This window comes from Gluconobacter sp. OJB (genome assembly GCF_039638275.1).
GTDB lineage: Bacteria > Pseudomonadota > Alphaproteobacteria > Acetobacterales > Acetobacteraceae > Gluconobacter > Gluconobacter cerevisiae.
Window position 1 is genome coordinate 1,774,856 of the sequence record NZ_JBDIWH010000001.1, and the last position, 57,671, is coordinate 1,832,526.

46 protein-coding genes and 1 tRNA gene (1 of these 47 cut by a window edge) are annotated in these 57,671 nt (G+C 60.6%); 21 read left to right on the plus strand and 26 right to left on the minus strand.

Translation table 11 applies throughout. From position 1 onward, the window contains the following. The first annotated feature begins 83 nt into the window (after window positions 1-83). Both ABDK74_RS08205 and ABDK74_RS08210 read left to right on the plus strand, forming a co-directional pair. Window positions 84-1,046 (plus strand): alpha/beta hydrolase, encoded by a 963-nt coding sequence (locus ABDK74_RS08205; protein WP_346003427.1) that lies wholly within the window; start codon window positions 84-86, stop codon window positions 1,044-1,046. A 73-nt stretch (window positions 1,047-1,119) separates the two neighbouring features. Further along, complete coding sequence (locus ABDK74_RS08210; RefSeq protein ID WP_346003428.1) at window positions 1,120-3,774, plus strand: 2-oxoglutarate dehydrogenase E1 component; 2,655 nt, start codon at window positions 1,120-1,122, stop codon at window positions 3,772-3,774. Window positions 3,775-3,796: 22 nt separating this feature from the next. On the opposite strand, the gene ABDK74_RS08215 is transcribed toward ABDK74_RS08210, so the two are convergent. Next, window positions 3,797-3,958, minus strand: a complete 162-nt coding sequence (locus ABDK74_RS08215; RefSeq protein WP_346003429.1) for a hypothetical protein — start codon at window positions 3,956-3,958, stop codon at window positions 3,797-3,799. Between the two features lie 111 nt (window positions 3,959-4,069). After that, window positions 4,070-4,145 (minus strand) — tRNA-Lys (locus ABDK74_RS08220). A 150-nt stretch (window positions 4,146-4,295) separates the two neighbouring features. Between ABDK74_RS08220 and arfB the strand changes: the two genes are divergently transcribed. Continuing rightward, complete coding sequence (gene arfB, locus ABDK74_RS08225; protein WP_346003430.1) at window positions 4,296-4,718, plus strand: alternative ribosome rescue aminoacyl-tRNA hydrolase ArfB; 423 nt, start codon at window positions 4,296-4,298, stop codon at window positions 4,716-4,718. Window positions 4,719-5,058: 340 nt separating this feature from the next. After that, window positions 5,059-7,701, plus strand: a complete 2,643-nt coding sequence (locus ABDK74_RS08230) for a TonB-dependent receptor (RefSeq protein ID WP_346003431.1) — start codon at window positions 5,059-5,061, stop codon at window positions 7,699-7,701. Between the two features lie 57 nt (window positions 7,702-7,758). Here the strand turns inward: ABDK74_RS08230 and ABDK74_RS08235 are convergent, their stop codons facing one another. The 4 genes from ABDK74_RS08235 to gyrA all read right to left on the minus strand — a co-directional run bounded on the left by ABDK74_RS08235 (window position 7,759) and on the right by gyrA (window position 11,965). After that, the gene (locus ABDK74_RS08235) at window positions 7,759-7,935 is read right to left on the minus strand and encodes a hypothetical protein (RefSeq protein WP_346003432.1); all 177 of its coding nucleotides are present in this window, start codon (window positions 7,933-7,935) and stop codon (window positions 7,759-7,761) included. A gap of 191 nt (window positions 7,936-8,126) precedes the next feature. Next, complete coding sequence (locus tag ABDK74_RS08240; protein ID WP_346003433.1) at window positions 8,127-8,612, minus strand: peptidylprolyl isomerase; 486 nt, start codon at window positions 8,610-8,612, stop codon at window positions 8,127-8,129. Window positions 8,613-8,643: 31 nt separating this feature from the next. After that, a complete protein-coding gene (gene coaD, locus ABDK74_RS08245; protein WP_062031083.1) occupies window positions 8,644-9,174 on the minus strand; it encodes a pantetheine-phosphate adenylyltransferase in 531 nt (176 codons plus the stop codon). After that, the gene (gene gyrA / locus ABDK74_RS08250; protein WP_408874505.1) at window positions 9,155-11,965 is read right to left on the minus strand and encodes a DNA gyrase subunit A; all 2,811 of its coding nucleotides are present in this window, start codon (window positions 11,963-11,965) and stop codon (window positions 9,155-9,157) included. The genes coaD and gyrA overlap by 20 nt, the downstream gene beginning before the upstream one ends. Window positions 11,966-12,249: 284 nt before the next feature. On the opposite strand from gyrA, the gene ABDK74_RS08255 reads away from it, so the two are divergent. Then, window positions 12,250-15,294: a Hint domain-containing protein gene (locus ABDK74_RS08255; RefSeq protein WP_346003435.1), complete on the plus strand. Its 3,045-nt coding sequence runs from the start codon at window positions 12,250-12,252 to the stop codon at window positions 15,292-15,294. A gap of 140 nt (window positions 15,295-15,434) precedes the next feature. Here the strand turns inward: ABDK74_RS08255 and ssb are convergent, their stop codons facing one another. Then, window positions 15,435-16,019 (minus strand): single-stranded DNA-binding protein, encoded by a 585-nt coding sequence (gene ssb, locus ABDK74_RS08260; protein WP_346003436.1) that lies wholly within the window; start codon window positions 16,017-16,019, stop codon window positions 15,435-15,437. A gap of 132 nt (window positions 16,020-16,151) precedes the next feature. On the opposite strand from ssb, the gene uvrA reads away from it, so the two are divergent. Beyond that, window positions 16,152-19,199 carry an excinuclease ABC subunit UvrA gene (gene uvrA / locus ABDK74_RS08265; RefSeq protein WP_346003437.1) on the plus strand — a complete coding sequence of 1,016 codons (3,048 nt, stop codon included), beginning with the start codon at window positions 16,152-16,154 and terminating at the stop codon, window positions 19,197-19,199. A gap of 30 nt (window positions 19,200-19,229) precedes the next feature. Here uvrA and ABDK74_RS08270 read toward each other — a convergent pair whose 3' ends face one another. Together ABDK74_RS08270 and ABDK74_RS08275 are read right to left on the minus strand one after the other, a co-directional pair. Continuing rightward, a complete protein-coding gene (locus ABDK74_RS08270) occupies window positions 19,230-19,664 on the minus strand; it encodes a hypothetical protein (protein ID WP_346003438.1) in 435 nt (144 codons plus the stop codon). A 46-nt stretch (window positions 19,665-19,710) separates the two neighbouring features. Next, window positions 19,711-20,652: a rhodanese-related sulfurtransferase gene (locus ABDK74_RS08275; protein WP_194253995.1), complete on the minus strand. Its 942-nt coding sequence runs from the start codon at window positions 20,650-20,652 to the stop codon at window positions 19,711-19,713. A 143-nt stretch (window positions 20,653-20,795) separates the two neighbouring features. On the opposite strand from ABDK74_RS08275, the gene guaD reads away from it, so the two are divergent. Both guaD and ABDK74_RS08285 read left to right on the plus strand, forming a co-directional pair. Continuing rightward, entirely contained in the window at window positions 20,796-22,112 is a 1,317-nt protein-coding gene (gene guaD, locus ABDK74_RS08280; protein ID WP_346003439.1) for a guanine deaminase, read from the plus strand. 163 nt (window positions 22,113-22,275) lie between these two features. Then, the gene (locus ABDK74_RS08285) at window positions 22,276-23,253 is read left to right on the plus strand and encodes a DUF3034 family protein (RefSeq protein WP_346003440.1); all 978 of its coding nucleotides are present in this window, start codon (window positions 22,276-22,278) and stop codon (window positions 23,251-23,253) included. A 119-nt stretch (window positions 23,254-23,372) separates the two neighbouring features. Here ABDK74_RS08285 and ABDK74_RS08290 read toward each other — a convergent pair whose 3' ends face one another. Genes ABDK74_RS08290 through ABDK74_RS08310 form a run of 5 tightly spaced genes read right to left on the minus strand, consistent with a single transcriptional unit; the run spans window position 23,373 to window position 28,010 of the window. Then, a complete protein-coding gene (locus ABDK74_RS08290; protein WP_346003441.1) occupies window positions 23,373-24,776 on the minus strand; it encodes a nucleobase:cation symporter-2 family protein in 1,404 nt (467 codons plus the stop codon). Window positions 24,777-24,785: 9 nt separating this feature from the next. Next, a complete protein-coding gene (gene uraH, locus ABDK74_RS08295; RefSeq protein ID WP_346003442.1) occupies window positions 24,786-25,118 on the minus strand; it encodes a hydroxyisourate hydrolase in 333 nt (110 codons plus the stop codon). Further along, on the minus strand, window positions 25,115-25,639 hold the full coding sequence (uraD, locus tag ABDK74_RS08300; RefSeq protein ID WP_346003443.1) for a 2-oxo-4-hydroxy-4-carboxy-5-ureidoimidazoline decarboxylase: 525 nt from the start codon (window positions 25,637-25,639) through the stop codon (window positions 25,115-25,117). The genes uraH and uraD overlap by 4 nt, the downstream gene beginning before the upstream one ends. Then, window positions 25,636-26,535 carry an allantoinase PuuE gene (gene puuE / locus ABDK74_RS08305; protein ID WP_346003444.1) on the minus strand — a complete coding sequence of 300 codons (900 nt, stop codon included), beginning with the start codon at window positions 26,533-26,535 and terminating at the stop codon, window positions 25,636-25,638. The genes uraD and puuE overlap by 4 nt, the downstream gene beginning before the upstream one ends. 14 nt (window positions 26,536-26,549) lie before the next feature. Continuing rightward, window positions 26,550-28,010, minus strand: a complete 1,461-nt coding sequence (locus ABDK74_RS08310; protein ID WP_346003445.1) for an NAD(P)/FAD-dependent oxidoreductase — start codon at window positions 28,008-28,010, stop codon at window positions 26,550-26,552. A gap of 174 nt (window positions 28,011-28,184) precedes the next feature. Here ABDK74_RS08310 and ABDK74_RS08315 point away from each other — a divergent pair, with 174 nt between their 5' ends. The 3 genes from ABDK74_RS08315 to ABDK74_RS08325 all read left to right on the plus strand — a co-directional run bounded on the left by ABDK74_RS08315 (window position 28,185) and on the right by ABDK74_RS08325 (window position 32,278). Then, on the plus strand, window positions 28,185-29,108 hold the full coding sequence (locus ABDK74_RS08315) for a LysR family transcriptional regulator (protein WP_346003446.1): 924 nt from the start codon (window positions 28,185-28,187) through the stop codon (window positions 29,106-29,108). Window positions 29,109-29,301: 193 nt separating this feature from the next. Then, window positions 29,302-31,647, plus strand: coding sequence for a TonB-dependent receptor plug domain-containing protein (locus ABDK74_RS08320; RefSeq protein ID WP_346003447.1), 2,346 nt, complete (start codon window positions 29,302-29,304; stop codon window positions 31,645-31,647). A 100-nt stretch (window positions 31,648-31,747) separates the two neighbouring features. Further along, window positions 31,748-32,278 carry a cupin domain-containing protein gene (locus tag ABDK74_RS08325; RefSeq protein WP_194254004.1) on the plus strand — a complete coding sequence of 177 codons (531 nt, stop codon included), beginning with the start codon at window positions 31,748-31,750 and terminating at the stop codon, window positions 32,276-32,278. 3 nt (window positions 32,279-32,281) lie between these two features. On the opposite strand, the gene ABDK74_RS08330 is transcribed toward ABDK74_RS08325, so the two are convergent. Further along, a complete protein-coding gene (locus tag ABDK74_RS08330; protein WP_346003448.1) occupies window positions 32,282-32,668 on the minus strand; it encodes a hypothetical protein in 387 nt (128 codons plus the stop codon). A 36-nt stretch (window positions 32,669-32,704) separates the two neighbouring features. Further along, window positions 32,705-34,801 (minus strand): thioredoxin family protein, encoded by a 2,097-nt coding sequence (locus ABDK74_RS08335; protein WP_346003449.1) that lies wholly within the window; start codon window positions 34,799-34,801, stop codon window positions 32,705-32,707. Between the two features lie 479 nt (window positions 34,802-35,280). Between ABDK74_RS08335 and ABDK74_RS08340 the strand changes: the two genes are divergently transcribed. From ABDK74_RS08340 to ABDK74_RS08355, 4 genes are all read left to right on the plus strand, one after another. Next, a complete protein-coding gene (locus ABDK74_RS08340; RefSeq protein WP_346003450.1) occupies window positions 35,281-37,695 on the plus strand; it encodes a mechanosensitive ion channel domain-containing protein in 2,415 nt (804 codons plus the stop codon). A gap of 220 nt (window positions 37,696-37,915) precedes the next feature. Continuing rightward, window positions 37,916-38,224: a hypothetical protein gene (locus ABDK74_RS08345; RefSeq protein ID WP_346003451.1), complete on the plus strand. Its 309-nt coding sequence runs from the start codon at window positions 37,916-37,918 to the stop codon at window positions 38,222-38,224. Between the two features lie 15 nt (window positions 38,225-38,239). Next, a complete protein-coding gene (locus ABDK74_RS08350; RefSeq protein WP_194254009.1) occupies window positions 38,240-38,464 on the plus strand; it encodes a hypothetical protein in 225 nt (74 codons plus the stop codon). A gap of 16 nt (window positions 38,465-38,480) precedes the next feature. Continuing rightward, entirely contained in the window at window positions 38,481-39,221 is a 741-nt protein-coding gene (locus ABDK74_RS08355) for an RNase A-like domain-containing protein (protein WP_346003452.1), read from the plus strand. A gap of 39 nt (window positions 39,222-39,260) precedes the next feature. Here ABDK74_RS08355 and ABDK74_RS08360 read toward each other — a convergent pair whose 3' ends face one another. Next, window positions 39,261-40,481 (minus strand): YncE family protein, encoded by a 1,221-nt coding sequence (locus ABDK74_RS08360; RefSeq protein ID WP_346003453.1) that lies wholly within the window; start codon window positions 40,479-40,481, stop codon window positions 39,261-39,263. Further along, the gene (locus ABDK74_RS08365) at window positions 40,478-41,335 is read right to left on the minus strand and encodes a creatininase family protein (RefSeq protein ID WP_408874475.1); all 858 of its coding nucleotides are present in this window, start codon (window positions 41,333-41,335) and stop codon (window positions 40,478-40,480) included. The genes ABDK74_RS08360 and ABDK74_RS08365 overlap by 4 nt, the downstream gene beginning before the upstream one ends. Before the next feature lie 170 nt (window positions 41,336-41,505). Between ABDK74_RS08365 and ABDK74_RS08370 the strand changes: the two genes are divergently transcribed. Together ABDK74_RS08370 and ABDK74_RS08375 are read left to right on the plus strand one after the other, a co-directional pair. Beyond that, window positions 41,506-42,003 carry a DUF2721 domain-containing protein gene (locus ABDK74_RS08370; RefSeq protein WP_346003454.1) on the plus strand — a complete coding sequence of 166 codons (498 nt, stop codon included), beginning with the start codon at window positions 41,506-41,508 and terminating at the stop codon, window positions 42,001-42,003. Window positions 42,004-42,286: 283 nt separating this feature from the next. Next, window positions 42,287-42,424: a hypothetical protein gene (locus tag ABDK74_RS08375; protein WP_156474507.1), complete on the plus strand. Its 138-nt coding sequence runs from the start codon at window positions 42,287-42,289 to the stop codon at window positions 42,422-42,424. A gap of 54 nt (window positions 42,425-42,478) precedes the next feature. Here the strand turns inward: ABDK74_RS08375 and ABDK74_RS08380 are convergent, their stop codons facing one another. Both ABDK74_RS08380 and pstS read right to left on the minus strand, forming a co-directional pair. Further along, window positions 42,479-43,726, minus strand: coding sequence for a multidrug effflux MFS transporter (locus ABDK74_RS08380; protein WP_346003455.1), 1,248 nt, complete (start codon window positions 43,724-43,726; stop codon window positions 42,479-42,481). 147 nt (window positions 43,727-43,873) lie between these two features. Next, a complete protein-coding gene (pstS, locus tag ABDK74_RS08385; RefSeq protein ID WP_194254015.1) occupies window positions 43,874-44,902 on the minus strand; it encodes a phosphate ABC transporter substrate-binding protein PstS in 1,029 nt (342 codons plus the stop codon). 331 nt (window positions 44,903-45,233) lie between these two features. Here pstS and ABDK74_RS08390 point away from each other — a divergent pair, with 331 nt between their 5' ends. From ABDK74_RS08390 to ABDK74_RS08405, 4 genes are all read left to right on the plus strand, one after another. Next, window positions 45,234-46,925, plus strand: a complete 1,692-nt coding sequence (locus tag ABDK74_RS08390) for an OprO/OprP family phosphate-selective porin (protein WP_194254016.1) — start codon at window positions 45,234-45,236, stop codon at window positions 46,923-46,925. A 140-nt stretch (window positions 46,926-47,065) separates the two neighbouring features. Then, complete coding sequence (locus ABDK74_RS08395; protein ID WP_408874506.1) at window positions 47,066-47,599, plus strand: GlcG/HbpS family heme-binding protein; 534 nt, start codon at window positions 47,066-47,068, stop codon at window positions 47,597-47,599. Window positions 47,600-47,761: 162 nt separating this feature from the next. Beyond that, window positions 47,762-49,681 (plus strand): AsmA-like C-terminal region-containing protein, encoded by a 1,920-nt coding sequence (locus tag ABDK74_RS08400; RefSeq protein ID WP_346003457.1) that lies wholly within the window; start codon window positions 47,762-47,764, stop codon window positions 49,679-49,681. A 78-nt stretch (window positions 49,682-49,759) separates the two neighbouring features. After that, window positions 49,760-51,085, plus strand: a complete 1,326-nt coding sequence (locus tag ABDK74_RS08405; protein WP_346003458.1) for a UDP-glucose/GDP-mannose dehydrogenase family protein — start codon at window positions 49,760-49,762, stop codon at window positions 51,083-51,085. Window positions 51,086-51,108: 23 nt separating this feature from the next. Here the strand turns inward: ABDK74_RS08405 and ABDK74_RS08410 are convergent, their stop codons facing one another. The 6 genes from ABDK74_RS08410 to pspF all read right to left on the minus strand — a co-directional run. Then, the gene (locus tag ABDK74_RS08410; protein ID WP_408874507.1) at window positions 51,109-52,515 is read right to left on the minus strand and encodes a sugar porter family MFS transporter; all 1,407 of its coding nucleotides are present in this window, start codon (window positions 52,513-52,515) and stop codon (window positions 51,109-51,111) included. A 211-nt stretch (window positions 52,516-52,726) separates the two neighbouring features. Next, entirely contained in the window at window positions 52,727-54,607 is a 1,881-nt protein-coding gene (gene cysC, locus ABDK74_RS08415) for an adenylyl-sulfate kinase (protein ID WP_346003460.1), read from the minus strand. A gap of 2 nt (window positions 54,608-54,609) precedes the next feature. After that, complete coding sequence (gene cysD / locus ABDK74_RS08420) at window positions 54,610-55,404, minus strand: sulfate adenylyltransferase subunit CysD (protein WP_346004192.1); 795 nt, start codon at window positions 55,402-55,404, stop codon at window positions 54,610-54,612. Between the two features lie 92 nt (window positions 55,405-55,496). Next, window positions 55,497-56,177, minus strand: a complete 681-nt coding sequence (locus tag ABDK74_RS08425) for a phosphoadenylyl-sulfate reductase (protein WP_346003461.1) — start codon at window positions 56,175-56,177, stop codon at window positions 55,497-55,499. 142 nt (window positions 56,178-56,319) lie between these two features. Then, window positions 56,320-57,279: a methyltransferase domain-containing protein gene (locus ABDK74_RS08430; RefSeq protein ID WP_346003462.1), complete on the minus strand. Its 960-nt coding sequence runs from the start codon at window positions 57,277-57,279 to the stop codon at window positions 56,320-56,322. A 257-nt stretch (window positions 57,280-57,536) separates the two neighbouring features. Next, window positions 57,537-57,671, minus strand: partial view of a phage shock protein operon transcriptional activator gene (pspF, locus tag ABDK74_RS08435; RefSeq protein ID WP_346003463.1) — the final stretch only. 927 nt of this gene lie beyond the right edge of the window; the window shows 135 of its 1,062 coding nt (coding positions 928-1,062); its start codon lies beyond the right edge, outside the window — the gene reads right to left on this strand; the stop codon is at window positions 57,537-57,539.

Here is a 57,671-nt window from a genome sequence, read left to right on the forward strand (position 1 = left end):
GGGAATGCAGGTTTTTGCCTTCAAGCAGGTCGACCACTGAAATTTCCCAGGACTTTCCCCTTCCCAGCCCAAGGCACTGCCCCATGAATACCAGATCCCTCATTCTTCCCGAACTGCTTCCCCTCCTTGAAGAATTCCCGACCATCAATCTTTCCCCTGAAACACTGCCGGTCGGGCGCGAGGAACTGGAACAGGCTGCCGGTCAAGCCTTCCTTCAGGCCGAAGATTACCCAGTCACGCTCGAGCGTCTGTCCATTCCTGGCACGGACAACGCATCCCCGATCCGCCTCCTGAGCGTCCGGCCTCGCAAAGAAGCCACGACCCCGCGTCCGGCGCTTCTGCATATTCATGGCGGCGGCTATCTCTCGGGCCAGCCTGAGCTCACTACTCCCCAACTCTGCCAGTTCGCACAGGATCTGGACTGTGTCGTCTTCTCGCCGGACTACCGCCTTGCCCCCGAACATCCGTTTCCTGCGGGGATCGAGGACGCGTACACGACACTGTGCTGGATCACGCGGAACGCAGAAACCCTCGGGATCGACGCTTCCCGCATCGGCCTGACGGGAGAAAGCGCTGGCGGCGGCCTCGCAGCCGGACTGGCCCTTCTAACCCGCGACCGCGAAGGGCCGACGCTGCTGTTCCAGAACCTCATCTATCCCATGCTTGATGACCGCACGATCACGGGCCAGCCTGACGCCTCTCCCGTGGGGGGCGAGTTCGTGTGGACCCGCGTCAGCAACACCTTTGCGTGGACATGCCTCCTGAATCCCCTCGCTCCCGGCTCGGCGGACGTCTCGCCCTATGCCGCGCCCGCCCGCGCCACCGACCTGTCCGATCTGCCCTCGACCTATCTGTCCGTCGGCGCTCTGGACCTGTTTCTGGACGAAAACCTCGCCTACGCGCAGCGCCTGATCCATCAGGGCGTTTCAGTAGAACTGGAAATCGTGCCCGGCGCCTGCCATATCTTCGACCAGACAGACACCCCGGTCGCCACCCGCTCCATCGCACGCCGTATCGACGCCATGAAACGCGGATTCGGTCTCTGAAGAGTACGCGGCCAAAAGACAGACCCCGGTTCCCATCATGTCACAGGGGCCGGGGACACAGGAGAACGAGTTCATGGGCGACCATCGCGATGACCGGGACGCCATCAACGGCGAAAACACCGTCTATCTGGCGGAGCTGCACACACGCTGGCAGCATGACCCGTCATCCGTGGACACGGCTTTTGCCGCCCTGTTCGAAACCCTCGGCTCCGACCGCCTGCCCACAGACGCCGCCGAACAGACCGACGCCAGCGCCGAGAGCCTGAAATTCGCCTATCGCCTGCGTGGACATTCCATCGCAAAACTGGACCCACTCGGCCTGGCCCCCGTCCCCGACATTGCGGAACTGAACCCGCCCGGTGCGGATCGGGACCTGATCGCCCGCCTGGGCCGCGCCTATTGCGGCACCACAGCCGCCGAGTTCATGCATCTTCAGGACCCCGCCCAACGCCAGTGGTGGATCGACCGTCTTGAAAACCCTGTTCCCGGCCCGTCGCTGGACCAAAAGCGCCTCCTCCTCGCCCTCACCCGCGCCGAAGCCTTCGAGCAGTTCTGTCAGAAGCGCTTCATGGGCATGCGCCGTTTCGGCCTTGAAGGCGGTGAGAGCGTCATTGTCGCGCTGCGCACCCTCATCGACGCCGCCGCACAGGACGACGTACGTTCCGTTTCGCTCGGCATGCCCCATCGCGGCCGCCTGAACGTGATGGCCAACATCCTGCGCAAGCCGTTTGCCGCTATTTTCAGCGAGTTTGCGGGCGCCTCCTTCAAGCCCGACACCATTCAGGGCTCGGGCGATGTGAAATACCATCTCGGCACCGCCACAACACTCGAACATGCGGGCCACACCGTCCGCATCTCGCTCCTGCCCAACCCGTCGCATCTGGAAGCGGTGGACCCCGTTGTGCTGGGCCGTGTCCGCGCCGACCAGGATCGCGAAAAAGACCATGACCGCCAGCATCATCTGGGCATTCTCGTCCACGGCGACGCAGCCTTCGCCGGTCAGGGCGTCGTGTACGAAACCCTCAGCCTGTCCAAGCTGGAAGGCTACCGGACGGGCGGCACGGTCCACGTCATCATCAACAACCAGATCGGCTTCACCACCGTCCAGTCCGACGCCCATTCCGGCATCCACAATACCGACATCGCCAAATCCGTTCAGGCCCCGATCCTGCACGTCAATGGCGACGATCCGGAAGCCGTCTCCCGCTGTGCCTTTCTGGCGCATGAATGGCGCCGCACCTTCCAGTCCGACATCGTGCTGGACGTAGTCTGCTATCGCCGTCACGGCCATAACGAAGCCGACGAACCTGCCTTCACGCAGCCAGCGATGGTCCACGCCATCCAGTCCCGCGCCACGACACGCAGCCTCTACGCCCAACACCTGATCCGCACGGGCGTCATGACCGAGGCCGAAGTAGAGGAGATGTGGAACCACTTCCAGAACCGTCTGGAAGAACAGTTCGAGACCTCCAAGACCTATCACCCCGACGGCACAGACTGGCTGGACGGCCCCGAAGACCCGACACGCCTTCAGGACGAGCAGGATCGTATCCAGCCCATGACCGGTGTACCCCTCCGTCGCCTGCGGGATGTCGGAGACGCCATCGGGACAATTCCTGAAGGTCTGGCCGTCCACCCCCGTCTGGCCCGGCAGATCACAGCGCGCGGCAAGGCGGTGGCCGATGGCGGTCCGCTCGACTGGGCCACGGCGGAAGCCCTCGCTTTCGGCACCCTATCCATGGACGGCCACCCCGTGCGCCTGTCCGGACAGGACAGCCGTCGCGGCACGTTCAGCCAGCGTCACGCGGTATTATTCGATCAGGACACAGGCCGTGAAGACACGCCCCTGACCCATATCGCGCCCCATCAGGCCCCGCTGAACATCTGGAATTCGCCGCTTTCCGAATATGCCGTCCTCGGCTTCGAATACGGCTATTCCCTCGGCGATCCCGAAGCTCTGGTTCTGTGGGAGGCGCAGTTCGGCGATTTCACCAATGGCGCGCAGATCATTCTCGACCAATTCATCGCCTCAGGCGAAACCAAATGGCTGCGGACCTCCGGCCTGACCCTGCTTCTGCCGCATGGCTATGAAGGCGGCGGCCCGGAACATTCTTCAGCCCGCCCCGAGCGCATTCTTCAGCTCTGCGCCGAAAACAACATGCGCGTGTGCAACATCACGACACCCGCAAACTATTTCCACGCCCTGCGCCGCCAGATCGCGCGACGCTGCCGCAAACCGCTGGTCGTCTTCACGCCCAAATCCCTGCTCCGCAACAAGGACGCGGTGTCCATGCTGGACGAGATGGGCCCACACACCCGCTTTCAGCCCGTCATCGCGGACCCGGCCAAGGAAGAAGGCGCACATCGGGTCATTCTGTGCACTGGCAAGGTCTATTACGATCTGGTCGCCGAACGCGCGCGCCAAAACTGTGACGACGTCGCCATCATCCGCATGGAACAGCTCTATCCCTTCCCGCACCATGCACTCATGGAGCAGCTCGCCCGCCACCCGGACGCGGAACAGGTCGTGTGGTGTCAGGAAGAGCCCCTCAATAACGGGGCATGGATTTTCGTAGACCGTCGCATCGAACGCGCCCTGCGCGCCTGCGAGCATCGGGTGCAGCGCCCGGACTATGCAGGCCGCGACAGTGCCGCCTCGCCCGCAACCGGGCTACCGGGCGTTCATGCCGCCCAACAGGAAAAACTGGTTCAGGACGCCCTGTCCTGAACCATTCCGAACAGGAAAAACCTCAGGTCGGGCCGCCCTGATAGCCATAGCTGCTGCGGCCCGCGCCGACATTGCCATAACTGTCACCACGAAACTGCCGAGACCCCTGCCCGCCATAATCCGGCCCACACGCCGCCAGCGCCGCCAGAAGTCCAAGCGCTATCCCAATCCGAACTCGCGTCATCAGCATTTTCCTTGCGTATCAGCCTGTTGCGACATCATAGGCCGCAAAATCCCGACAGACCACCAGCGGATCGCGGTCGGACGTAGGGACATCTGCTCTTCTCAGGAAAAATGGTGAACCGGCTGGGACTCGAACCCAGGACCATTCGATTAAAAGTCGAATGCTCTACCAACTGAGCTACCGGTTCATCCGCACGCTGGCTACCCCACAACCCATAAGGGCGTCAACCTCACAACCGCGAAAAACAGGTCTGGCACCTCTCCAGACATGGTCTCTCCTCGCAAAAGAGGGTATGGGCGGACACGCTTCGTCTCTCAGCCCCGAAAGGAAGAAACAGATGCCCATCCAGATTCTTCCCGGCCTCACACTCGAAGACGACGAACTGAAAGTGACCTACATTCTGGCGTCAGGCCCCGGTGGTCAGAACGTCAACAAGGTGGCAACGGCCGCGCAGCTACGCTTCGACGCCGCGTGTTCTCCCGCCCTGCCAGACCGGATCAGAACCCGCCTGATCGAACTGGCGGGCAGCCGGGCCACACAAAACGGTGAAATCATCATCACCGCCCGGCGTTTCCGGACGCAGCAGCGCAACCGCGAAGACGCCATCGAGCGTCTGGCGGAACTGATCCGGAAAGCGGCTCATCGCCCAGCCTTCCGCGTCGCCACACGCCCCGGAAAAGCCGCCAAACAACGGCGTCTGGACGGGAAATCCCACCGGGCAGGCATCAAGCGTAACCGCACGGTGCGTCTGGACGACTGATCTCAACAGCCGGCACAGCTCTCCCAGAACAGAAGCGTTCACAGATTTCCTGTTCTGCACAACTCAATACGATACGATTAAGTAACATAAAAAAAACTACCGTTTGCTTTTTTGAGCAGAAAATAGCGAGGAAAAAATATCTTTCGCTGAACCAATCTCGGACGGAATTTAATTTTCCAAAAAATGACCACATAATTTTTTTGTTGCCTTATTGCAACATGAGGAAAATCTGTCGCTGAAATTATTTTTGCTACTTTATCGTAACGATTTTTTATCGTTACTCTTCCGAACCCCCCTCTGAACCCAAGGGCGGTGTCTTATGGAGGTAAAAAGAGTAATAATGAAATCCCGGCACCGCATCTCCCTGCTCGTGACAACAGCCTTTTCTGTCATGCCGTGTCTGTCCGCTTTCGCCGCGACGACGACTACTCATCCTGTCCGTCACCACAGCACCCGGACCGGCAGCAGCACGCACGCAACTGCACATCCCGCCAGCGCTCCAGTTGCGAAGACTGCGGCTGCCGCACCACGCAAGAAAAAGACCGACATCAACTTCGCGGGTGAAGCCGAAACGATCAACGTCACCACCGGCACCCACGCGACGAACCGCAAGGCCCGTGAAAGCACGTCACCCGTCACCGTGGTCTCTGCCGCGACGCTCCGACGCTCCGGTATGCTCAACCTCTCGGACGCCCTGACCCGGACCTATGCTTCCATCAACGTGGTGGCAATGGGCGCAGATTCCGCAGCTCTGACCTCTTCCATCCAGATGCGAGGTCTCGGCCCTAACGAAGTGCTGGTTCTGGTGGACGGCAAGCGCCGCCATAACACCGCAAACATCACAGCCGATGCTGGCCCGCAGTTCGGCTCCACCGGCGCCGACCTGAACACAATCCCCGCAAACGCCATCGATCATATCGAAGTGCTCGAAGACGGCGCGGCCGCAATGTATGGCTCGGATGCGATTGCCGGTGTGGTGAACATCATCACCAAAAAACAGGCCCACGGCATGCAGACCTCCGTGCAGACCGGCGCAAACGCCTATAACGGCGACGGCTGGCAGTATAAGGTCGGCGCTGATGGTGGCGTAAAATGGGGCAGCGACGGCTATCTGCATCTTAGCGGCGAGGTTTATCACTCGGATCACATGGTCGTCGGCGCGCATGATCATCGTCTGATCGGAAGTTGGCCCACCAACGCCACAACGACGGGATACTATAACGGTATCGTTCCGAACGCGATGAACGTACCGACCAATTCCAACAAGATCATGAGTACGCCGGAGGAAACCCGCGAAAGCCTCGCTATCGACTTCGGCAAGACCATTACCGAAGGCGTCAATTTCTACGGCCTGATCACCTATATGCATCGTCATGGCGAAGCGTATGAAAACTACCGCACACCCGTCATCGCGCCCACCATGTATCCGGCAGGCTTCTCCCCGCTCGAAACATCGGAAGAGAACGACTATGCGGCCACGCTGGGCCTCAAGGGCGACAACTTTCTGGGCTTCGACTGGGATCTGAGCACCACATACGGCGCTGACGGGAACAAAATCGGCAACAAGAACACCGTCAATACCGGTATGCTCGCCAGCACATGCTCCACGGTTCCGGGTTCGGCTTATTATTCCACCGATGGCTGCGGCTGGTCCCCCAATACGACCCGTGCCGAAACCTATCGCATGGCACAATGGACCAATAATCTGGACTTCCGCCGCCACTTCAATATTGCCAACGTCGTGCCCATGACGCTGGCCTTCGGTGGCGAACACCGTCTCGAAACCTATGAAATCAAGGCTGGCACCCCACCGTCCTATGAACTGGGCGGCACACAGGGATATGCCGGTCTTGGTCCCAACAGCGCCGGCAACTGGAGCCGTGATATCTGGGCTGCCTATGTCGATGGCGACTTCCATCCGCTCCCGCATTGGGATCTCGATTTCGCGGGCCGCTTCGAGCACTACACGGATGTCGGCAACACGGAAAACGGCAAGGTCTCGACCCGCTATGACGTGAGCAAACGCATCGCGATCCGTGGCACGATCAGCACCGGCTTCCGCGCGCCGACGCTGGCCGAACAGCACTATAGCGCCATGAACGTGGACCCGACCGGCGCCTCCGGCCTGCTGCCCGTCAACTCAACAGCTGCCCGTATTCTCGGCGCCAGCGCCCTGAAGCCGGAACGCTCCGTCAGCGCCAGTGGCGGCATTGTTCTGGAGCCCGTCAAGAACTTCCATGTCGAAACGGACGTCTATCAGATCAATCTGCGTGACCGCATCGTGGGCGGTGGTACCGTCAACGGTCAGCCAGCCGTCGATGCCATCGAAGCCATGGGATACTCCCTGCCCCTGAACAGCATTACGCTCGACAACGTCTCAGCCTACTACATGACCAATGGTGCCAGCACCCGCACGCAGGGCCTCGACATCAAGGCGGACTATACGTTCCGCTTCCATAATGCCGGCAACCTGAACCTCAGCATGGCACTGGACCTGAACCGGACGCGTCTGCACCACAACGCAACAGATACCAACGGCAATGCACTGCTGAACGCGCAAAACATCGGCTACATCACAACCGCCTATCCGCGCAGCAAGATCATCCTGAACGCGTTCTATACAGTCGGGAAATGGGACTTCAACGTCCGCCAGACCCGCTACGGCGAAACCACGTCCATGCTGACCTATTATGACTGGACGGACAAAACGCTCGGCTGCCCGAGCGGCGGCAAACTAGCCTATTCCAACAGCTGTTTTGCGCAGTTCAAAAACACGCCCCGCTGGCTGACCGATCTCGAAGTCGGGTACCGCTTCAACAGCCACTGGCATCTCGCGATTGGTGCGAATAACATCTTCAACGTCCGCCCCCGTCGTGTGCAACCCATTAACAGTTCCCGCGGCGCCCAGATCTACGATCAGTTCTCGCTACAGGTTCCCATCACCGGCGGCTACTATTACGGCCGTATCAACGCCAGCTTCTGAAATCCATTTTCAGATCGTTCCACAGGAAAGGCGCCCCGTTACAGGGCGCCTTTTTCTTTAGAAAATAGCACGGTCTGGAATACTTGCAGCATCTGGCGTCGTGATTGCAACAGTGTTGGAAAAATGACTGCGCGCATCCCCTCCATTGACCACACCGCTTGAACAGGCAGATAACGCCAAAGCACAGGATAAGAGCATCATATCCAATACCAGCACTGATTTCCTGATCATCATTTTTATTCTTCCTTTTCTGATCGTGGTGACCATACGAGCAGAAAAGAGACCCGTGAAATCTTATGTTTCTATCTGTTCATAAGCACGATTTATGAATGCACTCATGAGCGCCGCATCCCGCAAAACCCCTAATAAAAAAAAGCCGGTGCATCACTGCACCGGCTTTTTCAAAATCCGCTTTTACGCAGGATTCAGGCTTCAACATAGGCCTTGACGATGGTGTCGGGGTCCTTGACCACACCACCCGCGCCGGAACCACGCTTGAGCTGGTCCACATATTCCATGCCTTCCGTGACCTGACCGACGATCGTGTACTGACCGTTCAGATGCGGGCTGGCGGCGAACATGATGAAGAACTGGCTATTGGCGGAGTTCGGGGCCATCGTACGGGCCATACCAACCGTGCCACGTTCGAACTTGGCGGCATTCGTGAACTCGGCCTTGAGGTCCGGATAGGAGCTGCCGCTCGTGCCGGTTCCGGTCGGATCGCCACCCTGAGCCATGAAGCCTTCGATCACGCGATGGAACACCACACCGTTATAGAAGCCTTCTGTGGCCAGCAGCTTGAGACGCTCGGCAGCCAGAGGCGCCAGGTCGGGGCGCAGCTCGATGACCACCTTGCCAGTCTTGAGCTCGAAAACCAGCTTGTTGCCGTCAGGCACTGCAGTATCGGACATCTTGGAACCTTCCAGAAATCGTTGAAGGTTCCTATGTCGGCCCTCGGCCCAGTTTCGACAAGACGATATGTGCAACATCTTCGCTGACGAAGGGCGAAATATCCCCTCCCAGCCGTGCGATTTCCTTCACAATGCGGCTGGCCGTACTGCGATGCTCTTCTGAAGAGAGCAGGAAAACTGTCTCGATTTCGGGCGCCAGACGACGCAACGCTCCTGAAAGCTGGCTCTCGTAATCGAAGTCCCCACCAGAACGCAGCCCACGCACGACCGTCCCAGCGCCCGCCTGACGGACAGCATCCACAAGCAGCGTATCGAAGCCGACAACCTCGATCCGCTCCCCGTGCGGCAGCTTGTCAACCTCATGTCGCAGAGCTGACAGGCGCGCCTCCAGATCAAGAAGCGGCTGTTTGCCTTCATTGACCGCCACCCCGACCAGCAGCCGGTCGAACAGTGCGGAGGCCCGATGGATAATGTCCAGATGCCCGAACGTGACCGGATCGAACGTGCCGGGATAAAACCCGACACGCGGATCCGTCCGCGCCTCAGGCGTCAGATGCAGCATCGTCACCAGCGGAGGGGGCTTCGGAAGCTGCGTCAGACGTTACATCAGGCGCAGTCTCGTCGGTGTCACCCTCTTCCGTATCGTCTTCCAGAACCGGGAAGACACAGATGACGGTTTCGCTGTCATTCAGACGGAACAGTGTCACACCACTAGCCTGACGCGCCATGACGCGCACCTGCGAGACCGGCAGACGGATCAGACGCCCCGTATCCGTGACCAGCATGACATCCGTACCATCAAGCGTCGGCAGCGTGCCCACCACTTCCTTGCCGCGACGGTTCGCAGAGAAGGTCATGTTGGTAATGCCCTGACCGCCACGGCCCGACACACGGTAATCATAAGCCGAGGAGCGGCGGCCAAAGCCACCATCCGTCACGGTCAGAAGAATTTCTTCCTGCTGTTCCAGCTCCTCGAAGCGCTCCTGCGTCAGATCACCGACGATTTCGACAGTTTCTTCATCACCGGAGACGGCCTCGTCCTCGGCGCCATCTTCCAGAACCGCATTTTCAGCACGGCGCTTGGCATTGGCCATCCGCAGATAAGCTGCGCGTTCCTCGACACTGGCGTCGACGTGATTGAGGATACACAGCGAAATCACTGCATCGCCGTCGCCCAGACGGATGCCGCGCACGCCCGTGCTGCCACGACCGGCAAACACCCGCAGCGTCTCGTCCGTAATCTGGAAGCGGATGCAGCGCGCGTTCTTCGTCGCCAGGAACACGTCCTGGCCCTCACGACACGTCGCCACACCGATGAGGGAATCCCCCTCGTCGAGCTTCATGGCAATCAGGCCGGACGCACGGATATTGCGGAAATCGCTCAGACGGTTACGGCGCACATTGCCGCTGGCCGTGGCGAAGGCGAGGTGCAGGTCGTCCCACAGTTCCTCATCCTGCGGCAATGGCAGAACAGCCGTGATGGAATCCGTTCCCAGTTCCGGCAACAGATTAACCAGCGCACGGCCTTTGGCGGTCGGCGCGGCTTCCGGCAGGTGCCAGACCTTCATCCGGTAGGCCTTGCCGCCCGAAGAGAAGAACATCACCCACTGATGTGTATGCGCGTTGAAACTACGGATAATCACGTCATCGCCACGGCGACCCGAGGCCGTACGACCACGGCCACCCCGGTTCTGTGATCGGAAAATCTCCAGCGGCGTGCGCTTGATGAAACCGTCGCGTGTAATGGTCACAACCATCTGCCCCGGCTCGATCAGGCTTTCATCCGTCTGGTCGCCCAGTGCATCGGAGATTTCCGTCGCACGCGGTGTTGCGACTTCCGCACGGGCCGCCAGAAGCTCCTCGCGCATGACTTCCATCCGGCGCGGACGGCTCTCGATGATCTGAAGCAGCTCGCCGATCTTGACAGCGACGTCACCCAGTTCGCCCTGGATCTTCTCGCGTTCCAGACCCGTCAGGCGTTGCAGGCGCAGCTCAAGAATGCCACGCGCCTGCGCTTCCGTCAGACGAACCTTGCCATCGATGATGACATTGCCTTCGTCATGGATCAGTTCGAGCAGCGGAATGACTTCCGAAGCGTCCCATTCCCGCGCCATCAGCGACTCACGGGCCGTGGCAGCATCGGGAGCCGCACGGATCAGCGCGATGACTTCATCGATATTGGCAACAGCCAGAACAAGACCAACCAGCAGATGCCCGCGATCACGAGCCTTGTTCAGATCGAACCGGGCGCGGCGCAGAATGACTTCTTCACGGAAGCGCAAGAAGGCTTCCAGAATGTCCTTCAGTCCCATCGTCCGCGGCTTGCCGTCGTCCAGCGCCAGCATGTTGGCGCTGAAAGAGGTCTGAAGCTGCGTGAAGCGGTAGAGCTGGTTCAGCACCACATCCGGTGTCGCATCGCGCTTGAGTTCGATGACAACGCGCATCCCGGAGCGATCGGACTCGTCGCGGATGTCGGAAATACCTTCGATTTCCTTGGCCCGGACCAGATCGGCGATCTTTTCCTGCAACGTGGCCTTGTTCACCTGATACGGAATCTCGGTGATGATGATGGCCTGACGGTCCTTGCGGATTTCCTCGATCTCGGCACGTGCCCGCACCGGAATGGACCCACGACCCGTCTCATAGGCGCGACGGATACCGCTCCGTCCCATGATGATGCTGCCCGTCGGGAAATCCGGCCCCGGGATGATCTGCATCAGCTCATCAAGTTCGATGGCCGGATTGGCAATCATCGCCAGCGTAGCATCAATGACTTCGCCCGGATTATGGGGCGGGATATTGGTCGCCATACCGACGGCAATACCGGCCGCACCATTGACGAGCAGATTCGGGAAAACCGCAGGCAGAACCTTCGGCTCGTTCTCGCTCTCGTCATAGTTAGGCTGAAAATCAACGGTATCGCGGTCAATATCGTCCAGCAGGAAGGACGACGCCTTGGCCAGACGCGCCTCGGTATAACGCATGGCAGCCGGGCTATCGCCATCGACCGATCCGAAATTACCCTGACCATCGATCAGCTTGACGCGCATCGACCAGTGCTGCGCCATCCGGACCATGGCGTCATAGATCGAGCTGTCACCATGCGGATGGTATTTACCCATCACATCACCGACAGCACGTGCGGATTTGCGATAGGGCTTGTCAGCCGTGAAGCCACTTTCACGCATGGCATAGAGGATACGGCGATGAACCGGCTTCAGGCCGTCCCGCACATCCGGCAGAGCGCGCGATACGATCACGGACATCGCATAAGCCAGATAGGAGGAGCGCATTTCCTCCTCGATCGTCACAGGAAGACGGCCGGAAGAGGGCAGATCAGTCGGCTCGGTCAGCTCGGTCAAGACAGGTCACCACACTAGAATTCAGTTTCTCCAGCATATCGCATGCGTCGTCATCACGCCACACCCGGTGCTGTGAAGCACATTCACCCTTAGTCGAAATCCCGGCCCAGAAGAGTTCGACAAGTGAAGTCGACAAACGAAAGATTAACGAAGTTCTCCAAAATACAGACGAGCGTTAACATCTTATTAACTTGCGGGTACTAATTGAACACGTTAGCAATTCCCAAACACACTCCGGCGAGTCCGTGCCGGAACTTTTTCGGAAAGATCTCCTCATGGCCGATACAACCACCGACGACACCACGCCCGCCGGCAGTGACAACACCAATTACAACACCACAGAGACCAGCTATCATCAGCACGACTATGCTTGGCGGTGGGTTGGCCCCGAAACAGGCGGCGACTGGACCAATCCCAGCAACTGGGTTCTGACCGATGCCGGTCGTACGGTTGATACATCTTCCGACGCCTTCAACGGAACTCCAATTCCCCAGAGTGAGCAGAATGCTGACGTCAACGTCGGATTTTACGGAAACCCGACACCGAACGTCGTCGTCTCCAATGCGGTTCTCTACAATCAGATCCGCAGCCTCAGCGTCTGGCAGAACAGCACCCTGAAAATCACCGCACAGGGTGGAAACGGTAACGTTTTCGCAACAGCCGGTCTTCAGAACAACGGCACCATCATCATCGACACCCCGTCCAAGGTCGAACTCGGTGGCGTGACGTCGGGCAATGGCACCCTGACGATCCTGAACAACAACGGAAATGTGGCATTTGACGACGCGTATCTGAACAACGGCACGCTCAATCTCGTTAATTCAAGCCTCGGCACCCTTGCAACGCCCATCACCGTTGCTGGCGGCACAATCAATCTTCAGCAGAACAGCACGCTCATTGCAAACCTGTACGGCGAAGGCTCCACGATCAACGTCGATCCGGCCACTACCAACACGCTGTATGTCAACGACCGCTTCTCCAACAGCAGCGGCTCCTTGCAGAACACCGTTATCAACGGCGTTTCCGAGAACACCCATTTCGGTATCCTGAGTGGCTCCTCCAGGCCTGTCTCGGCTACGTATGAAGCCAACACCGACGGCTCCTACACGCTGACGATCACTCTCGATAACGGCCACGCCATCACCTATCCGACGGTTCACGTCGCAAACGGCTACACGCCTGCTGCACAGGCCACGATCGTACAGGACGGCTCCAAGGGCTGGCTCATCGAAGACGCTGGCACCACAACGACTCCGGCATCTTATGTCAGCAGTGACCTACATCAGCAGCTCGCCGCAACGGCAGCGACAGCATCAGCGGCCGGTGGTGATCCCTCGCAGTACAGCAACAACGCCATCGGATACCATACGCACGACAACACATGGCGCTGGACCGGTTCTGCCACAGGTGGTGACTGGTACGATCCGAAGAACTGGACGCTGTATGACGGTCGCGGCAACGTCGCTGACACGTCCGGCGATTCCTTCAGCGGCAATGCCGTTCCGCAGAGCGAGCAGAATGCTGACGTCAATGTTGGCTATTACGGCAACCCCACGCCGAGCGTCGTCGTCGCCAACGCGCCGTCCTACAATCAGATCCGCAGCCTCAGCGTCTGGCAGAACAGCACGCTGGAAATTACTGCGCAGGGTGGTAGCACCTATAACGGCTACGTCTTCACGACGGCCGGTTTCGAGAACAGCGGCACGATCCTGATCAACACGCCGTCCAAGGTCGAACTCGGCGGCGTCGCGATGAACCGTGATGAGGGCATCATCACGATCATGAACAACGACAACAACGTCGTGTTCGATACAAACAGCATCAATAATGGCGGCGCGATCAATCTGATCAACGCCACGCTGGGCTCTGCCACCAACGCGCTTTGGGTCAATGGCGGCATCGTCAATCTTTCGCAGAACAGCGGCCTGTTCCTGTATCCGAGCGAGTCCATCAACACCATCAATGTTGATCCGAACACGGTCAACACGGTGTACGTTGAAGCCAACGGCTTCCTGCATAACGATTCATCGAATGCTCAGGGCGTCGTGATCAACGGTGTGTCCTCCAACACACATTTCGGCATCTCCGGTGTGTCTTCCGCCCCGACGGCTGCCACCTACACACCGAATACAGATGGTTCCTACACGCTTCAGGTCACACTGGCTGACGGCCGCCTGATCACCTTCGGCAACATTCACACGGCAAGCGGCTTCGTCCCCGCCGCCAATGCGTCCATCGTTCAGGACGGCAGCAATGGCTGGATCGTCGAAGACAACGGCAATGCGCCCTGCTTCCTCGCTGGCAGCATGATCCGCACGCCGGAAGGCGATGTGGCCGTCGAGACCCTGCGCCTCGGCAGCACGGTTCTGGCCTTCGTGAACGGCGAAACCGTTGAGCGTAAAGTCACCTGGGCTGGCCGCTCCCACATGATCGCCAAGGCCGGTCTGACCGACGCTGAAGCCGGTTATCCGGTCCGCATCATGCAGGGCGCACTCGCCGAAGGCGTGCCTTACAAGGACATGCTGGTCACTCCGGAACACTGCCTGTTCATCAATGGCGGTTTCATCCCGGCCCGTATGCTCGTGAATGGTCGTTCGGTGGTCTATGATCGCTCCATCGCCGTCTATGACTACTTCCATGTAGAAACGGCCGAACACTCGGTCATCATGGCAGACGGCATGCTGACGGAAAGCTACCTCGACACCGGCAACCGCCAGTCCTTCCGTCAGGATGGCAGCGTTGTTTCGCTGGGTGGCCGCGAGCGCAACTGGAATGACGACGCAGCAGCTCCGCTGTCCGTCAGCCGGGATGTGGTGGAGCCGATCTTCCGCGAGATCGAAGCCCGCGCCATCGCCGCAGGAATCGAAAACACGGTTGCTGCTCCGCTCCTGACCGAAGACGCTGGCCTGTACCTCGTCGCCAGCACGGGCCAGACCATTCATCAGGTCCGCACCGCCAATGGCCGTGCAATGTTCATGATCCCGTCCGACGTGACCGGCGTTCGCATCATGTCCCGCACGTCCAGCCCGAGCGAGACGGTCGGACCGTTCGTGGATGACCGTCGCGAGCTCGGCGTTCTGGTCGGTGAAGTCACGCTGTTCGACTCGGGCAACACGATCCGCATCGACCAGCACCTGACGGACGCAGACCTGTCCGGCTGGGACGTTCAGGAGAACACCGCAGTCCGCTGGACGAACGGCAACGCCATACTGCCGCTGACGGCCCGTCAGCCGAACAGCCTCGGCATGCTCGCCATCCAGATCCTGGCCGCTGGCCCCTATCTGGTGACGTCGGAAGAAAACGCAGCCCTGACCGCCTGAAGCCAGCCGGTCTGAAATGAAAAAGCCTCACCCTTTCGGGGGTGAGGCTTTTTTTTGGTCTGCACCACAGTCACAAAAAACCCCGGAGGCCTGAGCCTCCGGGGTTTTCAACATTCAAAAGCCGTATGCGACCCTGAATCTCAGAACGGAATTTCATCGTCCAGATCGTTGTCCGGCGGGGCATCCCAGCCGCCATTGCTGCCGCCCGAACGACCGCCGCCAGAAGCTCCGCCGGAATTCCCACGGGAACCACCAAAGCCACCGCCCGAGCCGCCAGCGGAGCCACTACGGCTGCCACCACCGAAGCCGCCGCTATTGCCACCGCCATAGCCGCCACCGTTGTCAAAGCCACCATCATCGCCGCCACCGCTGCGATTGCTGTCGATCAGCACCAGATCCCCACGGAACCGGTCGATCACGACTTCAGTCGTGTATTTTTCCTGGCCGGACTGGTCGGTCCACTTCCGGGTGCGGAGTTCACCTTCGATATAGACCTTACGGCCCTTGCGCAGATAACGCTCGGCGACATCAGCCGTCCGCTCGTTGAAGATCACCACACGATGCCACTCGGTGCGCTCTTTGCGCTCACCCGACTGCTTGTCGTTCCAGGTGTCGGACGTCGCAACGGTCAGGTTGACGATTTTGCCGCCCGACTGCGTGTTGCGAACTTCCGGGTCCTTCCCCAGATTTCCGACCAGAATCACCTTATTGACGCTGCCTGCCATTCCCGTCCCAACCAATTTTCTCGAATTGTTCTTTTCATACGTGCGTAAGTTCCCATCTAATGGGGAACAATCCAACGCCATTCAAGCGCGTTCGATCTCACAACTGCCTTTTCTCCACATTCCGGGGTCTCCGTGAGCTTTCCAGACAATCATTCGATCCGCGTTCGTGGGGCCCGCGCCCATAACCTCAAGAACATTGACGCTACGATCCCGCGGGATTCCCTGACGATCATCACGGGCCTCTCCGGTTCCGGAAAATCCTCACTGGCCTTCGATACGATCTATGCCGAGGGGCAACGACGCTATGTGGAAAGCCTTTCCGCCTATGCCCGCCAGTTCCTTGAGCTGATGGGCAAACCGGACGTGGACTCTATCGAGGGCCTCTCCCCGGCCATCTCGATCGAGCAGAAAACCACGTCCAAGAACCCCCGTTCGACCGTCGGCACGATCACGGAAATCCACGACTACATGCGCCTGCTTTGGGCGCGCGCGGGGATCCCCTACTCCCCAGCGACCGGCCTGCCGATCGAGGCGCAGACCGTCAGCCAGATGGTGGACCGCGTCATGGCCATGCCCGATGGCATGCGCATGATGCTGCTCGCCCCCGTCGTGCGAGACCGCAAGGGCGACTGCAAACGCGAACTTGCCGAACTGACGCGCAAAGGCTTCACGCGCGTAAAGATCGACGGTGAACTCTACGAAATCGCCGAGGCCCCGGAGCTGAACCGCAAGACGCGCCATAACGTCGAAGTCGTCGTGGACCGGATTGTCGTCAAGGAAGGGCTCGAATCCCGCCTCGCCGACAGCTTCGAGACCGCCCTCGAACTCTCGGACGGCTTGGCCTATGCCGAGGAAGTCAAACGCGCAGGAGAAAAAGAAGCCCCGGCGCATGTCGTGTTCTCGTCGCGCTTCGCCTGCCCCGTCTCCGGCTTCACGATCGAGGAGATCGAGCCGCGCCTGTTCTCCTTCAACGCCCCGATGGGCGCCTGCCCGGTCTGTGACGGCATCGGCACCGAAACCCATTTCGACGAAAACCTGATTGTCCCGGATGACAGTCTGACCCTAGCCGAAGGGGCCATCGCCCCTTGGAAGGGCTCAAGCACGGACTGGTACGACCAGACGCTCGCCGCCCTCGCCCGCCATTGCGGCGATGACATGCACACACCCTGGTCCGACCTCCAGCCCGCCACGCAAGACCTCATCATCAACGGTTCCAAAGAGCCGATCGACATTCCCTATACCGACGGCGGGAAGGTCCATATCGTTACCAAGCCGTTCGAAGGCGTGCTGAAGAACCTGCGCCGCCGCATGGCGCAAACCGACAGCATGTGGGTGCGCGAAGAACTGTCGCGTTACCAGTCCGAAAAACCCTGCCATGCCTGCCACGGCGCACGACTTAAACCCGAGGCGCTGTGCGTGAAGGTCAAGGACCTCAACATCGCCGAAGCCTCGGACATGCCGATCCGCAAGGCGCTCGACTGGTTCTCCGGCGTGGAAGCGACACTGACGCCCCAGCGCGCCGAAATCGCCCGCCGCATCCTGCGCGAAATCACGGATCGCCTACACTTCCTCGACGATGTGGGGCTGGACTACCTCACCCTCTCGCGCGGTTCCGCAACCCTGTCCGGCGGCGAAAGCCAGCGCATCCGTCTGGCATCGCAGATCGGTTCGGGCCTGACGGGCGTGCTGTATGTGCTGGACGAGCCTTCCATCGGCCTGCACCAGCGCGACAACGAACGCCTGCTCGGTACGCTCGAACGCCTCAAGCGCCTCGGCAACACCGTCATTGTCGTCGAACATGACGAGGACGCCATCCGCGCGGCAGACTATCTGATCGACATGGGACCGGGTGCAGGCAAACTCGGCGGCGAAGTCATTGCCGTCGGCACCCCGGCAGAAGTCGCCAAGAACCCCAACAGCATCACGGGCGCCTATCTGTCAGGCCGCAAGGTCATTCCCGTTCCGACCGAACGCCGCAAGCCCAGCGGTATGCTCACCCTGCACGGCGCACGCGGGAACAACCTCAAGGATCTGACGGTCGATTTCCCGCTCGGCACCTTCATCGCCGTCACGGGCGTTTCGGGTGGCGGCAAATCCACGCTGGTCATCGACACGCTCTATAAAGCGCTGTCCCGTCAGCTCATGAAATCGAGCCAGACGCCACTGCCCTATGACCGTCTGGAAGGCGTGGACAATCTCGACAAGATCATCGAGATCGACCAGTCCCCGATCGGCCGGACCCCACGCTCCAACCCCGCGACCTATACAGACCTGTTCGCGCCGATCCGCGACTGGTTCGCCGAACTGCCCGAGTCCAAGGCCCGCGGCTACAAGCCGGGCCGCTTCTCCTTCAACGTGAAGGGCGGGCGCTGCGAAGCCTGTCAGGGCGACGGCGTTCTCAAGATCGAGATGCACTTCCTGCCGGACGTGTACGTGACATGCGACACCTGCAAAGGCGCACGCTACAACCGCGAAACGCTGGAAGTGAAATTCCGCGGCAAATCCATTGCGGACGTGCTGGCCATGACCGTAGACGAGGCCCTGCCATTCTTTCAGGCCGCCCCAAAAATCCGCGACCGTCTCGCCATCCTGCAACAGGTCGGGCTGGGCTATGTCGCCCTCGGCCAGCAGGCCACCACGCTTTCGGGCGGTGAGGCCCAGCGCGTCAAGCTGTCGAAGGAACTGGCCAAGCGCGCCACTGGCCGCACGGTCTATATCCTTGATGAGCCCACAACCGGGCTGCACACCGAAGACGTCCGTAAGCTGCTCGAAGTGCTGCACACCCTCGTCGATCAGGGCAACACGGTGCTGGTGATCGAGCACAATCTCGAAGTCATCAAGACAGCCGACTGGCTGATCGATATTGGCCCCGAGGGCGGTGACGGCGGCGGTCAGGTCGTCGCAGCCGGAACACCAGAAGACATCGCTGCGTGCAAAGCCAGCCATACCGGCCGCTTCCTCGCCCCGCTTCTGGACGCGCCGGGCGCAAGACAGCCGCGCAAAGTCACGGCCACCAAAATCACCCAAGCCATGCTCGCCGCCAGCCTGCCACCGCCAAAAGCCGAGCGCACAGCCGTGAAAAAGGCAAAGACCATCAAGGAAAAGGCCCCAGAAAAAGCCGACACCGAAAAGAAGCCCAGAGGCCGCCCCGCCGGGTCCCGCAATAAGACCAAAGCCTGAGCCCGGTCGGCTCGCCGGACACAAGCATCGTCACTGGCGATGATGATGCTTGGGTTGGCACGACATGAGGTTGACACCGGCCGAATCTTCAAAACGGTCCGGATGCGCCGTGAGAGGCATGGACACGACATCGTCGCTCCGATGGTCAGCATAGACGAATATCATATAGTAAGACTGGTCGTCGTACGAAGGATCACCATCAAACATTTTGTCCCATTCCAGCAGATCACGCCGCAATGGCGATCCGGCACCGTTGCTCTGTGTCCAGACCGCCGACTTGCAGATCGAGGCACGCTCAACACGCACAATCAGCCGTCCGTTAAGTGTTGCCTTTCCATCAAGCTCCTCGTTGAGCACGATATTGAGGTTATGGGTTAACTCCTCCAAGGATTCCGGCTTGGCCCCCGCGAAAGCAGTGCCGCCGATAGCAATGGCAAAAATTAGGCCGAGAACAACGCGAATCATTGATTTTATCCCGCCAGAAACAGCATGACCCCGCCCCCATCCACACTTACTTTTGCCGAACACCCAAATGCCCGGCCTTCCGCGTCTGAGCCAGCACTTCCTGCCGCTCACGCTCAGCATAACGATGGCGCTGCTCTTCCGTCCGCTCGTTATGACAATGCGGGCACGACACACCCTGCACGAACAGCGGCGAGGCCTTGTCGTGCGCGTTCAGCGGGCGACGGCAGGCATGGCAGACATCATGCGTCCCGATCTCCAGCCCATGCTTCACTGAAACACGCTGGTCGAACACGAAGCACTCGCCTTCCCACAGGCTCTCTTCCTCGGGCACGGTCTCCAGATATTTCAGGATGCCGCCCTTAAGATGATAGACTTCGTCCACACCCTCCGCCCGCGCAAAGGACGTTGATTTTTCGCAGCGGATGCCCCCCGTGCAGAACATGGCAATCTTCGGCAGACGGCCTTCCGCTTCCAGTTCCTGCCGCCGTTTGCGAAACCATTCCGGGAATTCACGGAAGGATTTCGTTTTCGGGTCTTCCGCGCCTTTGAACGTGCCGATCGCCACTTCATAATCGTTTCGCGTATCAATCAGGATCGTATCCGGATCGGAAATCAGCGCGTTCCAGTCTTCCGGCGCCACATACCGCCCTACGCCCTGAAGCGGGTCGATATCAGGCTCGCCCATCGTGACGATTTCCTTTTTCAGCCGCACCTTCATGCGGCGGAATGGCAGTTCAGGCGCACGGGAGTCCTTGCTCTCCAGGTCCGCACAGCCCGGAAGTGCACGGATATGCGCCATCACGCGCTCCATGCCCTCATCCGTTCCGGCGATCGTGCCGTTGATCCCTTCGCGCGCCAGAAGCAGAATCCCCCGGATTCCCTCACGTTCACACAGTTCCAGCAACGGCTCCCGCAATGCAGCAGGGTCGGCGAACGGCGTGAAATGATACAGCGCGACAATGCGGATCGGTTCGAGAATATCGGACATGAGGCAGGCATCCGGCAACCGGGACCGCAGACACAGCCGCGATCGGATGAAAAAAGACAGCCCCGGAAATATCAGGGCCAAAGCCGGGATGCCAGACCCATATGACGCAGACACAGGCACGATCCCTGCGGTAAAGTGCTCCCATGACCCAGATCAGCGCCATTCGCGGCCCCTTCCTGACCTTCCATGCCGATCCCTTCACCACCGATCCCATGGATGCCCTGCATCACGAGCCCGACGGCCTGATCCTGATCGAGAACGGGCGCATCACCGCTGCCGGTCCCTGGGACAGCCTGCGCGACACAATCCCCACCGGAACACCCATCGACCACTACCCCGACATGCTGATTTCCGCCGGCATGATCGATACGCACGTCCATTACCCGCAGCTTCCGGTCATCGCATCCTATGGCGAGCAGCTTCTGGAATGGCTGGAACACTATGTTTTCCCCGCCGAAGCCCGCTACGCCGACCTGACTTATGCCCGCACCGTCGCCCGACAGTTCCTGAACGAACTCCTGCGCGTCGGAACCACGACAGCCGCCGTGTACTGCACGGTCCACCCCCAGTCTGTGGACGCCTTCTTCGAGGAATCCGAACGCCTCAACACCTGCATGATCGCAGGCAAGGTCCTGATGGACCGCAACGCCCCGGAAAACCTGCGCGATACTGCCCAGAACGGCTACGACCAATCCGCGGGCCTCATCGCACGCTGGCACAATCGCGGACGCCAGCTTTACGCCGTCACCCCCCGCTTCGCCCCCACCAGCACCCCCGAACAACTCGATCTCGCAGGCGCCCTCCTCGCCACGAAACCCGACCTGTTCATGCAGACACATCTGCTCGAAAACCGCTCCGAAATCGCCTGGGTCCGCGAACTGTTCCCCGATCGCAACTCCTATCTGGACGTGTACGACAAGGCCGGTCTCCTGCGTCCCCGCGCCATTCTCGCCCATGCCGTCCACGCCGAAGAAACCGACTTCCAGCGCTGTCACGATACCGGCTGCTCCATCGCGCACTGTCCCGGCTCGAACCAGTTCCTCGGCAGCGGCTCATTCCCGCTCTTTGAAGCCCTCAAACCAGAACGCCGCGTGCCCGTCGGCATCGGCAGCGACATCGGCGCCGGGCCGTCCCTGTCGCTGCTTCAGGTTCTCTCCGATGCCTACAAGGTCGCACAGGGCCTCCAAGCCAAACTCCATCCCGCGCAGGGGCTCTGGCTTGCCACGGCGGGAGGCGCACGCTCCCTCGGTCTTCAGGACAGGATCGGCAGCATCAAACCCGGCCTCTACGCCGATCTCTGCGTCTTCGATCCCGCCGCCACACCTCTGGGCCGGATCCGCGCGCAGACGGCCGAAACCCTCGCTGACCGCCTGTTCGCCCTCACCATGCTGGGCGACGATCGCAGCATCGCCGCCACCTATGTGGCCGGCCAGCGCCGCCATGAGCGCAAGACAACCTGAAACCTGTGACACAGAATACCATTTTATTTTGACTCTGAATTTTTAAAAGTCTTAGGGTTGCATTAACTATTTATCAGCATTTCAGAAACTATACTGGCAAGAGTATTTAACCTGCGAGAATACTCCGGCTCCCCCTCGGGCTCGCGACCTAAAAGCAGGACCCATGAACCATTCCCTCTCCTCCGCGCAGACTTTCCGTTCCCTGATGTCCCTGACCGCAGCGCTGTCCCTCAGCGCCCTTCTTCCAGAGCGCGCCGCGCATGCCGCAGACACTACAGAGAACGCACCGCAGGTCATTCTGGGCAATGACGGCAACAGCAAATCCCTGTTTCACACACTCTTTGACGGACAGCGCGCGATTGGCACCGGTGGCATGACGTCTCTTGAAGGCTCAAGCGGCGGCGGCCTCGCAACCTGGGCCACCATCAGCGGCTATGGCAGCGACAAGAGCGCAGGCATGGCCTTTCACTACAGCTACGTAAACCTCACTAATTACTGGGACCAGAACGTCGGCGCCTCGATTGGCCTTTTTGACCGCGTGGAGCTTTCCTACACCCATAATTTCTTCCAGACCCGCGCCACAGGCGCCAAGCTCGGCATCGGCAACGGCTACCAGTTCGATCTCGACGTCGCAGGTGCGAAAGTCCGCCTTTTCGGCCATGTCGCCGACAATACCCTGATCCCCCAGGTCGCCATTGGCGCCATGTACAAACATGATAGCGACAGCCGCATCATTCACATGGTCGGCTCAAAACACACCGACGGCGCAGACGCCTATCTCGCCGTCACCAAGCTGTTTCCGAAAGTCGGCATCCTGATCGACACCACCGTCCGTTTCACCAAGGCCAACCAGTGGGGCATCATCGGCTTTGGCGGCGACCTCGACAACGCTTATCACGCTCAGTTCGAAGGCTCTCTCGGCTATCTGCCGCCCTTCCTGCCCGGCCTCATTGTCGGTGTGGAATACCGCACCAAACCCCGTAACCAGCGCTTCACCGACGAAAGCAACTGGTTCGATGTGTACACCAGCTATTTCATCAACAAGCATCTGAATATCACGCTGGCTTACGTATCACTTGGCACGATTGCGACGTTCAAAAACCAGACGGGTTTCTATTTTTCCGGCCAGACGGGATTCTGACAAGGCGTTCCGGGCTCTGCCCGGACCCGGCAGGGATCTCGATCCCTGCACCCTATTTTATGAATCGGTTTCCAAAGGCCCCCGGCTTTTGGCGGGTTTCAGGGCAGAACCCTGATCCTTCACCCTTCGCGGATACGCTCGTCAATCAACGACTCACGCGGCACATCCGTCGCATGCGTCGCCTCGTGAATCGTCCGCTTCACGTTGAAAATCAGATGTAGCGAAATCGCCGACAGCGATCCAAGCGTAATCCCGCTTCCAAAAATGATCTTCGCCCACATCGGAAACGTATCAGAGATATGCGGCTGAGCCGTCGCCAGCATACTCAGCCCGATACTGGTCCCAACGATGATGACGTTACTCTGCCGGTTGAAATCCACCCGTGAGAGAGTCTGCACACCAACCACAGCCACGGTTGCGAACATCGCCAGCGCCGCACCGCCCAGAACCGGCAGCGGCACCGCAGCCACCAGCGCGCCCAGACGCGGCAGACAGCCTAGCAGCATCATGATAATCGCCGCCGCCGCCACGACCCAGCGGCTCTTCACCGCCGTCATCCGCACCAGCCCAACATTTTCGGCAAAACACGTATAGGGAAACGAGTTGAGCACCCCACCCAGCATAGTCGCGATCCCATCGGCCCGAAGCGTGCGGGCGATGTCTTCGGACGTGATCGGCTTGTCCACGATTTCACCGGTCGCATAGACGTTGCCGATCGTCTCGATCATGGAAATCGTCATGACGATCACCATCGACAGGATCGAGACCGGATGAAACGTCGGCATCCCGAAATAAAACGGATGCGTGATGGACAGGAGTGGCGCGGACGACACCTCCCCGAAATTCGCATCGCCCAGCACCCAGGCCACCAGCGTCCCCAGAACCAGCCCAATCAGCACGGCAATGGTGGCAACAAACCCGCGACACAGCCGCTGGATCACCAGAATGGACGCCAGCGTCCCCAACCCGTACCAGATGCTCCGCAATGGAACATGGTCCTGCATCACGGACGGGCTGGACCCCGAGACAATATCATTCGCCGCCACCGGCAGCAGCGCCAGACCGATAATGAGAATGATGGACCCGGTCACGACCGGCGGAAAAAACCGCACCAGCCCGGCGAAATGCCGCGCCATCAGCAACGTCACGAACCCCGCCACAATGACGGACCCGTAAATAGACAACAGCCCCGGCGTCCCGCCGCCCACAGCAGAGCCAATGGCAATCATCGGCCCCACGGCCGTGAACGTCACGCCCTGCAACAGGGGCAGCCGAACCCCGACCGGCCCGAATCCCACCGCCTGGAGCAACGACGCAATCCCGCAGGTGAACAGATCCGCATCAATCAGATGGATCAGCGTCTCGCGCGGCAGGTGTAAAGCGCCCGCCACGAGGATCGGCACGATAACCGCCGCCGAGTAGAACGCCAGCACATGCTGCAACCCATAGGCCCCAAGCCGCCATACCGGCAGTTTCTCGTCAACGGGATGCAGACCGGTCATCGCGGCATTCTCGGCAGTCATGAAAAGCCCTCAGCTTCCGCGATAGGTGGAATATCCGAACGGCGCCGCCAGCAGCGGCACATGCGCATGAGCCTCCGCCGCCAGCCCGAACACGATCGGCACCACATCCAGAAACGGCGGATCAGACAGAACCTGCCCGCTTTTGCGGAAATAATCGCCAATCCGGAATTCCAGACAATACGTCCCTTTCGAAACCGTAACATCCCGCAGTTCCGGGCAACGCCCGTCCGCATTCGTCTGGCCTTCAAACAGAACCCGATCTCCCTGCAACAGACGCAGGCTCACACCCGCAGCAGGCTTTCCGGACACCGTATCGAGAACATGCGTGGACAGAGAACTCATGCCGTCACCAGATCTTTCAGACGAAGCCCTGCAATCGCATCAATCTGCGTCAGCGCCTCGGTCAGTTCCTGTTCGGGAGTGCCAGCCAGACGGCGCTCCATTTCATCCATAATCACGGTCTTCGCCGCTTTTCCGGGTGCAGCGACCTTGCGCACGCAGATCACGAACGGCATGGCAAACCGCGCGCGATACGCGTCATTCAGCCCCCGAAACCGCTCATATTCCGCAGGCGTCAGACGATCCAGCCCGACCGAAGCCTGTTCCGAGGCGGAATGTTCCGTCAGATCCGGATCAATCCCGGCCCGGTGCCCAAGCTCCGGATGCGCCCGCACCAGCGCAAGCTGCGCCTCCACGCCCGCAGACCGCACAGCCTGCGCAAACGTGGACAGCATCGCATCCCCATCTGCAAAAGGCCGTGCCTTCAGCGCCCCTACCGCCACCCACGGCGAATGTTCGTAAAGCCCACCGAACCGGGCAACGAACGCCTCGGCCGACAGTGCATTGACGTCTGAAATCTTCATGCGGGATGCACAGACTGCCAGTGTCGCGCGATATCCAACCGCGTCGCCACCCAGACACCCTCGTGTTTGCGGATATGCTCCAGAAACTTCAGCAACCCCAGCGCCCGCGCCGGCTTGCCCGCCAGACGGCAATGCAGGCCGATCGACATCATCCGCCCCCCCTCGCGATACAGCATATCGAACGCATCGCGCAGATAGGTGAAGAACTGCTCGCCTTCCGTAAACCCGTTCAGCGCCGCAAACTTCATGTCATTCGCGTCCAGCGTATAGGGCACGATCAACTGCGCCCGACCATGCGTCCGGTCATAATACGGCAGGTCGTCCGCATAGGAATCGGCGTCGTAAACAAACCCGCCTTCTTCCGCGACCAGACGCGCCGTGTTCGGGCTCGTGCGCCCCTGATACCAGCCCAGAGGCCGCTCTCCCGTCACTTCAGTATGCAGCGCAATCGCCTCGCGGATATGCGCCCGCTCCACATCCTCGGGGAAATCCTGATAATCAATCCAGCGCAGACCATGGGACGCAATCTCCCAGCCGCTCTCCTTCATGGCCGCCACCGCATCCGGATTGCGGGCCAGCGCCTTCGCCACACCAAACACCGTCACCGGCATCCCGGCGTCATCGAACAGCCGCCGCAACCGCCAGAACCCGGCCCGACTGCCATATTCGTACAGGCTCTCCATCTGCGCACAGCGCGCGCCAATGATGGATTTCGTGCCCACCATTTCGGACAGAAACGCCTCCGATCCCGCATCCCCATGCAGAACCGAATTTTCCGCCCCTTCTTCGTAATTGATAACGAACTGCACGGCGATGCGCGCGCCATTCGGCCATTTCGGATCAGGCGGCGTGCGGCCATAGCCGATCATGTCCCGCGGATAGGTGTCCTGCGTCATGGGCGTTTCCCTTCTCAAAGCACTGGCGGATCGAGGCTGACGAGTTCTTCCGTATCATAGGCCAGCAGGCTCGCCAGATGCTTCTCGCCATCCTCGATGAACAGATCGCGCGCAATGCCCCGCGCCAGCTTTTCCACGCCAAAACGCATCCCGCTGATGGACGCGCCCGAAAGCCCCATGCTCGGCATGGCCCCGAACGTGAAGTTGTAGATCGCCGCAAGCATCGGCACCTTGGGATCGGACGCCTCCTTCGGCAGGAACTGGAACCGCGCACCCAGATATGGATGACTCCCCAGAAGCGCGCTGTCTTCCATGGCAGGGGGCGTGAAATGGTCGCGCCACAGCATCACCGAAGACGCAAAATCCCGCGTTTCCGGACGCTGCGACAGGTCGATCGTGAACCCCGTCCCGATGATCAGGAAATCGAAGCGCATCTCGCCCTGCGGCGTCGTCACCACGATCTCGTCGCCGTCCATCCGCGTCGCCGTCCATGGCGTTCCGGGATGGAAAGCAAAATTCTCATGACGACGGCAGCGCCAGAACGTGTCCTGCGGCGGTGGCTGGTTCAGGCTGTAGATCTGCCGCATGAAGCGCCAGCGCGTCAGATCCGGCAGTTCCGAGAAATGCGCGAGAAAGCCCGCATTTTCCATCCAGCGATACGGATTGATGGCCGGGATCTTCGCCCGACGTAGGCACAGATCCACCCGCCCCGCGCCCTTTTCCAGCGCCGTGGCAGCGTTATCGAACGCGGAGGCCCCGGCCCCCAGAACACCGATCCGCTTACCCTTCAGGGCTTCAAAATCAATGTCCTCATGCGTATGGGCATAAACGGATTTCGGCAACGTGTCGGAAATGAAGGACGGCACATGCCACGTCCCGCCCCCATCGATGCCCGTCGCCAGAACCATCCGCCGCGCCAGACGCACCGTCTCCTGACCGGCCGTATTGCGGAACGTCAGCCGCAGCAGCCCCTCGTCCCAGCCGACATGCACCAGTTCCTGATCGTTCACGACCGGAATGTCGAGCGTTTGCCGCACCCAGTCCAGATAAGCCTGCCAGTCATGGCGGGAAATCTTGTCCAGATCCTCCCACGCCTGCGCGCCATAACGCGCCTCGAACCAGGATTGCGGCGTGAGGCTGGGAATTCCCAGATCCGGCCCCGTCACATGCCGGGGCGTGCGCAGCGTGATCATGCGCGCAAACGTCACCCACGGCCCCTCGCCGCCTTTCGCCGCCTTTTCAAAGACCTGCACATTGGTCACACCCTGCCGCCGCAGCCCGAAGCATGACGTAATGCCCCCCTGCCCCGCGCCGATGATCGCCACATCCAGAACCGCTTCCCCGTCCCGGTCCTGCGTCAGGCTCCAGTTGCCCGTCGCATAGCGGATTTTCGCCAGATCCTCCCGCACACGCTCCGAAAGCGCAGCCAAAGCCTCCAGAACCGGAGCATCGACGGGAGAAACGGTGGATGTCATGTGGTCAAACCCCAAAGAACCGGCACGGACAGGGCAGTCTCCGGAGGGCGCCGGAGTGTCTTTCCGCATCAAAAACGACAGGTCACCTGTCGGGCGGGATAGTTTCACACCGCCTCAAGGTCGTATACTCCATAAAAACGCTCCTCCCGTTCGCAAAAAGAGAGCAGTTCTTCCATGCCCGTGTTCTCACGCTTCCTGCGCTACTTCCTCGCCGTCGCCCAGCACGGCTCCATCCGCCGCGCCTCCGAACATCTGCGCATCGCCGCCTCCGCCATCGACCGGCAGATCCTTCAGGGCGAGGAATCCCTCGGCACGCCTCTGTTCGAGCGCCTGCCCACCGGCCTGCGCCTGACCGCCACGGGCGAACTGCTTTATGCGCACGGCAAACAGTGGTCGCGGGACCTGACCAATATGTGCGTCCAGATCGAAGACATGCGCGGCCTGCGCCGTGGACAGGTGGATATCGCCGTCCCCGACGCCCTGACCCGCGGCTTCCTGCCCCGCCTGCTCCGCGCCATGCGTACGACCCATCCCGGCATCACCATCTGCACCCATGTCCTCGACAACAGCCGCATCCAGAACACACTGATCGACGGTTCGGTCGATCTCGCTCTGCTGCTGAACCCGACCCATGCCCGCGGTCTTCTGGTCCGCGCGCACAAGGACTTTCCGCTCGGCTTCGTCTGCCTGCCGAACCATCCCGTTGCCGAACGCAAAAGCGCCCGTTTCAGTCTCGCGATGAATTATCCCATGATCATGCCCGAGCCCCCGCTCGCCCTGCACCGCCAGATCGAAATTCTGGAAATCGACAGCAATCTCGACATCCACGCCGCAGCCTCCTCCGACAATATCCAGATGATCAAGTCTCTGGTCCGCGAAGGCATCGGCCTCGGCATTCTCAGCGCGCTCGACGTCATGGAAGAAGTCACGCGCGGCGAACTGGCTTTCATTCCGATTTCCAACCACGACCTCGCACCTCTGACGCTCGCGCTGTGCGTGGACCACTCCCGGCAGCTTTCCGGCGCGGCCCGACTGGTGATTTCCGAACTCGAAAAAGAGTTTCTCTCTCCCACCACACAGCCCCACCCCGCGGCCTGATTTCCCACCCCGAAAAACTGCGTCATACAGGAGACACGGACTGTCACATTTTTGCACCACCCTAAAAACGGCAATGCCCCGGCCTGCATTTTATCTTTGATGGAGATAGGCCATCCGTTTTACATCCACGTTTCGAATAAATACCGTTTCCAAAGTGAACCTTTCGTTCCAATAGACGCAGGAGCCCGGCAGCATGAAAGACAACCATCAGTCGCGCGGCTCCGCATTCCTGGGTTACAGGCGTCAGCTCCTCGCAGTCACCTGTCTTGCTGGCAGCGTGCTCGCCGCGTTTGCGACGCCAGCGCGTGCCGCACAGCCTGCGAAACACCATACTCCGCGCCATCAGACCTCCAGCCGTAACGTTCCAAAAACAGCCCGGGTGCCGTCGCGCGCAACCGTCACGCCGCACGTCGCGCACGAGCTTGATGCGTCCGCTGCCGAAACGGTTTCCGTCACGTCCTCGCGCCGCGCCCTGAATGGCGGCGGTGGTATGATGCGCGTCGAAACCGCCCCCCATGCCGTGCAGACCGTCACCAAGGAATTCATCAACATGCGCGCGCCGACCAGCACGGTGCTCGATCTGATCCAGAACCTGCCAAGCCTCAATGTGACAATGCCAGATTCGTCGGGCATGCAAGGCGGACAGATCCAGTCCCGCGGTCTGACAGACCTCGACATGGGCCTTCTGGTGGACGGCGCGCCTGCGGCGGCTGCGAAATATCTGAGCGAAAACGTCGATTCCGAAAACCTCGAAAGCGTCAGCGTCACGCCCGGCTCCTCCGCGACAGACCTGCCCGTCATGTCGGCGGCCGGTGGCATCATGTCCGAAGAAACGCGCACGCCATCAAAAAAGCGCGGCGGCCTGATCGACTTTTCCTACGGCACCAACAACCTGTCGCGCGAGTTCCTCCGTCTGGAATCCGGCGAAATCGGCCATAGCGGCGTTCGCGGCTATTTCTCGTTCTCCAACACCCATGCCCGCTCTTGGATGGGTGCGGGCACCAACCAGCGCAAACACATTGATTTCGGCCTCCAGAAAGACTGGCACAATGGCTCCAACGCCAAGTTCTTCCTGTCTTGGAACTCCGCCGATTTCGTCATCGACAACTACCCCACCTCCGACCAGTTCTTCCGCTACAAACACACCGGACAGGGCTATGGCCGGACGGACGATCGCAAGAGCAACAACTACTGGGGCAACAACAACGATCACTGGAACCAGATTTTCATCTCGGCTCCGGTTCATATCGTGCTCCCCTCGCGCCTGTCGCTCGACATCCACCCCTATTTCAGCTTCGGACAGGGCTGGGACGCGTCTCCGGGCGGCACGACGACCGATGCTACCGGTGCCACGCGCGGCCTGACGAACTACTTCCTGCAGAACGAATACCGCTCAGTCGGTACGGTCGCGAAACTCAACTGGGAAATCGACCGGCACAACACATTTTCGGTCGGCTACTGGTATGAAAACACCCAGACGATCCAGTCCTACCCCACCAGCTACCAGATGGCAGACGGCAATGCGCCAAGTCCCAACTGGGACGCGTACCAGATTTCCGCTGGCGACAAACAGACGGCCGGTTACGAAATCCAGTCCCTGTTCGTGCATGACACGGCCAAATATCTCAACGATCACCTGACGGTGGACGCCGGGTTCAAGTTCGTCATGACGAACATCTGGAACAAAGACTATTACGGCCGCCAGGAAGCCAACCGCACAGCCCCGCTGCCGCAGCTTTCAATCGGCTACCGCATCAACAACCACCATCAGGTCTACCTGAACGTGGAAGGCGACTACCGCCAGCCCAGCGCGGTCGATCTCGGCTGGCTCTACACCAGCGTCGCCATTCCCAAGAACCAGTATTCCATCAAGGAAGAACTCGGCTACCGCTACCATGACGATTACATCGTCGCCGATGTTGCGTTCTTCAACTACAACCTTACAAACCGTATCGTGGACCAGTATGTTGGTATGAACAGCTACAAGCCGTTCAATATCGGCAGCCAGCAGATGCGCGGCTTTGACGTCATGATCGCCGGACGCCCGATCCACGGCTTCAGCCCCTACGCCTCCGTCGAGTATCTGCACGCCTCACAGGACAGCAACGTCTTCGATCCGTATCTGAACACGATGCTGCATTCCAAAGGCACGCAGGCCGTCATGGCCCCGCATGTCATCGCGAATTTCGGCCTGACCTATACTTATAAAGGCTTCTTCGCGAACGGCACCGTCCACTATACCGGCCCGCAATCCGTCAGCATCGCAGGCGACCAGCGCATTCCGGGCTACGTCACAGACACGCTCTCGATGGGCTATCACTTCAAGCCCTTCATGTTCGCGCAGTCCCCGACTTTCCGCCTGAACTTCACCAACCTCACCGGCTCGATCGTCCGCACCGGCGCCATGGGCGCGGTCTATAGCGCCAAGGACCCGAGCACGGTCCACAGCGGCAATATGGCGCCCTATACCGGCTACGGAAACTCTTTCATGGTCTCCCCGCGTTTTTCCATGACCGGAACGATCTCCACCGCGTTCTGATGGGAAGCGGCAGGGAGCATTCCCTGCGCCAAAACCACGTCTCCTCCGATGCGTTTCCGCAACACGCCCCCACATCCCTGTGGAACGGAGGAGACCCCCAATGCCCTTCGGCATAATTTCCAGAAAACAGTCCGCCGGTTCAGCCCTGCTTCTCGGCACAGCGCTTACGCTCTTTTCAGTCGCACATGCTGCCGCAATTCCGACTGAAACGCCACAGGATCATTCTGGCGTAACGATCCTCCAGAATTCGGACGCCGTAAAATGGCAACCCGCACCCCCCATGTTCCCACACGGAACGAAAATCGCCATCCTGACCGGCGACACCACAAAACCCGGCCCTTTCACCCTGCGCGTCATGATGCCAGCCGGATCATTCATCCCACCCCACACCCATAATCTGGACGAAATGCTGACCGTCATCAGCGGCAACATCCAGCATTTCGTGGGACAGAACATCGACACAACGCAGCAGCGCGCGCTCGGCCCGGGCGGCTTCGTCCATCTGCCGGTCAACGTACCCCACGCCATCAAGGCCGGACGTCAGGGCGCAGTCCTTCAGGTTTCAGGAACGGGACCGTTCAGCATGGCCTACGTCAATCCGCAGGACGACCCGCGCAACACGGGCCGCTGATCCCTATTGCGGCAACAACGGCGAGGACGTGGCATAGGCCTCGCCAAACCGCGACGTATTGGTGCCGGTAACGGGATCATGATCCAGATCCCGCCCAAATTTCAGATGAGCCGTCATCCCCTTCCACAGGGTGACCCGGCTCTCCGTATGACCGTCTTCAAAATAGCGCGTCACAATCGGGGAAGCGAAGAAAACCGGCAACGCACGGCGATGTCCCATGACGCGAATTTCTTCACCCGCTCCCGAACCTGTCGCGCCTTGAGTCCTGAACAGGTTTCCCGGCAGGATTTTCACAGCATTGAACGGATTTATCGGAGGAGTCTGCGCCGCACAAAAGACGGGCATCAGCGCAATCAGAAACAGCCCCGGAAGAAACACCCATGCTTTCATGACCATTCCTCCCGAGCGTGTCTCATTGCCCTGATATCATTTCCCGATCGTCGAGAGCACGATACCCGGCGTCAGGATCTGCGGTAGCACGACGCCATCCTGATGCGGCGCATAATAAATATAGAACGGCACACCGTCGCGCCCATGCGCTTTGAGGAACGCGCCGATCGCCGCGTTGCGGTTCGTCCAGTCCCCCTTGAGGAACACGATCTTGCGGTCCCGGAATGCCTGCTGAACGGATGGCACATCCAGCGCCACACGCTCATTGACCATGCAGGTGATACACCATGACGCCGTCATGTCGATGAACACCGGCTTGCCCTGCGCCCGAAGCTCGGCGAGACGCGCCTCCGAGAACGGCTCAATCCCGGAGTCCGATGCGCCCACAACCACAGGAACAGGCGCTGCCCGCAGCCCCTGTGCCAGCGCGGCTCCACAAACCACCACACACAGCATGGCCACGACACGACAGAACGCCACCGTCCCACGGCCACCTTCCAGCATCGACCGACGCTGCCCAACGCCATAAATCCAGCCTGCAAAGCCCAGAAGCACAACGCCCCCAGCCGTCAGCGCCACAAACGCCACGCCCCGCTGGATTGCCGCCACCCAGAGCAGCCACACACAGGTCGCAAAGAGCGGAAACGCCAGAACCTGCTTGAGAATGCCCATCCAGGCCCCCGGCTTCGGCATCCGCGACGCCACCCCCGGAACCCCGGCCACGAGAATATACGGAAACGCCAGTCCAAGCCCCATCGACAGGAACACCAGAACCCCCATCACCGGCGGCCCACCCAGAGCCCCGGCAATGGCGACGCCCATGAACGGCGCCGTGCAGGGCGTCGCCACGATGACCGCCAGCAGACCCGTCATCATGTCCCCGCTCCGGCCGCCGCCTGTCTGAACCTGCCCCAGACGCCCGGCGCTGACCTCAAACACACCCAGCAGGTTGAGCCCCATCAGGAACAGCAGCCAGCACACGCCGACCACAAATCCCGGCGACTGGAACTGAAAGCCCCATCCCGCCGCAGACCCGGCCAGACGCAGCCCGATCATGACAATGCCCAGCGCCGCAAAAGCCCCGGTCACGCCCAGCGTATAGAACAGCGCGCTCTGAAGCTGTACGCCCCGTCCGGCCCCGCCCATTTTCGCAAGGGACAGCGCCTTCATCGCCAGAACCGGAAACACACACGGCATCAGGTTCAGGATCAGCCCGCCCACAAAAGCAAACAGCAGAACCCGCAGCCAGCCAGCCCCAGTTGGCACATCCGAAGCCGGGGCCGCATCCGCCTGCACAGGAGCGGCAGCAGAAGCGCCACCCACCGGACGGGCCTCAATCTGCAATGGGCTTTCCTGCCCCGCCGCATCCTTGAGCACGACTACACCCAACAGCGGCTTGTCCCGATGCGCCGATTTCAAGAATTTCAGCCCAAGCGTCAACTGGCCGTCCGAAACATGCAGCGGCTGTTCCGCGACCTGATCGATCACGCCCCCGTCCTGAGGTAGGAACCACGCCTGCGACACGGACGCCGCAGACAGCCCCTTGCCGGAAAGCGTCAGCACGCCATCGGCGGACACACTGGCCGCAAATGGCGATGGCACCGGCATGGCAGCCTCGGCCTTGCGGAACAGATCCGCCTGCGCCCCACCTTCCGGCACATTGGCCGCCGAAGCCGGAAGCGTCAGCGTGAAATCACCACTCTCGGGAATGCAGACCTGCGCACAGGCAAGCCATTCCGCATGGGCATGAAGCGTTGCGCCTCCCGAACCTTTGAGAACCAGATCCTCCGGCAGCGTCACTTCATTGATGTACGCGTAGGACATAAGGCCGCCCTCGCTGATCCGAACTGGCACTGGCCAGTGGATCGGGCCGCCCTTGCCTGTTGCCCCACCATCGGCAGTCACATCCAGCGTCGGCGTGTCTCCGGCATCGCCCGGATTGATCCAGTAAGTGTGCCAGCCCGGCTTGAGCTGAAGCCGCAGCCCAACTCGCAGATGCTGGTCCGGCCCGACCGCATCACGGTCCGTGACAAGCGTCGCGGTGTCGTTCGCGGACGCAACCGGCGCACTCTCCGCCGCCCGCGCGGACACAGACCCCAGACCCAGAACCCCTGCCACGAGCAGGGCCGACATGCTGAACATTCGATGCAAGACAGGCTCATTCCACTTTTTCAGAAGACAGCCTTCACCTTATCACTGACTGAAACGAAAAGCAGGACCTTTCCGGTCGTGAAACTACGAAGGCCCTACAAATCGCCTTCACGAAATAGGCCTCTTCTAAAGTGATCCTGTCAGGTTTTGAGAGTTTTTAACGGGAGATCGGAACATAGGCTCTGACGGATCTGGGGCAAGCTTTCGGGAAGACCCTTAAGCCACTCTCTTTCTGGGCCACCAGAAATGCCGATGTCCTCGGTCGGCCCGTACCCCGCAACATCCCCCATCCCGAATAAAACACTCACAGGAAGAGGGTAGGACAGAACCGCCACCCTGTGCCATGTTCGCACTCAACAACCGCCCTCGGCGGACCACCCGGTGTGACTTCCAGATCCCGCCCCAGACAACGTAATTCCATCGCGTAATTCACCGCGCAATTTCAAGGACCCAACAGAACGATGCCGTTGATCCCCCGTCCCGATCCGTCCGCCTCCCACCGCTCGCGAACCGGACGCGCCGTCTTCGGCATCCTCCTCTTTCTGCTCCTCGGCTTTCTGGCCCCCCTTCTCCCGGCAAAAGCCGCCGACAGCGCCCATCCCCTCAGCCAGCAGGAAGCCCAGCAGCTCCTCAACGTCCTGAACAACCCCAAGGAACGGGACGCCTTCACCCATACTCTCGACCTGATGGCCCGCGGCCTTCCGGTCGAAGCCCCTGCCGCATCCCCTGCCGCAGCCCCCGCGAAAGCCGCGCCCGCCAAAACCGTCGCTGACGTGCCGCCTGATATCCATACCGGTCTGAGCAGCATCCGCCTGCAGGCACTGGGCTACCTGCACAACTTCCTTGGCCTGTTCAGCGATCTCGGACTTGTCGGCCACTGGGCCCACACAACTCTCGCTTCGGTTGATACCCGCACCACGATCCTTCACGCCTTCGCGGGCGGCATCGTGGTCATGCTCTGTGGCGTAGCTCTGGAGCGGATCGTCGCGCTGAGCCTGCACAAGCCACTGGTTCAACTCACGCAAAACGCTGAAAACCGGGAGCGGCGCAATACCGTCGCGGACCAGGACGCCACCTCGCACGACCCTATCGTTGACGGCTCCAGCGAAACGCGAGCCGCCGACCAGCGGCGTCAGGTCGAAACCCTGCGCTTCCTGTCCCGCGTCCCCTACGCGCTGGGGCACTTTGCGCTGAAAGCCATCCCGGTTCTCGCCTTTTTAGCCGTCGCCTATCTGGCCGTTCTGATCCTGCCCTGGAGCGCCAAAACCGACAACGTCATCATGACGCTCGCCAACTGCTACGCAGCAGCCCGGATTCTCTATCTTTTCGTCGAGACCGGATTTGCACCCCGCTCCCCCACAATCCGCCTCCTGCCCGCCACGGACGCAACAGCCTTCCTGCTGACCCGCTGGTGGAACGTGCTCGTCGCCGCCCCCGCCATCGTCTTCTGCCTCTCCACGCTGGGCGGACAGTTCAATCTCTCCCCACGCGGCACGAATGCGATGATCCGCGGCGTGATCCTGATCGAACATATCCTGATTGCCGTTTTCATCTGGCGAATCCGGCACCTCGTCAGCCGCGCGCTCCAGCCACGCGCCGTCCCCAACACCGCGATGTGGACCTTCATCGTTGCCGTCACGCGGCTGTGGTGGGTGCCGGCCATGTTCCTCGACGCTTCTCTCTGGATCGTCTGGGCCGCCCATCTGCCGGGTGGCTATCGCTGGATTCTCGACACCACCGGCATCACCATCGGCATTCTCGTCGCATCCCGCCTGATCGCCGTACTCGCCTACGGCCTTCAGGACCGCTTCTTCCGCATCAACCCCGTTCTGACCGAACGCTTCCCTGATATTCAGAAGCGCGCCGATCGCTACTATCCCTTCGCCCGGCGCATCCTGACCGGCGCAATCCTCTTCCTGACCCTGATCGCCATGACCGAAGCCTGGGGCCTGCCCACGTTCGGCTTCTTCATGAAAAACGCCGTCGGTCGCCATTTGCTCGATGCCGTTCTGACCATGCTGGTCGCCCTGAGCATCGCGGTCACGATCTGGGAAATCATCAACGCCTTCCTCAGCCAGCAGCTCACCCGTTTCGAAAATTCGGACCAGTTCGCCCGCGCAACCCGCCTGCGCACGGTGCTGCCCATTATCCGTACCGTCCTGCTGGCCATCATCATCATCATCGTCGCGGTCACGACACTCTCGCAGATCGGCATCAACGTCACCCCGCTGCTCACCGGCGCAGGCATCATGGGTGCCGCCATCGCTTTCGGTTCGCAGAGCCTGGTCAAGGACTTCATCACGGGCTTCTTCATGCTCGTCGAGGATGCCATCCAGGTTGGTGACTGGGTCACGACCGGCGGCGTTTCGGGAACGGTGGAAAACCTCTCGATCCGCACCGTGAAGGTCCGCGACATCAACGGCGACCTTCACATCATCCCGTTCTCGTCCGTCTCCTCGATCGCCAACACGGCCCGCGGCTACAATCAGGTCATCGTCAAACAGCAGCTCGACCTGTCCGAAGACCTGCCGCGTGTGACCGCCATCATGACAAAAACCCTCAAGGAAATGCGCGACGATCCGGTCTTCGGTCCCATGATCCTGTCGGATTATAACGATCTGGGCGTGGACAACAGCGACAGCGGGGGCGCCACCCTCCTCGGCAGCTTCCGCACGACGCCGATGATGAAATGGAAGGTCAAGCGCGAGTTCTACCGCCGCATCACCAACCAGCTCGCCGCCGCCAGCATCAAGTTCTACACCGGCACATCCTACTTCACGACGCCGCCCGGCAACGCCATGCGCATCACCACGGACGGCCCACTGCCCATCCCGGCCAACGACGCGCCCGGCAACAACGCACCCGGTCAGGCCTGATGCCGAACCGGCTCCTTTCAGGAGCCGGTTTTTTATTGCCCAGAGGCACAACCCTTAATCATTTAAATAAAGTCTTGCATTGCCGTGCAGACAGGCTCATTCTGCCTACACATTATCGAGAACCCTCCTCCCGGTTCCCCGCAGACGATTTCCCGGCCCGACCTTCCCGCGGCCCCGCATCGCCCGCCGATCGGCGAGGATCATGCCAAGGAATTCAGCGATGTCTCTTGTCCTGGTCTCACCAGAGCCGTCAGCCCCCGATCAAACCAACGCCACGGCCACCACCGAAACACCGATGACCCGCCCCGATCCTGCCGCTCTCGCTGCAAAGAACCGTCAGGAAGAGCAGGTTCTGAAAAAGCGCTTCATCGGCATGGTGCTCGGCCTCGTCTTCGCACACGTCTATGTCGCGCTCGCGCTGGCCTATTCCTACATGGACAACCACAACCACCTGCACACCTGCTGGCTGCCACTGTTCGGCGCCTTCATCTGCGGGATGATCTTCGTCTTTCACGTCTCGATCTCGTAAGCCGGAGAGACCCGCATGTCCCGCACAGTCCGCCACGCCTGGCTCCAGCCCTTCCTGTCCACGACGTTATGGACCCTCGTCCTGATCGACATCGCCGTCATGACCTATCTGGAAAATCAGGATTTCTTCAAGGACTACGCCGGATGGGCCTGGCCCTCCGTCCTCATCACCGGGATCATCGGCTACTTCATCGGCCCGGCGATTGACCGCCTGTTCACCAAAAAATCCCCAAGCCAATAAGCCCGGGCCAATAAGAATGACCGTCCCATCAGACCTGCCGGATCAGGAATACCGCCGCCTCTTTCCACAACTGGCCAGCTACGGCGCCGGTCCGTTCGGGGAGGATGTCGATACATTCGGCGAAACCCTGATGGATGTCATTCAGGACGTGACGGAAACCCGGACTTTCCTCACCCGGGCCGCCGCCATCCGGGAACTCGAAACCCTGCTGGCCTGCAACGATATCGATCTGGCCCGGATCACCTGGGCTCTGATCGCTTTCGATCCGGTTGCGCGGTTCAATGACCAGACTGCCTGGCTCCCGGAACACTCGGCTCCGTTTCCCAGCCTCCGCGACTTCTGGACAGCCCTGTTACAGAGTCTCCAAATAGGGCCTCCTCCTTGGCCGGACACGTCAGCCCGCCAGCTCGGAGGCTGCGTTATGGAGCGGCATATCGCCCTGGCAGACTCGGATATCGAAGAACGGTTTACCTCCGAAAAACTCCGCTCCGTTTCCTTCTTCCACACAAAGGAAGACGCAGAACGTGCCATTCTCCAGACGCTTCAGAGCAACGCGGACACAATCGACGCATGGCTTGCTAAAACGCCTGACGGTATGCGCGAGAGCTTCGAACAGGATTTTCCCGAAGGCGTCGGCATTGTCATTACGGAACAGGATCGCCGCCCGACACCCGGCAAAACACTGTCCGTCACCCTGACCAAGCGCGAACTCCGCGGAATGGCCTATTATATCGAGACCATCAGGATCTACGCCTGACAAAAAAAGGGGGAGCAGACCGCTCCCCCTTTTCAGACCTTACCGCAAAATCCCCGTATGCCCGACGCTGTAGCGTCCCGGCTGGGGCCAGACCGTCAGGCCATGTGGCTCCGCGCCGACCGGGATCTTGCGCATCGCTCCCGTATCGGTGTCGATCGCATAAACCACATCGTCGAACCGACCTGACAGCCAGAGCAGCTTGCCGTCCGCGCTAACATTGCCCATGTCCGGGCTGCCGCCACCGGGGATCATCCAGGTCTTGACGACCTTGTCCGTCGCAAAGTCAATGATCGATACGCCACCCGGCCCATGCTTCGGGCCATGAATGCGATGTGATCCACGATTGGCCACATACATCATCTTGCCATCACGGCTCGGATACAGACCATGCGTGCCGATACCCGTCGGAATGAAGCCGGTTTCCTTGAAGGAATCCCCGTCCACAACGAACACGCCGTCCGCCATCATGTCCGCGACATAGAACTTGTGACCGTCCGGTGCCGTAAGAATATCCTGCGGCATCCCGCCTCTGGACAGCTTCAGCATCCCGATCATCTTCAGGTTCACCGTATCGACCTTGGCGACATAACCGCCGAACTCGCAGGTGAAGATCGCGTATTTGCCGTCAATCGAGAAATCGGCGTGATTGACGCCCTTGCATTCCGGCGTCTCGACCGAACCCTTCAGTTCCATCGTATGCGGATCGCGGAAGTCCAGACGCTTGTGCGCCTCAGCGACCGTGATCGCGTATTTCCCGTCCGGCGTGAAATACATGTTGTACGGATCATCCACGGCAATGGACGGACCCGGCTTGGCCGTCGCCGGATTGATCGGGGTGAGCGACCCGTCCGGACGGCCTTCGCTGTTATTCGTCACCCACAGCGTGCGCAGGTCCCATGACGGCACCACATGCTGCGGCGAATGTCCGACCGGGAACGTGTCCACAACCTGAAACGACACCGGATCAATGACGGAAACACTGTCCCCACGCAGGTTCGGCACATAGACACGCGCGGGGTCCTGCGCGATCGCTGGCGAAATATGGGACGGGGTCGTCTCGCTGTAGATGTTTTTCGGATCGATCACCGGCGGCATGCCCGGAATCGTCTGAATGCCGGACGCCGCAACGGGGGCCGCCACCGCAGCGGACGCATCGGCCGGAACCGACACCATCGGCGCACTCGGGGAATATTCCTGCGCATGAGCCGCGGCAACTCCCAGCAGCGTCACCGCCACCAGAAGAGGAGTCTTGAATGTCATGGATGGCTCCTTTGGAAAGACTGGATTGCCGCAACCGCAGCCCGGATCTGCATGTCAGTACCAATCCGGCCGAGTCCGGCCGATGCACGCCGCGGATCGCCACCATAGACGCCCTCGGCCACACCCGGTTTCGGAGCCTTGCGCAACGCCTCCTGACGCACAAGCGACGGATCGACCGCCAGCATCAGCGACGTATCGCTCAGCTCCGCATGAAGCCCCACTTCCGCACCATAACCCTGCGCACGCAGGGCATCAGCATATTGATGGGGCACAACTTCATAATAATCCCGCACATAAAGCACGGCGGCCTGACCTTTCCAGGCCCGCTTCAGCTCCTGCGCCACCTGCGCCATGAAGGACTGGTAGCCTCCGTGGTCGCCCAGCAGCACGATCCGCTTAAATCCCTGAACGCGAAAACTCTCCGCCGCCCCCTTGAGCAAGCCCTCGAACACGGCGGGCGGCACGGAAATCGTACCCGGAAACTTCATGTGAGACGTCCGCGGGCTGGTAGAGCCTTCCGGCACATACGCCACGACCGGCGCCACAAGCGTATGTCTGGCCTGAACCGCAATCCTGTCCGCCAGAACCTGCGCCCGCACATTATGCTTGCCGACCGCAATATAAGGCCCGCTCTGCTCGGTCCCGCCGACAGGGATAATGACGGTATCGGTCCCCGCCTTCACATCCTGCGCCACCTCGGTCCAGCTTCGGCACGCAAACTCGGCCTGAAGCGCCAACCCACTACAATGCGCCGTGTCGTCGTTGACATCCTGCGCCTGTACGAGGCCCGCAGACAGCCCCATCCCCGCGCAGAACAGGACGGAACGACAGGACAGGCGAAGCAGATTGAACATCAGGGCCGGAACACCTCTGGCAATGGCTGCACTTCCCTACCCCATCTTCCCCTCTCTTTTCCAGAGGGGCTTTTCCAGAGGCTGCTTTTCCAGAAGCGCCTTTCCCCGGCCGCGCTTTCAGATCAGAACAGCCGGTCTTTTCGCAAACGCATCCTGCAGTATAAGACAGCATGCCTTTTCCAATTTCCTACGATCCCGATCCCGTCGACAGCGCAGCTCACCTGATTCAGGTCGCGCTCACCCCCGTTTTCATGCTGTCCGGCATCGGCACCCTCATCAACGTCTTCAACACACGTCTGGCCCGCGTCACGGACCATCTTGAAGATGTCCGCAAGAAACTCGGCACCCCAAAGACGGACGATACCCCCGTCGATCCTATCGACACGCCCGCCCGCCTGCGCAACCAGCAGGCCCGCCTGCACCGCCGCGTCTTTGTGCTGGACGCCGCGATTCTCCTCAACGCCATCGGCGGCGCCTCAACCTGTGGCGCGGCCATGGCGCTGTTTGTCGGCTCGATCCGTGATGCTTCGACTTCGGCATGGCTGCTGGCGTTTTTTGGCATAGCTCTCGTCTGTACCGTCGGATCGCTCATGTTCTTCCTCGCCGACACGCTCCTGAGCTGGCACGGACTGCGGCACGACAGCGACCTGAGCCTCAACGCGGAATAAGCTGCCGCGCAATTTTATTTCAAACCCACGGGAAACATTAGTGTTTCCCGAAAGAAATATGGGCATTGTTCCCTATCGGGCTTTACTTTGCCTGTGATGGAATAATCGCCTCTGCGCAACAGAAGCCTCTCCTTTCACAAACAAGGCGAAAGTTTAAAAAGCATTTATGCAGGAAATGCAGGTCTGACCCTGCATCTGTATTTGTTGCTTTGTATACCGATTCTGGAGTTCCTCCCGCTGCACGCCGCAAAACGGCCCACAGAACCACACGGAGATTCTCCAGATGACGTCCATGACCCTGATCCACCTGATCGGCCTTCCCACCAGCCTGCTCGCACAGTTCTCGATGGTTGCCTTCGTTCCGATGATCGGCGCCCTCATGATTGCCACGGTTGCTGCCGACCGCGTTTCCGAGAGCTGATCACAGTCTTCTCGGGACAAGCCCGGCCTCGCGCCGGGCGTCCCGCTCCGGCCCTTACTGCCGGACGGACAGATAGGATTGCGGATCGAGCCGACGGCGCCACAGATCGCACAGCCAGCAGAAACTGATCCCAACAAGCATTCCGACCGATGTCGACCCAACCCAGTGCGTCGGCAGAAACGACATCATTACACCCGCCAAACCAGCAATCGTCCAGTTCAGCGTCCCCATCAGCGCCGCAGCCGCGCCAGCCTGATGCCCGTGATGCGTCAGCGCCAGAATACCCGCATTCGGCCCGATGAAGCCCAGCGAAAATGTGGTGCACCAGATCAGCGCACAAAGGACCCACGGATTCTGCGGCCCCGCAAATCCCCCCAGACACACCACTACCGCCAGCCCGCAAAACAGCAGAACCGCCAGCATCGCGATCTCCATAACCCGCGTGAACAGGAAGCGGTTCGCCAGCTTCGCATTCACCTGTGAGCCGATGATGAAGCCAATCCCGTTCAGCCCGAAGAAAATGGCGAACAGATGCGGCGAGAAATGCAGGATATTCTCAAACAGCGCAGGCGCATTCGACAGATAGGCAAACATCGTGAAGGTCGCAAAACTCACAACCATCACCGCAGAACAGAACAGTGGCTCGCGCAGCAGATCCCGGTAACGCGCCACCATCCCGCTGACCGGCAGTGCAAAACGTCGATCCATCGGCAATGTCTCGGGCAGCAGAAACAGCGTGCAAAAGAACATCACAACGCCAAAGACCACATTCGCCCAGAAAATCAGCCGCCAGCTTCCCCAGTCCAGCAGAAAACTCCCGATCGACGGCGCCAGCAAAGGCCCCAGACCGAAAATCAGCATCAGCTGGGACATGAGCTTCACACCCGCCGACCCGGTCGCGACATCGCGCACCATCGCACGGGGTGCCACGGAACTGATCGCCCCGCCCAGAGCCGCTACAAAGCGCAGCGCACAGAACATGTGAAAACTGGCCGTCAACGCCAACCCGACCGAGGCAAGCGCATACACTACCAACCCGAACAGCAGCGGCAGCTTGCGCCCATACCGGTCGCAGAGCGGGCCCAGCGTGAACTGTCCGATCGCCAGTCCTGCCAGCCACGCCGTCAGCGTGAGCTGCGCCGAACCGGCCCCATGCCCCAGATCATGCTCCAGTTCAGGAAAGGCCGGAAGATACATGTCCGTCGAGACAGGCCCCAGAATGAAGATCACACCGATCAGCACACGGGTCAGGCCATTCATCCCTTGCGGGGACGCCTGTTCGGAAAGTGACGTAACGGACACGCAGGCACCACGACTCAACAGAGCAAAAAACAGAAAACGGGCTTCTCCCACACAGGAGAAGCCCGTTCCATACTCAACGCCTTTTTATCCTGACTGACCAGCCCCGAATTCAGGTCCGGCCCGTCATTTCGGATACAGACGCAGGACTTACTTCGGCCAGTTGGCCAGAATGTCCGTCCGTACGCTCTGCGGCAGACCAACATAGTCGAGGCGGGCATTGTCCGCATCGCCATGCTGGAAACCCCAGGTAAAGAAGTCCCGAACTGCCTTGCCGGCATCCTTCTGAACCGCATCGACCGGCACCAGAACGAATGTCGCCGTCACTATCGGCCAGGAAGACGCACCATCCGTGTCCAGCAGGTTCACAGCATAATGATCGGCATGGACCCAGTCGGCAGCCTTGGCGGCTTCCGTGAAGCTGGCCAGCGTCGGCGCGACGAACGCACCACTGTGGTTCTTCATCTTGGCAATGTTCAGGTGGTTCTGCGCGGCATAGGCGTACTCGACGTAACCCAGACCACCTTCCGTCTGACGCACCAGAGCGGCCACACCGTCATTGCCACGCGCACCCGAACCGCCCGGCCAGGCGATGGACGTGCCAGCACCGAGCTTCTGCTTCCAGGTGGGGGAAACCTGCGACAGATAGGACGTGAAGACAAAGCTCGTGCCCGAACCATCGGCACGGTGGATCGGAGCCACATCCGTATCCGGCAGCTTCAGACCCGGGTTCAGGGCCTTGATGCGATCATCATCCCAAGTCGTGATCTCGCCGTCATACAGCGCAGCCAGCGTCGGGCCATCGAGACGGAGCTGGCCCGGAGCCAGACCCGGCACATTTGCCACAACCACGATACCGCTCATGACGGTCGGGAACTGGTACAGTTTTTCCTTGGCCAGACGCTCACCATTCATCGGCTTGTCGGACGCACCGAAATCAACCGTCCGGGCGATAACCTGATCCTGACCGGCGCTGGAACCCACGCTCTGGTAGTTCACGGAAATACCGGCCTGGCTCTTGGCGGCCGTGCCCCATGCACCATAGATCGGTGCGGCGAAGCTGGATCCTGCACCAGTGATGTCCGCAGCCTGCGCCGACGACACGAACGGGGTCATGGCAACAGTGCCAAGGGCCGTGGCGACGAGAAGACCGAATAGCGGAGCTCTGCTCTTGATCATGGGAATCCCTTATGGGGCGTGAAAACTGCCCCTTAGTAACGCTGGGACGAAGACAGAAACAGTAGGACCTGCGTGATAGTTTCATGACAGCCTCCAAACACCCCCAAGTGCCGAAATGTCACACCCCTCCCGCCCCAGCCCCCCAGCCAGCGCCCCCTTCGCAACAAAACTGACATATGAAATCTGGAACTCCCTGTTTTCCGGGGCTTTTCTCGTCTTTCGTCATGGAACTGTCATATCTCCGTCACGAAACCTTCCCATTATTTCAAAATGCGAATCAGATACCTGAACTGCGGAACACACGCCCTCCCCAGAAGGACGCACCGCAGCAATGGCTTTTTCTTTCCGTCGGACCACGGGTCTTTTGGCAACAACGACCCTGGTTTCCCTCCTCCCGCTTTGTGGCCACGCCCGGGCCGCCGACCAGATGCAGATCATGGAACGGCAGATCCAGGCCATGCAGGCCCAGCTCACCAGCATGAAGAAAGAACATGCTGAAGAAGTGAAGCGCGCCCGCGCCGTCCTGGCCCACCAGCGGGAAGAAGCCGAAAATAACCCCTACGCCCAGCGTGGCCGCTATATCGGACAGCCGCGCACAGCCGCACAGCCGTTTATCAGCGTCCGTCCTGCCAAGGCTGGTGCTGATGAAGGCCGTCCGCCATCAGACCGCGCAGACGTCTCCTCCTGGGCCGACTTCCAGCGCGCCACCTCGCAGGACGAAGAAGTCAGCGTCGGCGGCATCAAGGTCGGCTTCCCGAACGGCCGCCCGACGATCCAGTCCTCGGACGGTGCCTATGCCCTCTCGATCGGCCTCGCCTATCATGAAGACTTCGGCGGCTTCTTCAATTCCGGCCCTCGCCCCGGCGAAGCACGCGGTGCCTTCAACGGCTTCACGACCAACCAGCGCCGCCTGCGTATTCCGTTCATGTTCCGCTACAAGAACTGGGTCGCAGCCGTTACGCCTGACTTTGGTGCCAACCATAACGACGGTTATGTCGGTCTCTATGAAGGCAACCTGAACTACACCGGTCTTCACAACACCATCCTGACCGTCGGTTATTTCCAGCCGCGCGTGACGGAAGAAGATTCCGAAAGCTCCAACGACTTCTTCACGCTCGAGCGTCCGAGCATCACCGACATGGTGCGTAACATCGCCGCAGGCGATGCCCGCTTCAGCGTCGGCGGCCTGCATTACGAGAAGCGCTGGTGGATCGCCGGTTACTTCACGGGCCAGGAATGGGGCCATCGCAACGCGTCTGACATGAACTCCACCTATTACGGTGGCGGCAGCGGCACGACGGTCGACAGCCAGACGGGCGCCACCCTGCGCGTCGCCGGCCGTCCGATCGTCACCAAGGACGTGGACCTGCATGTCGGCGCCTCGGCGATTTCCGCCTTCAAGGTGGCCTGCAACACGGGTGCCGACCCCAACCACTGCACGCGTTCCACATCCTTCGGCCAGCGTCCGGAGTTTGACATCGGCGAAGCCAACCTCGCCGCAACAGGCGCCATCAGCAACGCCGCAGAAGTCTGGGCCGCCGGTCCGGAACTCGGGCTGCGCTGGCGCCGCCTGCTCGTCAAGGGCGAGTACTATCACGTTGGCGTCCAACGCTCGGGTCCGGGCCTGAAATCCGCTGGCTTCCAGGGCTGGTACGGCTCCGCAGCCTACACCCTGTTCGGCAACCCGCGCATGTACAACATCAAGGAAGGCGCATTCGGTGCTCCGGGCGTGAAGGCTTCCGAGGAATTCAATCCGGCCCTCAACCAGTGGGGCGCGCTTGAAGTCGTCGGCCATTACAGCGTCATCGACCTCAACAGCGGCCTCAACGATGCGAACGCCAAGAACGTCATCCGCGGCGGCCAGCAGACCGTCTGGACCGGCGGCATGAACTGGTACCCGAACCGTCATTTCGCCATCAAGGTGGACTACAGCCACTTCATCGTCTCCCGCAGCAACCAAGCCACCAACACGGCCGGTCGCACGGGCAACTCCGTCGCAGCCCGTATTCAGGCCGCGTTCTAAAACAGACCTGTTTCCCTCTCCCGGACCCCGGTTCGGGAGAGGCCTTTACCCAACACCATTGCGTGCACTCCCGCATTCCCGATTGCGACCCACGCCCCGCAGACAGCATGCTTCCCGTTCCACAACGAGAGAACCGGCTGATGCTCCCCAACGCAAAAACAGTTCTGTCCGCAGCAGCGCTCATCGCGGCCTTTCTGAACCCCATCGCTCGCGCGCAAACGCCCTCCCATATCGTCACCAGTCAGAAACTCGACTGGGCAACCGCCGCAGCCCTCGCCGCCGAAGCCGTGCGCCTCTGCGCCGCACAGGGCTATTCCGTCACCGCTACCGTCGTGGACACAACCGGCCATGAACAGGCCGTTGTCAAAGGCGATACGGTCCCCCTGCAATCGCTCTCCGTCTCCTATCGCAAAGCCTACACGGCCTATGCCTACGGTCTGGCTTTCCATAAAAACACGACCAGCGAACTGATCGCAGCAGGCGTCACCGGCCCCGCAAACGGCGCCCTGAACACCATTCCCGAAGTCCTGTTCGTCCCCGGCGGCGTCACCCTGCGCAGCGCAACCGATCATGCCATTCTCGGCGGACTGGGCGTCTCCGGCGCACCCGGTGGCGAGAAGGACGAAGCCTGCGCCCTGCACGCCGTCGAAAAATTCCGCAGCATCTTCCAGTAACACCCCCGCCCATCCCGAAATCAAAAAACAATGGTCTTTTTTATTCCATCGGCATTTTCCGGGATCTTTTCTGTATCCTTCGGTTTTTACCGTAGAGTTTCCCTTTACAGAACTTCCCGGTATTGTCCGGCCTCACTGAATACGTCCTGAAAGACTTGCCTCTTGCTGCGCTGGTTTCTGGTTTCCATCCTGTCCCTCACCGTTCTCCTCTCGGCCCTGTTCGGCGCGGGATGGATCTGGATCGATCATCGGGACCTCGCCGCCTTCGCCACGCCGCGATTGGAGAAAAAGCTCGGCCGCACCGTCCATATCGGCGCCCTGCACGTCCATCCGGGAACATGGCTGACCATTGAAGCCGACGACATCTCCGTCGCCAATATCGCCAGCGGCACCCGACCGCAGATGATGACGCTCGGCCGTTTCACCGCCCAGATCCGCCTGACATCCCTGATCTGGGGTCCGCCCGAAGCCCGAAATATCGTTATTTCGAAATTCTCGGGCCTGTTCGAGCGCACCCCGGCCCATCTGCCCAACTGGCGTTTCGGGCCCCATCAGAACGAACCTCGCGCGCCCCTCACCCCCGAAGAACAGGCCAAAGCAGACACGCCGCCCGATCTGAGCAATGCACCTGGTCTGCGCAATGCCACGATCCTCGACAGCGACGTCACCTATCGCTCGGCCAATGGCGCCTCTTACAAAACCACACTCGAAAAGGTCGCCTTCGCGTCAACGAGCGACAGTACCCCGTTCACCATGACCCTGACCGGCGCCTATAATGACACTCCCGTCAGTATTTCCGCCGAAATGGAGCCTATCAACGACCTGCGCAAAACGCCTGAACGCCCCTATGCCACCACCGCGCATGTCACCTCTGGCGACATGACTTCGGACTTCACAGGCACCCTCACGGACCCAATGAATTTCGAAGGCGTGGAAGGCCACACCACCGTCGCAACCCCCACATCCGACACATTGTTCAGCGTCGCCGGGATCACGGGCGATCATGCCCCCGTCAACGTCAGCCTCTCCGGCGATTTCAGCCATTCCGGCGATGACTGGCACTTCACCAAGGCGCGCGGCACCATCCAGACAAGCACAATGGAAAGCGGCGACTTCACCCTGATCGAAGGCAGCCACGGCAAACCCGATGACGTCACAGCGAAGACCGGTTTCGACCGCCTCGACATCAACGGCCTGATGCCAATTCTCGCCCCCTCGGGCTCGAAAGGCAGCAAAAAAGGCACGTCCACCCTACACGCCGACCTTCTGCTCATCACTCCACCCGATCCGGACCCGCTGGTCCATTTCAACCTGACCGCCCGCCAGCTCCTCTACAACAAACTCAGTTTCACAAACCTCAGAATCCAGGCTGCCCAGACCCCCAACCGGATCGAAGTTCCGCTCCTGCGTCTGGACTACATCGGCGCGTCCCTCAGCGCCGATGGCCGGATCGAAGCGGACGGAAAATCATCGCGCGTCTCAGCCGATGTCGCCCTGACCCATGGCGATATTGACCGTCTGCGTCGCGTCGCCGGTCTGGCCCCCGTTCCGGTCAAAGGGAGTCTGAGCCTGCGCATCACTGCCAATTCCAAAAACGTCCATACCCTCAACGAAGCCATGAGCCGGGCCGACATGACGGCCGCCGTCAGCATGGAAAAAGGTGAAATCGCAAAGGAAATTGTCGAGGCGGCTTCGATGGACCTGCGCCTGCTGTTCCGACACGCCAAGGGCACTACCCCCATCACCTGCCTGCTCGGCGTCCTCCAGATGCATCAGGGCATCGGCACCGTCATCCCGCTCCGTCTGCGGACAGGCGCTGGCACGATCACGGCCAAGGCAAATTTCGACCTTCCGCGCAAATGGCTTGATCTCGTCTTTGCAAGCCGCCCCTTCTCCACAAGTTTCTTCGCGCTCGACGTTCCCGTGCGCGTCAGCGGCTCCTTCGACGCTCCAACCCTTTCCCTTGCCAAATGGTCGAAGGCAGGACGCAACATGCTCGCGGATTCAAACGCAGTCACAAACCTGCCTCCCGCTCTTCAGGGTTTCGCGGCCTCGAACGCCTGCGCCCGCCCCACGCGTTAAGCCCACACACCAAGGCCGATTTGCACCCCATCCTGCCCCCGGCTATGCACATCGGACCGTAAAAGAGAGGGTCCAGAGATGCGTATTGCAATGGTCGGTGGCGGATATGTTGGTCTCGTTTCGGGCGCCTGCTTCGCCGAGTTCGGAGCGGACGTCGCCATCGTGGAACGGGAATCGAAAAAGCTCGCAGCCCTCCATGACGGGCGCATCCCCATCTACGAACCCGGACTGGACGCCCTCGTCAGCAGCAACGTCGCCGCAGGCCGCCTGACCTTCGGAGACGACCTCGGCGCGGCCATGGAAAACGCCGATGCCGTGTTCATTGCGGTCGGCACCCCCACCCGACGCGGCGACGGCCATGCCGATCTCACCTATGTCTATGCAGCCGCCGAAGAAATCGCCCGCGCCGCCCGGACGGAACTTCTGGTCGTCACCAAATCGACCGTCCCCGTCGGCACAGGCCGCGAAGTTGCCCGCATCCTGCGCCAGACCCGCCCGGACCTGACCTTCGACGTGGCCTCAAACCCCGAATTCCTGCGCGAAGGCAATGCGATCGACGATTTCATGCGCCCGGACCGGGTCATCGTCGGCATCGACCGCTCCGGCCCGGATGGCGGCAACCGCGCGCAGAGCCTGATCGAACAGCTCTATCGCCCCCTCACAGCCATTCAGGCCCCGATCGTCCTGACGGATCTGGAAACGGCAGAACTGACCAAATACGCTGCCAACGCCTTCCTCGCGATGAAGGTCACTTTCATCAACGAAATGGCCGATCTGTGCGAAAAAGTCGGGGGCAACATTCATGACATCGCCCGCGGCATGGGCCTCGACCAGCGGATCGGCAGCCGCTTCCTCAGCCCCGGACCGGGCTATGGTGGCTCCTGCTTCCCCAAGGACACCCGCGCCCTGACCGCCATCGCACAGGACGCCGGCGCGCCCACACAACTGGTGGAAGCCACAGTCGCGATCAACGAAGCCCGCAAAACCGGCATGGCCGAACGTATCATCACACAGGCGGGCGGAACCCTTGAGGGCAAAACGGTCGGCATTCTCGGCCTGACCTTCAAACCCGATACAGACGACATGCGCGAAGCAGCGTCCCTGCCCATTCTCGCCCGCCTGCACGACGCGGGGGCAACCCTTCAGGTTTTCGACCCCGAGGGCATGGACGCCGCCCGCTCACTCCTGCCGGACGGCGTGCGCTATTGCGAAGACGCCCTGTCAGCCGCGCAGGACGCCGATCTCGTGGTCGTCCTGACGGAATGGAACATGTTCCGCGCCCTCGACCCTCTCCGCCTGCGTGACGCAATGCGCGGCAACGCCATCGCGGATCTGCGGAATATCTGGAGCCCCGACCTCATGCGCGAGGCCGGATTCAATTACCAGTCCATCGGCCGTCCCTGAAGGGACGGCCTGAGGAACCTGCCTTAGCGGGCCTGAGCTTCAGCCCGGGCCGCAGCGCGATCCACCGGCGCAAACGTCCCGTTCTTCAGACGACGTTCCAGTTCTTCAAGCGACTGCCCCTTGGTCTCGGGCACATAGCGCAGCACGAACCAGAACGCGAAGGCATTGACGGCAGCAAACAGCCAGAACGTCCATCCCGCTCCCAGAACCTGCACCAGAGACAGCGTCGTCAGCGAAATCACCAGATCCGCGCCCCAGTGCCCACCAGCCACAAGGCTCATGCCCTTGCTGCGGCACGACAGCGGATAGACTTCCGCACCCACCAGCCAGATCGCAACCGACAGACTGCCCGTATTGAAAATGGTGTAGGCCATCACCGCAGCCACCGTGATCCACGCTCCGACACCACCCGTCAGATGCATCGCAAACGCCGTCCCCAGAACGACCAGCGCCACCACAGCTCCCGGCAGCAGACGCAGCAGCAGCGTGCGCCGTCCCCAGTTATCAACGGCCCAACCGCCAAACACCGTCGCAAACACCATGCCCACACCCACGGCCACGGATGTCAGCAACGCCGAATCCTGTCCGAAACCCGCATCGGCAAAAATAGTCGGCGCGTAATACATGACCGCATTGATGCCCGTGAACTGGCACAGAAGCGCAATGCCCACAGAGGCCGTCAGCGCAGGCCGCACCCACGGCTTCGCCAGTTCGGACCAGGGCGCCTGCACATCGTGGTTTTCGAGGATGCCGTCCAGTTCCCGATCCGCAATCTCATCGGTCGCACGCACCCGACGCAGAACCATGCGGGCTTCTTCGGTCTGGCCGTTCAGAGCCAGCCAGCGCGGACTGTTGGGCAGAAACGCCATACCGACAAACAGGATCAACGCAGGAAGCATCCCGATGCCGAACATCATACGCCAGCTAGAATCCCGCAGAAGGTAGCCGGTGATGAAAGAAATCGTAACGCCGGACACCACCGCAAGCTGAAAGCCCACGACAAGCCGGCCCCGACGCTCGGGAGGGGAGATTTCAGCAATATAAATCGGCACGATCTGCGACGCACCGCCAATCGCCAGCCCCAGAATGAGACGGGCAAGGATCAGAACGGCCACGCTTTGTGCCGAGGCCACGATGATCGTTCCCACAAGGAACAGCGCCGCCGCAATCATCACCGTCCGCCGACGTCCGAGCCGGTCAGAAATACCGCCCGCCACCAGACACCCGATCAGAGCACCCAGAATGATGGCTGACGTCACAACTTCCGCACCCAGCGTATCCAGATGGAAGTCGTTGCGGAGCTGGAGCAGCGCGGAGGAAATGATGCCGGTATCATACCCGAACAGCAGCCCGCCCGTTGCCGAAATCGTTGCAATGAAATTCGTCAGAGCATTCCCGCTCAACCTCATGGACCCGTTCCTGCCCTGCATCATAAAACCTCCGCCGCGAAGTCGCAGACCACTATTGTGTAAACAATCCGTCCTCTTTAACGCTCCATATCGAGGAAGTAACATCACAAAAGTGATGGTTTTCGTTTTTTGCGTGAAATTTTTCGTGTCCTCTCCTGCTTACCCCAGACACGAAAAACCCCCTTCCCGAACGGAAAGGGGGTCTGATGTCACGTCCACCAAGAACGCCGCCTTACGGCTGGACAATCCGCAGAATGAACGCCGTCAGGGTATTGACCGCATCATGCTCGGGACGGTTCGCAGCCAGACGCAGCTCCGGCGATACCGGCGCCTCATAAGGCGCGGAAACGCCCGTAAACTCCGGAATTTTCCCCGAACGCGCCGCTGCATACAGCCCCTTGGGGTCCCGCTTTTCGCAGGTTTCCAGCGGCGTATCGACGAAGACTTCATGGAAGTGCTCGCCCACGATCTGCCGCGCCTGCGCCCGGTCCGCCTCAAGCGGAGACACCAGCGCCACGATCACGACCTGACCGCTCTCGGCCAGAATTTTCGCCACATGTGCCGCACGGCGGATGTTTTCACGGCGGTCTTCCGGCGAGAAGCCAAGATCGCTGCACAGCCCGGCCCGCAGCGTGTCCCCATCCAGAACGGTCGCGTTGATCGCCTGTTCCGAAAGCGCCAGCTCTGCCGCCCGCGCCACCGTGCTCTTGCCCGAACCCGGCAGCCCCGTCAGCCAGAACACGCCGCTCTTGTGGCCACGCGTCTGGACCTGACGGGCCGCAGACACACGGCTGGCTGTCGGATGAATGGCATGTTCGCCGTCCGCCAGTTCAGCCGGACCAATCAGCGGCGCGCCACCAACGATACGCTGGTAGCGATCCACCAGAACACCACGCCCGTCACCAAAACCCGGCGCGAACGGATCGAACAGCACGGCATGAGACGCCGCCAGCGTGATCTCCGCAAACCCGTCGGGCGGCACGCTGTCGCCCGCACGCAGAGTCAGATCTTCCAGATCCACCACGGCATCGATGGACGCCACCGTCACGTCATGCTCGGCCGTGGCCAGACGTAGCGTGAAGCTCTCGCCCACCCGCAGCGGCTCGCCACGCAGCCAGAACAGACGCGTGCGAATCCGGGCCGAACGCTCCGGCGCCGCAGCCTTGTCATCCGCCGGGAACAGCAAATCGCCCCGATCTGGAACCAGATCCGGCTCCAGACGCAGCGCGATAGACTCGCCCGCACCCGCGACCGGAAGCTCCGGCGCATGCCAACGGCAGACTTCCGCAACCGTCGCAACCTGCCCCTGCGCGCCGATCGTCAGACGATCGCCCGCACGGACGGTCCCGCGTTCAATCCGCCCCGCCACATAGCGCACGCCATCAAAACGATAGACATCCTGCACCGGCATCCGGAACGGCAACGCAGCGCGCGATGCCGGCGGCGGCACATTGGCCAGCGCCTCTACCAGCGTCGGCCCCTTGTACCAGAGCGAACGCTCGGAACGGCTGGCGATGTTGTCACCATCGCGCGCAGACGCCGGAACAACAGCCTCAACCTCGATTTCCAGACGACCCAGAAGCTGACGCACGTCGGACTCGACCTTGACGATCTTCGCTTCGTCGAATTCCAGCAGATCGGACTTGTTGAGCAGCACGATCACATGACGAATGCCGATCAGACGCAGCAGCATGGCATGACGCCGTGTCTGCTCCTGCGCGCCTTCCTTGGCATCCACAACCAGCACGGCAGCCTCCGCATCGGCGGCCCCGGTAATCATGTTGCGCAGGAACTGGCGATGGCCCGGCGCATCAACGATCACGAATTCCCGCGACCCCAGACGGAACGGAATGCGCGTGGAATCAACCGTCACGCCCTGATCGCGCTCGATCTGAAGGGAATCGAGCAGAAAGCTCCACTCCACCGCCAGACCACGCTTGCGGCTGCTCTCGACGATCTGCGCCAGCTTGCCGTCCTGAAGGCTGTCGGTGTCATACAGCAGACGCCCGATCAGCGAGGACTTGCCGTGATCGACATGCCCGACAATGACGATGGGTGTTGCCGCAGCGCGATGGGTCTCGGAATACTGTCCGGTCACGATATTGTCGCCCATTGTCACAGATACCCCGCCACACGCAGACGCTCGAACACGTCCTCGGATTCATGATCCATCGCACGCCCCGCACGTTCGGACGTCCGGCTGGTTTCCAACTCGGCAATCACTTCCGCCACAGTGGAGGCATTGCTCTCAATCGGATTGGTGATGTCCTGATCGCCCAGCGAACGATACCGCTTGCCGTCTTTCGCGAAATACAGATCCACCAGCGGGATGTTCTCGCGCTCGATATAGCGCCAGATGTCGATCTCGCGCCATGACAGCAGCGGATGGACACGGATATGCATGCCGTCTTCATACGGCGTCGCATACTGGTCCCAGAACTCGGGCGGCTGGTTACGCACGTCCCAGCGATGCCCCGCACCACGCGGGCTGAACACGCGCTCTTTCGCCCGCGTCGCCTGCTCGTCACGACGGATACCCGCAATAACGCCACGCAGCTTGTGCTTCTCGATCATCGCGGCCAGACCGGCCGTCTTGCGCGCGGCAGACCGGGCAGCAGGCGGAAGCGACGGGTCGATGTCCTCAACCGGCGGGCAATAGCCCAGCAACAGGTCGAGATCCCATTTCTTCGTATATTCGTCGCGGAACGCATACATTTCCGGGAATTTCTTCTCGGTATCGACATGCATGACCGGGAACGGTACGCGCCCCATGAACGCCTTGCACGCCAGCCACACCATCACATTGCTGTCCTTGCCCAGCGACCACAGCAGGGACAGGGGCTTCAGCTTGCGATAGGCCTCGCGCAGAATGAAAATGCTCTGGGCCTCAAGCTGGTCCAGATCATCCATGATACGCGGCTGCGCCAAAGAAGGGGCCAAGCTTGTGGTGGTGGACTGATCCCGCGACAGGATCGGTGTCTGCGTCATTATCCGCTCCGTAGTCATGCCGGCCTGTGAATGCCGCATTCCGTCTTGGCCAGACCGGCCCACCGGCCCGCCCGTCCATCTTCACCATCCTTGACCGCCCTTGTGCACGGAGCACAACCGATCGAGGTGTAACCTTTTGCAACCAGTGGATGCCGCGGCAGATCCCGGCGCTGCATCTGCGCCTCGATCTGCCGCGGCATCCAGCCCGCCAGCGGGTTGAGCTTCACGCTGCCATCAGGCTGAGGGTCCAGAACCGTCAACGCCGTGCGCGTTGCGGACTGGCTGCGCTTGCGCCCCGTAATCCAGACATCGAAATCCGGCAGCACCAGATCCAGCGGTTCAACCTTGCGCAGCGCACAGCACGCATCCGGATCAAATGCAGCCAACTGGTCCTGCGGATCACGGTCATGCAACGCTTTGGGCGTGGGCGAGAGGGTCCGCACATCAGACAGACCCAGACTGCGCACCAGACGGTCGCGATACTCCAGCGTTTCAGGAAAATGCCGCTTCGTATCCAGAAAAAACACCGGAACAGACGGATCGATCTGCGCCACCAGATCCAGCAAAACCGCCGACTCCGCCCCGAAAGACGACACAACAGCCACACGCCCGCGCAGCCGTGTCAGCGTCTCCTGCAAAATCCGGTCTTCCGGGACCTGCCGAAGATGATCCAGTTCCGTCCGTGAAAGAGACATGTGTCGCACCTGCCTGTGTCCAGATCAGTCCGACCGCTCAGGCGGCCTGCCAGAGACATAGGCGCACACATTCCAAAAATAAACTATTTTGTTTGATATAACGATTTTATTTTGTGCTAAAGCGAAGCCGTAAGGCCATTCCTCAACGCAGAAGCCGCCGCACCCTGCCCGGAACTGCCATCAACCGCTCCCGCCATCCCCGCCGGGCTTCGACCCGAGGAGCCGTCTCCTCGCGCATCCGTCGTGCCGCAGCCGACCCCGGCAGCGGATCAGCCGCCTGCTGCGCCATACGCTCCCAGCTTTCCACGCGCCGCTCCACATCCGGCTCAACCCTGAAAAACACCCCGAATTCGAAGCCCGGAGGCGCTGTATCCTCAAATCCTGCGCAGGCCAGCTCCAGAATACCTTCCCGCACCAGAGGAACCATCAGCGTCGCAAAATGCCGGGGCGTCAGAACCCAGCAATGCACATCCACATAATGTGAAGGATCGGACAATGCAGGCCGCACCCAATCCAGAGCCTCCTCCAGAGAATACTGGGCTTTCATGTCACCCGGCAGCGCCAGACCATCATGGAAATCCTGACAGCGCACATCGGAATCGCGCACCTTGTTCAACGCAAAATCAAGAATGTCGCGCGGGTCAGGCGTCCGCCGTTTCTGCATCCACGCCACCAGCAGATCCGACAACCGGCTTAGCCCCCGCAGCGCATCAAACGAAAAACGGGCATCAGGCAGCATCAGACGGATTTCGCCGCCTTCCGAAAGAACCTCGGAGGCTTCGTGCAGCCACCCGATCAGATCTGGAACATGTTCTCCCACATGCGACGCAACAACCAGATCAAACAGCCCGTCCACACACTCCTTCAAGGGACGGTCCAGCCAGACCACATCCACCGGAACCAGATTGTCGCGGCTCACACCGGGGTCCCAGGCGAACTGACGCAACAGCCCTTCCGTATCCACCCGATCTGCGTAAAGAACGTCGCTGTCCCTACGCGTGAGGACAGGCGTCGTCAGAGCGCCGATTTCCAGACAGCGCGCCTGACTGAAATCAATACCACGCCGTAGAGAGGCCTGACGTTTCAGGAAAATATCTGACACGGAACCTCATCTATACGTCGGGACAGAGCGCAGCACTGACCATCCAAGAACCGAAAACGACCAAAAAGCTATAGAAATCCCCAAAAATCTGTCAATGCCAGGAACGACTCACCCCACAACAGAAACTGGCCCACAACCTCATAAAATGGCTCATTATGCCATTTTCAAAAACTCCAAAAGCCAAACACACATCATATAAAGCCTCCTTCACATCATCTGGCACGGTTCATGCATCAGAGGGTTTCATGGACACGCCCTCACTCCTTCACGCCAAGCGCCTTCCGCGCCTCCTTGTCGGCCAGCCCGTGCAGCCGCAGATGATGGCGGAACTGGTAGTAGGTCAGACCCAGCAGTTCCGCAGCGCGCCGCTGGCTGAACTGCGCCTCGCGCAA

Coding starts and splice junctions, on each gene's coding strand:
- ABDK74_RS08205 (WP_346003427.1), top strand. CDS start 84: ATGAATACCAGATCCCTCATTCTTCCCGAACTGCTTCCCCTCCTTGAA.
- ABDK74_RS08210 (WP_346003428.1), top strand. CDS start 1,120: ATGGGCGACCATCGCGATGACCGGGACGCCATCAACGGCGAAAACACC.
- ABDK74_RS08215 (WP_346003429.1), bottom strand. CDS start 3,958: ATGACGCGAGTTCGGATTGGGATAGCGCTTGGACTTCTGGCGGCGCTG.
- arfB (WP_346003430.1), top strand. CDS start 4,296: ATGCCCATCCAGATTCTTCCCGGCCTCACACTCGAAGACGACGAACTG.
- ABDK74_RS08230 (WP_346003431.1), top strand. CDS start 5,059: ATGAAATCCCGGCACCGCATCTCCCTGCTCGTGACAACAGCCTTTTCT.
- ABDK74_RS08235 (WP_346003432.1), bottom strand. CDS start 7,935: ATGATGATCAGGAAATCAGTGCTGGTATTGGATATGATGCTCTTATCC.
- ABDK74_RS08240 (WP_346003433.1), bottom strand. CDS start 8,612: ATGTCCGATACTGCAGTGCCTGACGGCAACAAGCTGGTTTTCGAGCTC.
- coaD (WP_062031083.1), bottom strand. CDS start 9,174: ATGCTGCATCTGACGCCTGAGGCGCGGACGGATCCGCGTGTCGGGTTT.
- ABDK74_RS08255 (WP_346003435.1), top strand. CDS start 12,250: ATGGCCGATACAACCACCGACGACACCACGCCCGCCGGCAGTGACAAC.
- ssb (WP_346003436.1), bottom strand. CDS start 16,019: ATGGCAGGCAGCGTCAATAAGGTGATTCTGGTCGGAAATCTGGGGAAG.
- ABDK74_RS08270 (WP_346003438.1), bottom strand. CDS start 19,664: ATGATTCGCGTTGTTCTCGGCCTAATTTTTGCCATTGCTATCGGCGGC.
- ABDK74_RS08275 (WP_194253995.1), bottom strand. CDS start 20,652: ATGTCCGATATTCTCGAACCGATCCGCATTGTCGCGCTGTATCATTTC.
- guaD (WP_346003439.1), top strand. CDS start 20,796: ATGACCCAGATCAGCGCCATTCGCGGCCCCTTCCTGACCTTCCATGCC.
- ABDK74_RS08285 (WP_346003440.1), top strand. CDS start 22,276: ATGAACCATTCCCTCTCCTCCGCGCAGACTTTCCGTTCCCTGATGTCC.
- ABDK74_RS08290 (WP_346003441.1), bottom strand. CDS start 24,776: ATGACTGCCGAGAATGCCGCGATGACCGGTCTGCATCCCGTTGACGAG.
- uraH (WP_346003442.1), bottom strand. CDS start 25,118: ATGAGTTCTCTGTCCACGCATGTTCTCGATACGGTGTCCGGAAAGCCT.
- uraD (WP_346003443.1), bottom strand. CDS start 25,639: ATGAAGATTTCAGACGTCAATGCACTGTCGGCCGAGGCGTTCGTTGCC.
- puuE (WP_346003444.1), bottom strand. CDS start 26,535: ATGACGCAGGACACCTATCCGCGGGACATGATCGGCTATGGCCGCACG.
- ABDK74_RS08310 (WP_346003445.1), bottom strand. CDS start 28,010: ATGACATCCACCGTTTCTCCCGTCGATGCTCCGGTTCTGGAGGCTTTG.
- ABDK74_RS08315 (WP_346003446.1), top strand. CDS start 28,185: ATGCCCGTGTTCTCACGCTTCCTGCGCTACTTCCTCGCCGTCGCCCAG.
- ABDK74_RS08320 (WP_346003447.1), top strand. CDS start 29,302: ATGAAAGACAACCATCAGTCGCGCGGCTCCGCATTCCTGGGTTACAGG.
- ABDK74_RS08325 (WP_194254004.1), top strand. CDS start 31,748: ATGCCCTTCGGCATAATTTCCAGAAAACAGTCCGCCGGTTCAGCCCTG.
- ABDK74_RS08330 (WP_346003448.1), bottom strand. CDS start 32,668: ATGAAAGCATGGGTGTTTCTTCCGGGGCTGTTTCTGATTGCGCTGATG.
- ABDK74_RS08335 (WP_346003449.1), bottom strand. CDS start 34,801: ATGTCGGCCCTGCTCGTGGCAGGGGTTCTGGGTCTGGGGTCTGTGTCC.
- ABDK74_RS08340 (WP_346003450.1), top strand. CDS start 35,281: ATGCCGTTGATCCCCCGTCCCGATCCGTCCGCCTCCCACCGCTCGCGA.
- ABDK74_RS08345 (WP_346003451.1), top strand. CDS start 37,916: ATGTCTCTTGTCCTGGTCTCACCAGAGCCGTCAGCCCCCGATCAAACC.
- ABDK74_RS08350 (WP_194254009.1), top strand. CDS start 38,240: ATGTCCCGCACAGTCCGCCACGCCTGGCTCCAGCCCTTCCTGTCCACG.
- ABDK74_RS08355 (WP_346003452.1), top strand. CDS start 38,481: ATGACCGTCCCATCAGACCTGCCGGATCAGGAATACCGCCGCCTCTTT.
- ABDK74_RS08360 (WP_346003453.1), bottom strand. CDS start 40,481: ATGACATTCAAGACTCCTCTTCTGGTGGCGGTGACGCTGCTGGGAGTT.
- ABDK74_RS08365 (WP_408874475.1), bottom strand. CDS start 41,335: ATGTTCAATCTGCTTCGCCTGTCCTGTCGTTCCGTCCTGTTCTGCGCG.
- ABDK74_RS08370 (WP_346003454.1), top strand. CDS start 41,506: ATGCCTTTTCCAATTTCCTACGATCCCGATCCCGTCGACAGCGCAGCT.
- ABDK74_RS08375 (WP_156474507.1), top strand. CDS start 42,287: ATGACGTCCATGACCCTGATCCACCTGATCGGCCTTCCCACCAGCCTG.
- pstS (WP_194254015.1), bottom strand. CDS start 44,902: ATGATCAAGAGCAGAGCTCCGCTATTCGGTCTTCTCGTCGCCACGGCC.
- ABDK74_RS08390 (WP_194254016.1), top strand. CDS start 45,234: ATGGCTTTTTCTTTCCGTCGGACCACGGGTCTTTTGGCAACAACGACC.
- ABDK74_RS08395 (WP_408874506.1), top strand. CDS start 47,066: ATGCTCCCCAACGCAAAAACAGTTCTGTCCGCAGCAGCGCTCATCGCG.
- ABDK74_RS08405 (WP_346003458.1), top strand. CDS start 49,760: ATGCGTATTGCAATGGTCGGTGGCGGATATGTTGGTCTCGTTTCGGGC.
- ABDK74_RS08410 (WP_408874507.1), bottom strand. CDS start 52,515: ATGCAGGGCAGGAACGGGTCCATGAGGTTGAGCGGGAATGCTCTGACG.
- cysC (WP_346003460.1), bottom strand. CDS start 54,607: ATGGGCGACAATATCGTGACCGGACAGTATTCCGAGACCCATCGCGCT.
- cysD (WP_346004192.1), bottom strand. CDS start 55,404: ATGGATGATCTGGACCAGCTTGAGGCCCAGAGCATTTTCATTCTGCGC.
- ABDK74_RS08425 (WP_346003461.1), bottom strand. CDS start 56,177: ATGTCTCTTTCACGGACGGAACTGGATCATCTTCGGCAGGTCCCGGAA.